Below are 57,500 nucleotides of genomic sequence, written 5' to 3' on the forward strand. Positions count from 1 at the left end.
CTTCGGCAAAATATTTCGCGGCCTTGCGCAGGATGTCACGTTCTTCGCGCAGCTTTGCGTTCTCTTTTTCTAACTGGCGGATCCGTTCGGAATCATTCGCTGCTTGGACCTTGTCGCGCATGCTTTTTGTGCGGGCACGTTTGCCGGTGCCGTACTTCTTGATCCAAGAATGCAGCGAGGCACGGTTGATACCGAGCTCTGCTGATGCTGAGTTCAGTGAGAGGTCCTCATTGTTTTCGTAGAGGGCCACGGCATCGCGTTTGAACTGTTCGGAGTACCTGGACATGGTGGTAGATTACCTTTCTTCCAGCCCGACTGGGCTGGATATCAGGTGTCCACCAAACAGGGGTCAGGTCCACCACTGGATGTACTCGTCGATCGCTTGGTTGAAGTCTTCGACGGTGTCGAAGACTTCCCCGTGGTACATCTCGGTCTTTACGTGCCCGAAGAAGTTCTCCATTACTGCATTGTCGTAGCAGTTGGCTTTACGCGACATCGACTGAACACTACCGTTGTCACCGATCAGGTTACGCTAGGAGGAATGCTGGTACTGGAATCCTTGATCGGTGTGCATCATCCACCCAGGCTTCGGTGCACAGGCTGCGATCGTCTTGGACAAAGAATCGGCGGTAAACGCTGCCGTCGGCGATGTGGCCACGGTGTAAGCGACGATTGAGCGGTCGAACAAGTCCATCACCGGTGACAAATACACTTTTCGGCCTGCGACCCTGAACTCGGTGACGTCGCTGACAAAGACGGTGTTTGGCGTGTCTGGGGTGAATTTGCGGTCGAGTTTGTTGTCAGCGATGTGGCTTATAGTTCCTGCGTAGGAAATATACGGTCTGCGTTGGCGGATCTTGGCTCGAAGACCCATCTGGCGCATGAGTTTGTAGACGAGTTTGTGGTTGACCACCCAGCCCTTGTTGCGCAGGTCCAGCAACACTCGCCGGTAGCCGTAGCGATGCTTGTTAGCCTCGAAGCTTTCTAGGATTGAAGTGCCCCTTTTGTTCCTAGGCATTTGCCTTGATTTCTATTATTCCCTGTTGCGGGTTCTTCTTCCAAAATTCGGTTTCCACCTCGGCCGGGGTTCGATATCCCAGGCTTTGGTGGAGCCTTACCTCGTTCCACCATGACACCCACTCAAACGTCGCGATTTCCACTTCGACAACGTCATTCCACCTGCGAGTATGGATGAGCTCGTTCTTGTAGGAGCCGTTAACGTTTTCAGCTAGAGCATTGTCATTTCAGTCACCGACAGTCCCAGTGGAAGCGACAATCCCGTGCTGGGCGAGACGCTCGTTGTAGACAACGCTGACGTACTATAAGCCGTGATCCGAATGGTAAATAAGGCCTGTTGTTTCCCTCGCACTTACAATCGCTTGGTTGAGTGCTTGCAGTGGCAATGCCTCGGTGCGCATGGAATCTGATAACGCCCACCCAACGATCCGCCGGGAGTAAACGTCAGTGACAAACGCGGTGTACACAAAGCCTTTCTTCGTGTGCACATACGTAATGTCGGCCACCCACAGCCTGTTTAAGGCCTTGGGCTTTGAACTCACGCTCGACCAAATCCGGGCGCAGATCTGGCACGTTAGGTTTGCGGGTTGTGATAGGTGATCCGCCTGTGCCTTTGCCAGAAACACCGGCCAGGCGCATCAGCCGGGCGGTTTGCTCACGACCGATGTCGATTCCGTCACGGTGAAGTGCATGCCACATTTTCCGCACGCTTAAGACACCGTAATTATCCCGATGAACAGCACCAATGCGTTCAACTAGAACAGCCGTCACGAAGGCGACGAGCACTTAGCCCACGGGCTTTGGACTGGCGATAACCACGCGAGGTGATGAACCCACCAGCCCGGTTATTCTTTTAACGCCAGTGCAGATGAACTCGGCAGAGAAATGATTCCTGTATTTATCGATGAACCGGATCATTTCTTAACGTTTTGGGCCTGGTTCCGACGCGAAAAAGCTGACGCGGCCTTCAGTAACTCGTTGGTATCTCGAAGCTGGTGATTTTCGCGGCGTAGCCTGGCATTTTCGGCAGCCAAATCTTCAGGCACTGGTTCTGGGGTGCTTCCTGCACGGCGAGCAGGCTTAAGTCCATTGACGAGCTGTGTGCCATGAAACCCTCAACTTTGGAGCTACTGCCTGGCACGCGGCCTGCATCGACATGTTTTCCGCCAAGATGCGGTCTTCCACGAGACGGACCACGCGGTCCTTTGCATCCTGGTCAAATTTTCTTGGCATGTTCCAGATTTTCCCATCTACTCAAACGGAACAAAACCTGGGACACTTCATCCAGTTTGTCTATGGCCACCGAACCGAGTACTCGGTCAAGCGGATGTGTCACGTGTTAAAGCTCAATCGCTCCTCGTTCTATAAATGGCTCAATACCCGCGAAAAGCGCAGGTTAAAGATGTGTGCTGATGCTCTTATTGGCGCAAGAATCAAGACCATCTTCGATGATGAGCATGGGCTTTATGGTGCTAAACGCATCGCTGCAAGCCTCAACAACGATTCGGGCATTCGCCCAATCAATCTCAAGAAGGTCGCACGCATCATGAAATCCATGGGGCTTAAAGGCTTTTCAAAACAGCGTCGATGCATCACCACTCGGCGTAAGCCTGGCGACCGAGCCATGCCAGATTTAGTAGGCCGCAAATTCACTGCGGACAGGCCCAACCACGTGTACGTAGGCGACATTACGTACCTGCCGTGTAAGGGCGGCAAGAATATGTACCTGGCCACAGTCATCGACGCCTACTTGCGCAAGCTCGTTGGCCATGCACTCGCGGATCGCATGCGGGTATCGCTGGTTATCGAAGCTTTGTCTCATGCTAGAAAGGTCCGCGGAAGCCTTACAGGGGCAATTTTCCATTCCGATTACGGCAGTGTTTACACATCGCAGGCATTTAGGGACCACTGCGCCCAGCTTGGTGTGCGCCAATCCATGGGAGCGGTGGGTACAAGTGCCGATAACGCCCTAGCAGAATCGTTTAACGCCGCTTTCAAGCGTGAAGTCCTGCGTGATCGGAAAGTCTTCGAAAGTCCAATCAGCTGCCGCCAGGAAGTCTTCCAGTGGTGCATACGCTACAACACGCGCAGACGACACTCCTGGTGCAACTTTCAAGCCCCCGATGACTTCGAAGCACTTAATTCAGCTACATTGAGCCAAGTAGCATAGCTACCCTCCGACGTGTCTACTTTCCGGGGGCAGGCCCCCGGAGGGCGTAATGACATCACTCATATGATCAGCATTAATGGCCTACCTAATAACGAAGCTGATGTCACTGCTGTGGCGGTCGATCCAAACAATCCAAACAACCTCTACTTCAGTGTTGAAGGTGACGAGGGACTCTACAAGCTCGATCTTTCGCCTATCAAGGATGATTCCAAGGACGCTGATGAGTTCAGCAATATCATGCGAAAGCTTCCTAATGGGTTCAATCAAGACTTGAAGTAAGAATCCTTACGTATTTAGCCCCGCTGTATCACTGCAGCGGGGTTGTTTCGTTTTTTGAATTGAAACTAGAGCTTTCGTGGTCTGCGTTTGCTTGACATGTTCGCCAAGGTAGTTCGGGATGGTGGAAGGTGAACAGATATATAAGATCACATAAAGGTACCGTAACAATAATGATTATCGGTTGTATTAGAGCTTTGGGTGTGGTGCACTAGCCGAGTCCATCAAGATTCGAGAAAGGCTTAAACATGAAGGCTATGAAGGCTTTGGGTGTAGTAGCACTACTATCGATTGGCGTCACGGCGAATGGTTTGGCAGCATCGCCAGCACATGCCACACCAGCAGAAACTGACTCTTACGAGCGCATCGCTCAGACGACGATTGAACTGCGTGAGAAAGAGCACATTGATCCGAAGGCTGAGACTCCAGACCATATCGTACAGCAAGTTTTAAATGAATCCGGCTCTGCAGGGGATAAAACAGGCCTTCGAGACTCCGGGGACAATTATGGAACCAACATCGGTAGGCATGAAGCGGCAGCCTGCGCGACCAATCCTTATGATTGTAAGCGCGCGAAATCAGCAATCAGGGACGCGGAACGTATTTCCTCGCAAACGTTTCCAAACAAAGTAACGAACGATAACATTCAGGACGCTGATAGGCATTGTGTATGGCAGGCGCTGACAACGATCCGGGCTAACGCAGATTTTGCACGAAAAATTGGCGATGCCCACGAAACAGACCATCCTGGTTCTCCTGAAGCTGGGCACATGGATCAAACAAACAATGCCATTGGTCGAGACATTGGATTGCGACACGAAGGAGATGGAGCGGGCGCCATCAATGAATGTCATGCGCAGGCTAAAAACGGTGGTCTGATCAAGATAAACTGATTGGTAAGGAATTTGTTGTGAAAGAAAGAACGATCATTCCGGGAATACTTTTTGGAATTGTCGTAGGCGTCGCAACCCTTTACGGCGGAGTGGTCCTGTCCACATGGCTTCCAATACCTTTCGTCTTCTATGGGCTACCTCTTCCTTCATTGGTGGTGTTGGGTGTATTAGCCATGTCTGTCTACATGTTGAAAAAGGGTCGGCTTAGCGACCGATCATGGCGTGCTTTTGCCTTCACATTCGCTGCGGCTTTCGTCGTATCAGCGTTCTTATGGGTGAGCACCATTTCTGGCTATGGAAACTTCGCATAGCCTATAGATATGGAACCACTGTAACCGCAGAAGAACCTATTTCCACTTAAGTTTCTGCGTATTTTGGAACTGCTAAGGACTCTCTATCGCTTTCCATTCGTTCCAGAGCCATTGCCAGAGTAACCATTAAACTGGACCGAATACCGCGACCATGCTCACGCCGAGGCTAAGCTAGAGCAAGCTGATGTACCAAGTAGACGCATCGACGACGTGTTGCCAAATGAAGTGTCCCAGGATCTGTTCCGTTTAAGTAGAAGAGAAAACCTTGGAAACCTCACCGCGCCAACATTAAATGTTGTCTAGTTCGCGAACCCCACAACTCAACAAATTCGGATATGCGGGCAAAACCCCGCTTCCTCCGTGGATATTTATCCGGAAGGAAGCGGGGTTGCAATGTGCCCCTGGTGAGACTCGAACTCACACTGGACGGGTTTTGAATCCGTTGCCTCTGCCAATTGGGCTACAGGGGCAATCAAAAGCGAGTGCCTTTGACTGTTGGAAATACTAGCGCAGGGGTTGGCGCAATTCCTAATTGGGGTCCCCGTCCGGTAAAAAAGCCAGCTCAAGACGGTGAAGCTGGGTGGGGTGTCGCCGTGTCCACGGTGTTGCCTAGTATGGGGCAGGTGACTTCCAATAAGACCCGCCTTTTGCTCATTGACGGCCATTCCATGGCATTTCGTGCCTTTTATGCCCTGCCGGTGGAAAACTTTTCTACCTCCGGCGGCCAGCACACCAACGCCGTGTATGGCTTTTTATCCATGCTGTCCAATATCGTCTCTGAGGAAAAGCCGGATGCTATCGCGGTTGCCTTTGACGTCGGCCGGAAGACTTTCCGCACGGAGATGTTTCCGGATTATAAGGCGCAGCGCGAGGCCGCGCCAGAAGAATTTAAGGGCCAAGTAGATATCATTCGCGATACCTTAGAGACCTTGGGAATTACGACGCTCTCGCGTGAAAATTACGAGGCCGACGATATTTTGGCCACCCTTGCCACTCAGGCACAGGACTACGAGACGCTGATTGTCACTGGTGACCGCGATTACCTGCAGCTGGTTACGGATTCGACCACGGTGCTCTATCCCATGAAGGGAGTATCCACGCTGCACCGGTTTACCCCGGAGGCCGTCGAGGATAAATATGGGCTTACCCCCGCGCAGTATCCCGACTTTGCTGCTCTGCGCGGTGATCCATCCGATAACCTTCCCGGTATCCCCAAGGTGGGAGAAAAGACCGCCACCAAGTGGATAGTCAAGTACGGAGACTTGGCTTCCTTGGTAGAGCACGCCGAAGAGATCAATGGCGTGGTGGGAAATAACTTCCGCGAACGCATCGAGCAGGTGCAGATGAACCGGAAGCTCACCCAGATGATTACAGATATGGACTTAGACGTCGGCCCGGATGATCTGGCCTTTAGGGAAGCCAAGGTCGCCGATGTTGCCGCGAAGTTTGATGAGCTAGAGTTTGGCACCAACCTGCGCGATCGTGTCCTATCCGCCATCCCTAATGATGGCGCAGAGGCTGCTGAGCAATCCGCGGACGCCCCAGACGTCGAGCTCACCATCGATGATGCCTCCCTGAGCGAGTGGCTACCTGACCGCGAGCACGTAGCCGTGTATGTGCAAGGTGAGGGTACCCCGGGCCAAGGCGATGCCTCTGCCATCGCTTTTGTGGACCGTGAGCACCACGGCCTGCAGGTAGAACTCGGGGAACTTTCCGCCGATGAGGAAAAGGCCTTGGTCCAATGGCTAGAATCGTCGGCCCCTAAGTATTTCCACGCCGCAAAGGCCGCGTTTCACATGTTGGCAGGGCGCGGAATTGAGCTTAACGGGCTTGCGCACGATACAGCCTTGGCTGCCTATATCCTGCGCCCGGGCCAACGTACCTACGAGCTTTCCGATGTCTACCAGCGCCACCTTCAAAAGTCGCTCGGCGCCGCCACGGAGCAGATGTCACTGCTGGATAACTCCTCTCTGGTAGATCAGGCAGCGGCAATCATGGAGTTGGCGGAAAAACTTACTACGGAACTGCAAGACATCGACTCTTTCGAGTTGTACACCGACTTGGAACTGCCGCTGGTGACCATCCTGGCGCGCATGGAGGCTACGGGCATTGCGGTCGATGTAGACATTTTGGAAACCCAAAAGGATGCTTTTGTGGAGCAGGTCGCGGAACAGGAACGCTCCGCGCGGGAGCTTGCCGGCGATGACAAGCTCAACTTGAATTCGCCTAAGCAGCTGCAAAACGTACTTTTTGAGACCTTCGATATGCCCAAGACGAAAAAGACGAAGACGGGATACTCCACGGCCGCGAAGGAAATCGAGCAGCTGGCCATCAAGCACCCGCACCCGTTCTTGGATCACCTCTTGGCCCACCGCGAGTATCAGAAGATGAAGACCACGCTGGAGGGCCTCATCAAGACCGTTCAGCCGGATGGCCGCATCCACACCACTTTTAACCAGACGGTGACTTCGACGGGGCGTTTGTCTTCGACGGAGCCCAACCTGCAAAACATTCCGGTGCGCACGGAGGCCGGCCGCCAAATTCGCTCGGCGTTTATCGTGGGAGAGGGATTTGAGCAGCTAATGACCGCGGACTACTCGCAGATTGAAATGCGCGTGATGGCGCACCTCTCTGCCGATCCCGGGTTGATTGAGGCCTACAAGGCCGGCGAGGACCTGCACAATTTCGTTGGTTCTAGGGTCTTCGATGTGCCCGTTGACCAGGTGACCCCTGAGCTGCGCCGCCGGGTAAAGGCCATGTCTTATGGCTTGGTCTACGGTTTGTCCGCATTTGGGCTATCGCAGCAGCTGGGAATCCCGGCGGGCGAAGCCAAGTCCATCATGGAAAGCTACTTCGAGCGTTTTGGCGGTGTGAAGAAATACCTGGATGATGTCGTGGAGCAAGCCCGCAAGGATGGTTATACGGCCACGCTCTTTGGCCGCCGCCGCTACCTGCCAGAGCTTAACTCCGATAACCGTCTGGCCCGTGAAAACGCGGAGCGCGCTGCGCTGAATGCCCCGATCCAGGGAACGGCCGCGGATATCATCAAGGTCGCGATGATTCGCGTGGATCGTGCATTGGGAGACATGAAATCCCGTGTATTGCTCCAGGTACACGATGAACTGGTGGTGGAGGTCGCCCCCGGCGAGGCGGATCAGGTCCGCGAGATTCTCGAGCGCGAGATGGATTCTGCTATCGAGTTGAACGTGCCACTCGAAGTCTCTGCCGGCGCCGGCACGGATTGGGACTCCGCGGCCCATTAGTTCCATGGTGGTGCTTAACCGGCGCGAGCGCGCCCGCATACGCTTGGCTGCCCAGGGGCTGACGGCCCAGCGCTGGCACACCGCCGCGGAAGCTGTCCAGGCCTTTGGCGTCATGCAGGGCCAGGACCTGCACTCGGTGCGCCGGTCCTTGGCGCTGCGGGCACCGGATGAATCGGATAAGTCCGAGATCGTGCGCAGCTATGCCATGCGCAATACGTTGTTCGCCGCCTCAGTCAAGGATATGGGCTGGATAACCGAGCTGTGTGCGAAACCCCGGAAGGGCGATGACACGGTGCGAGAAGCCGTGCTGCAGCTTATCGATGCCCCAATAACGCGCGCAGAATTAAGAGTCCGCGCCGCTGAAGCCTTGCCCGAGCTGCCTTTCTGGCACGTGGTACGCATCGCCATGGAAAGCGGGCACGCGTGTTATTTGGGCGAAGAACAGCTCATTACTCCGGTCGAGCTAGACGGCTTGGAGGCCCTTTTTAATGGCGACTCGGTGGCCGCCACGACGGAATTGATGACGCGCTATTTTCGCACCCACGGACCAGCGACACTGCAGGACTTTGCGTGGTGGTCTAAGCTACCCCAAAAGCTCATTCGTCCCGCAGCTGAACAGTTGCCGGATGACCTTGTCCGGATGGGTAGGGAAGATGAGGACCTGGTCTCCGCAGAAGTCCTGGAGCTGCCAGAGGTGCACAAGAAGAAATCGGTGCTGCTTCTGGGCGCCTTTGATGAATACATTTTGGGCTACCAAGATCGACTTTTTGCCATGTCAGCGGATATGCACCACGCGCTCGTTCCCGGGAACCAGGGCATTTTCCGCCGCGCCATCGTTATTGACGGCCAAGTGCGCGGCATGTGGAATAAACAGGGGATTGAAGACTGGGGTATTCCCGCCTACGCGGCACGCCGCGTGGAACGGCAGTGGAAAGACTGCTGAGAAGTGCGTGAAGCAGAATCGGATTTTAAAGTAGTTTCATGGAGTTTCTCGGAAAACGTATTACCTGGAAGTCCCATCCCTACGTCTTGCGCTTTTTTGAGACTGCGTGGGCAGTCATGGTCGCATACCCGGCAGGACAAATTGCTGAGAGCGGCTTAAAAGAAGCAGTAAGCAGCGATAAATCTTACTTCATTTTCTATGCGGTTATAACTTTTGGGTTTTTCCTTTCTGCTGGCAACGCCGCCAGAGAAGGCGAGAACCCGTGGCGCTACCGAATACAGGCGGCCGGTGTAATGATCGCGGTAACTGTCATTGCCGTGGCCTTCCCGTATTCGTGGGTATTTGCGCTCATTACTATTGCTGCCGTGGTGTACTACCTCTGGCCGCGCATCGCTGTGGAATCCTCCTGAGGTCGCTTTTCCACTAGGCAGCCGGCCAAGAGGTCAAAGGGCGTTTGGCCGATGGCTAAAACAGAAAGGCCTAGAATCGCAAGGATAATGCCGTCGATGTTCCAGCCGGTAAGCGTCAGGGGCGTGAGCAGCAGCCACGAATTGCGCAGACACGCAGTGACAAACGGCGAGCGGGCCGGGATGATTTCGAGCTGCATCGACCATTTGCCCAGGGATGTAGACTTTTTCGTTTCCACCCACACGCGGTAGATATAGAAGACCACGGCGAGAGCGACCGCCTCGTAGATCTCTTCGGGGCGGCCGGATAAGGGGGCATCGGCAAGAGCATTAATCACCCACCGCACCACGGTGACGATGGCGGCCACGAGAAAGGCGTCGATCCACCAAGCCACGGCGCGGCGCAGGAAAACTCCCAGTCTTTCGGCAATCATGTTCTCCACGTTAGCTGTAGGCGCGGCAGATGAAAATCATGCTGCCAGGGAAAATTTCCCCGCGCTGCCTAGACCACTGACCCCAGGTGGTATCTAAGCCTTCGGGCCATTCCGGTTCGATGATGTCCTCGATCAGAAATGGTCCGCGACCTTGGAGCGCGCGGAACCAATCGCTGATGGTGCGGTGAAATTCGGCATAGGTTAGTGTCCCGGCGGAATCGTGTTCCAGATAAGCGCGGTCGAAGTAACTTATCTCAGCGGTGAGGCTAGTGGGATCATCGGGGAAGATCCAGCGCATTGGGTGGGTCACGGAGAATACGAAGCGCCCGCCTGGGCGCACAACGCGGGCAACTTCCGCGAGCGCGGCATCGAGATCGGCGAGGAAGGGGAATGCACCGAATGCAGAGAATGCCACGTCAAAGGAGTCGGTGGCGTAGGGCAGTGCCAGCGCATCGGCTTGGATGAGCGCCAACCCGGGATCTGCGTGGGCGAGCATTCCGCGGGAAATATCGCAGCCGGTGGCAAAGCGGGCGCGGGTGCTGAGCCACTGGGTGCAGGCGGCAGACCCGCAGCCGATTTCGAGGACGGCGGCAGAGGAGACATCGCCAAGCAGCTGCGCATCGGCCTCGTGCAGCATCTCTGGGCACCAATAAAAAGAGGAAAGGTACTCGGGGTGCTCGGCATGGTAGTTGGCCGCATCACCGTCCCAGTGGGATTGATTGGCGTGAGAAGGCGAAGTCACTGGGGTGGGTTACCTTTCTGGTTGGCGTCCAATATTTGCCGTATAAGCTGGACAGATGTAGGCTTTTACAAGCATGTCTATGCCACGGGTTGTTGCAGGCTATTGTAGGAAAGCTTGGGGCAATCACGCGGCGGGATCGAATGTGGCCTCTATCTCCTGTATTTGTGCAGCGCAGATGGGCTTTTAATTCGAGAGACACGCAGTTGTCCACGAACGATTTCCTACATTTATTCGGAGCATTTTTACAATATGCCATCTTCTACTACCCCTCAGGTTGCGATCAACGATATCGGAACCGCAGAGGACTTCCTCGCAGCTGTAGACGCCACCATCAAGTACTTCAACGATGGTGACATTGTCGGGGGTACCGTCGTCAAGGTTGACCACGACGAGGTACTGCTGGACATCGGATACAAGACCGAAGGCGTTATCCCTTCCCGCGAGCTGTCCATCAAGCACGACGTCAATCCCGACGAAGTTGTCGAGGTTGGCGATGAGGTTGACGCGCTTGTCCTGACCAAGGAGGACAAGGAAGGCCGCCTGATCCTGTCCAAGAAGCGCGCACAGTACGAGCGCGCTTGGGGCGCCATCGAGGAGCTGCAGGCCAAGGAAGAGCCGGTTACCGGTACCGTCATCGAGGTCGTCAAGGGCGGCCTCATCCTGGACATCGGCCTGCGCGGCTTCCTGCCTGCTTCCCTCGTTGAGATGCGTCGCGTCCGCGACCTGGAGCCCTACATTGGCCAGGAGCTGGAAGCTAAGATCATCGAGCTGGACAAGCAGCGCAACAACGTTGTTCTGTCCCGCCGTGCATACCTGGAGCAGACCCAGTCTGAGGTCCGTTCCGAGTTCCTGCACCAGCTGCAGAAGGGTCAGGTCCGCAAGGGCGTTGTCTCTTCCATCGTCAACTTCGGCGCCTTCGTCGATCTTGGCGGCGTCGACGGCCTGGTTCACGTGTCCGAGCTTTCCTGGAAGCACATCGACCACCCATCTGAGGTTGTCACCGTTGGTGACGAGGTAACCGTTGAGGTTCTGGACGTTGATCTGGACCGCGAGCGTGTTTCCCTGTCCCTGAAGGCAACCCAGGAAGACCCATGGCGCGTCTTCGCCCGCACCCACGCTGTGGGCCAGATCGTGCCGGGCAAGGTCACCAAGCTGGTTCCGTTCGGTGCGTTCGTTCGCGTCGAGGAAGGCATCGAGGGCCTGGTTCACATCTCCGAGCTGGCTCAGCGCCACGTCGAGGTTCCGGACCAGGTTGTCACCGTTGGCCAGGAAGTTATGGTCAAGGTCATCGACATCGACCTCGAGCGTCGTCGTATCTCCTTGTCCGTCAAGCAGGCTGACGAGGACTACTCCGAAGAGTTCGATCCGTCCAAGTACGGCATGGCTGACTCCTACGACGAGCAGGGCAACTACGTGTTCCCAGAAGGCTTCGACCCGGACACCAACGAGTGGAAGGAAGGCTTCGACGAGCAGCGTCAGGCTTGGGAGGCACGCTACGCAGAGTCCGAGCGCCGCTTCAACCTGCACACCGCTCAGATCGAGCGCAACCGCGCTGCAGCCGCAGAGGCTGCAGAGTCCGCTGAAGCATCCTCCAACTACTCTTCTGACTCCACCGATGCAGCTCCGGCATCGGAGACTCAGGCAGAGTCCGGCGGATCCTTGGCTTCTGACGAGCAGCTCGCCGCACTGCGCGACAAGCTCGCCGGCAACTAAGACGCCTTTGGAGCTTAGGGTGAGATAGTCCCTAACTCCACGCAGCTGCACTAGCCGCGTCCTTCTCCTTTGGGGAGACAGGACGCGGCTTTGTGAGTTTTATGACAGTATATGCAAACGATTGCCCGTTATTTTTCGTTTGCGGGTTCTTGACCTGCGGCAAAGTGATTTCGTGAGCAAAAAAGACAACTATCCCCACTTAAGACCACTAAATTGGGCTTTTGTTTGTGTTGCCTCTCACTTATAATCCAAGTGTGACGTAATAGCCAGTTGAGTACTGACTATTGTTTTGTCTTTATGCAAGGAGTATGAAGTGGCATCTGTGAAGGACACTTCCACACACATCATCGATAGCTTGGGCGGCGCCGATAACATCACGTCGCTGACGCACTGTGCGACGCGCCTGCGTTTTCAACTCGCTGATGTGGGGAAAGTAGATCAGGAAAAGCTGGAAAGCGATACGGCCGTTCTCGGTTCCGTCACGCAGGGTACCCATGGCTACCAGGTAGTCATGGGTGGCGGCGTGGCCAGCTACTACGGCGAAATCATCAAGGACCCTGGGGTCAATCCGCCGGATGAGGAGGCCTCCTCATCTAAGAAGAACTACGACGGTGTGCGCGGTAAGTACGATTGGATCGACTACTGCTTCGAGTTCCTCTCTGATACCTTCCGCCCGATTCTGTGGGCGCTGCTTGGTGCCTCCCTCATCATCACGCTGCTGGTGCTGGCGGATACCATTGGCATTCAAGACTTTCGCGCGCCGTTGGAAGAACAGCCTGAGGGCTACCGCTTGGCCCACGCGATGTTCCAGTCGGTCTTCTACTTCCTGCCGGTGATGGTGGGTGCCACCGCCGCGCAGAAGTTGGGCGCGAATATGTGGGTCTCGGCCGCCATTCCGGCCGCTTTGCTCACGCCGGAATTCATGTCCCTGGGTGAACAGGGCGATACCGTCAACGTCTTCGGCCTGCCGCTGGTGATTAACTCTTACGGCTCCCAGGTATTCCCGCCGATTTTGGCCGCCATCGGCCTGTTCTGGGTGGAAAAGGGCTTGAAGAAGATCATCCCGAGCGCCGTACACATGGTCTTCGTGCCGTTCTTCTCGCTGCTTATCATGATTCCGGCCACGGCCTTCCTGCTCGGCCCATTCGGCATCGGTGTGGGCAACGGCATCTCCTGGGTACTGTTCCAGATCAATGACTTCTCGCCGTTCATCTTGGCCATTGTCATTCCGCTGCTGTACCCATTCCTGGTGCCCATGGGCCTGCACTGGCCGCTCAATGTGATCATGATTCAAAACATCACGACCTACGGCTACGACTTCATCCAAGGCCCGATGGGTGCGTGGAACTTTGCCTGCTTCGGCGTCACCGGCGCCGTAATGGTCATCTCCATGAAGGAGAAGAACAACTCCATGCGCCAGGTTTCCGTCGGTGCATTCGCAGCCGGCATGCTCGGCGGTATTTCGGAGCCGTCCCTCTACGGCATCTTGCTCCGCTTCCGCCGCACCTACTACCGCCTGCTGCCGGGTTGTGCCATCGGTGGCGCAGTGATGGGGCTTTTCGATGTCCGCGCTAACGCCTTCGTCTTCACCTCCATCTTGACCACCCCAGCCATGATCCCGCACGTGGGCTACGTCATCGGCATCGCCGTGGCATTCTTCACCTCCTTCTCCCTCACGCTGCTGTTTGGTTACCGCACCGCAGAGGAAAAGCAGGCCGACCTCGAGCGCATCGCCCGCGAAAATAACGAGACCGTGGAAGAGGTTGCTAGCCGCTCCGAGTCCCGCATCATCGGAGGATCCGATGATGAGTCGGACGGTTCCGAGAATGCACAGGCTGCAGGGGTTGCTGCTGCCACCGGAATCGCCACCAAGGAAGCAGAACAGGCAATCATGAAGCTGGACTCTCCTTTGGAGGGCGAGGCAGTGGACCTGTCCGAGGTACCGGATCCCATCTTCGCTGGCGCCAAGCTTGGGCCGGGCGCTGCCGTGAAGCCAACCGGCAATACCGTCTACGCGCCTGCCGATGGCACCGTGCTCACCGTCCAAAAGTCCGGCCACGCGATCGGTCTGAACCTGGATAACGGCGTACAGCTGCTCATCCATGTTGGCCTAGACACCGTGGAACTGGGCGGCGAGGGATTTGATGTCCACGTGGAAAAGAAGCAGCGCGTTTCCGCTGGCGATAAGCTCATCAGCTTTGACGCAGACTTCATTAAGTCCAAGGACTACAACCTGATTACCCCGGTCGTTGTTACCAACGCCAAGAAATTTGGTTCCGTGAGCGGCGCTACCGGCGCTGTCACCCCAAGCGATGAACTCTTGCAGGTTCATCCAAAGCTGGAAGAAGAACTCGAGTCCTAAAGGCACTCTTAAATTCCGCAGCAAGGAGCCCAGGCAGTCGTGCCGGGCTCCTTTTCGCGTACCCTGGTATCTTATGAAGCTAATCGGATTAACCGGGGGAATCGGCAGCGGGAAATCTACGGTAGCGAAGCTGTGCGCTCAGCGCGGCTGGCGGGTGGTGGACGCAGATCGCATAGCGAGGGACATCGTCAAGCCTGGCCAACCGGCGTTAGCCGAGCTAGCAGAGAAATTTGGCCAGGACATCCTGCAGGAAGATGGCAGTCTCGACCGTAAGGAACTAGCCCGCCGTGCGTTCGTGGATAAGGAGCACACCGAGCTCCTGAATTCGATTACACACCCGCGTATCCAAAAAGAGACCCAGCGACAATTTGCTGCTGCGCGCGAAGAGGGCGTTGATTTTACGGTTTATGATATGCCGCTGCTGGTGGATAATGGGCTCGACGGGGATATGGATTTTGTCATCGTCGTTGACGTGGATCCAGAAGAGAGGGTGCGTCGTCTCGTGGAGTTCCGCGGACTCGATGAAGCAGACGCGCGCAAAAGGATTAACGCCCAGATTTCTGATGACAAGCGGCTCGCGGCAGCAAGCCATGTCATAGATAATAACGGCACGCAGGAACAACTGGCCGAGCGCGCAGCGGCGGTCTGCGATGAGATTGAGGCGGCGTCTTCTTAACCTTAACCTTTTTGGTAAGTAGCGTTAACGTCTTTTCCTATTAACGTTTACTTTTGGTCCCTACACTATTTGAGCGTGGGAACTTGGGGCACTGGACCATTCGATAATCACGCGGCGCGAGACGTACTCGATAGCCTGCGGAATGGTTCTTTTGATCTCCGGCACTTTCACGCTCGTGCGGCACTGGAGTGCTCGATTCCGATGAAGCCGAAGCGGTCATCGCATTAGGGGCGCTGACGAAGCTGCCTGCCGATGGCCTGCCAGACGGCGTAGCCCCGACGGATCTAGCGTCCCTGTACACGCCGCAATCTAAGGCGTGGCTGCGCCGGCGCATCAATCAAGCGATGTGCTCTGATTCCTCGTCGGTCTACGCGCTCTGGGAACCGACAGGGGAGCTGGACCAGTGGCTGCACACCGCCCAAGCCGCGCTCCCATGAAATGGCTAGCAGCAGCGTATAAGCAGTAGAATAGCGGGCATGGCTTTTGCTGCTGAACATCCCCTTATTCCAAATTCTGAACACCGCGTCGTCGGCGAGGTAGAACGTACCCCCGGCAAGTTTCAGGTCATTTCTGATTATGAACCCGCAGGTGACCAGCCTGCGGCCATCAAGGAACTTGATGAGCGCCTCAACCGCGACGAGCGCGACGTTGTGCTCATGGGCGCAACCGGTACTGGTAAATCCGCGACGGCCGCGTGGCTGATTGAAAAGCAGCAGCGACCCACGCTCGTCATGGCGCCCAATAAAACCTTGGCCGCACAGCTGGCCAATGAGCTGCGCCAATTATTGCCCAATAACGCGGTGGAATACTTCGTCTCCTATTACGATTACTATCAGCCAGAAGCCTATATCGCGCAGACCGATACCTATATCGAAAAAGACTCCTCCATTAATGAGGACGTCGAGCGCCTGCGCCACTCGGCCACCTCTGGGCTGCTCTCGCGGCGCGATGTTGTGGTGGTCTCCTCGGTCTCGTGTATCTACGGCTTGGGTACCCCGCAATCCTATTTGGATCGCTCGGTGATTATCGCCGTCGACGAGGAGCTCGATAGGGACCGTTTCTTAAGGCTGTTAGTAGATATCCAATATGAGCGCAACGATGTGGGCTTTACCCGCGGTACCTTCCGCGTCAAGGGTGATACGGTCGATATCATTCCGGCATATGAGGAACGCGCGGTGCGCATCGAGTTCTTCGGCGATGATATTGATTCGCTGTACTATATCCACCCAGTGACAGGTGATGTTATCGAGCAGGTCGATGAAGTGCGCATTTTCCCCGCCACGCACTACGTGGCCGGCCCAGAGCGCATGGAAAAGGCCGTGGCCGATATCAAGGAAGAGTTGGCTGAGCGCCTCGAGGATCTAGAAAACCGCGGCAAGCTCCTAGAAGCGCAACGGCTGCGCATGCGCACGGAATATGACCTAGAGATGATCGAGCAGGTGGGATTCTGTTCCGGCATTGAGAACTACTCCCGTCACGTGGATGGCCGCCCGGCTGGGTCCGCGCCAGCTACGCTCTTGGATTATTTCCCGGAGGACTTTCTTACCATCATCGATGAGTCCCACGTGACCGTGCCACAGATCGGCGGCATGTACGAAGGCGATATGTCGCGCAAGCGAAACCTGGTGGAGTTTGGCTTCCGCCTTCCCTCCGCGGTGGATAACCGGCCACTGACCTTTGACGAATTTGAAGAGCGCGTTGGTCAAACCGTTTATATGTCCGCTACCCCTGGCGATTTCGAAATGACCTCCTCTGGCGGCGAGTTTGTCGAGCAGGTCATTCGCCCGACTGGCCTGGTCGATCCTAAGGTCACGGTGAAACCGACCAAGGGCCAGATCGATGACCTCATTGATGAGGTCCGCGGCCGCATTGCCTCTAAGGAGCGCGTTCTGGTCACCACCTTGACCAAGCGCATGGCAGAAGACCTGACGGATTACCTCTTGGAGCAGGGGATTAAGGTCCGCTACCTGCACTCGGATATCGATACGCTGCAGCGCGTGGAGTTGCTGCGCCAATTGCGCCAGGGCGAATTCGACGTGCTCGTGGGCATCAACCTCTTGCGCGAGGGCTTGGACTTGCCCGAGGTCTCGCTCGTGGCGATCCTCGATGCGGATAAGGAAGGCTTCTTGCGCTCGACAACATCGCTCATCCAGACCATTGGCCGCGCTGCCCGTAACGTATCGGGCGAGGTCATCATGTACGCGGATAAAATCACCGACTCGATGCAAGAAGCCATCGATGAAACGGAGCGCCGCCGCGAGAAGCAGATTGCCTATAACAAGGAACACGGCGTGGATCCGCAGCCCCTGCGCAAGAAGATCGCGGATATCTTGGATCAGGTCTATGAGAATAATGGGGAAGAGGCCGCTGAGTCGGATCCTGCAGCGGTGGTGGAAAAGCGCGATGTCTCCAGCATGGCCACCGATGAGGTTGAGGCTCTCATTAATGACCTGCAGGCACAGATGGGCGCTGCCGCACGCGAGTTGAAATTCGAGCTAGCCGGCCGGCTGCGCGATGAGATTGCTGATTTGAAGAAGGAGCTGCGCGGCCTAAAGGAAGCCGGAATTTAACGCCGCTCGCAGTGTCTCAGTAACAGGCTCCCCCTAAAAGTGCGCACTACTGCAACCATAGGCTTATTGGTTCGGCGTCCTGACTATACTGGGGGCGACTTAATCAGCCGGTTCAATGTGCCGACCTAGTAATTCACCAGCAAGGAGAATCATGCTTACGTATCACACCATCGCCGTCGGTACCGATGGCTCCGAAACTTCCCTGCGCGCCGTGCGCTCGGCTGCATCCATGGCGCGGGCATACGATGCCAAGCTCATCATCGTCTCCGCAGCCTATAACCATTCTGGCTCCATGCTCGGCGCCCCCAGCGGTGAGGGCTCCAGGCTACCGGTGGTCAGCGAGGAAATGGCCGATACCTACCTCACGAACGCGCAGCGGATTGCCGAGTCCGAAGGTGCGGAAAACATTGAAGTGGTCACCACCCCCGGTGACCCCGTCAACGCCTTAATCGAGGTCACGGAGAAATACGACGTTGAGCTCTTGGTCGTGGGCAATCGCGGCGTTAATTCCGTGCGCGGGCGCGTTTTTGGCTCGGTGCCGACGGAACTTACCCATAAATCCAAGGTGGATGTCGTGGTGGTTAACACGAGTGAAAAACGTTAATCACTTTTCATTGTTAGACTTGCAGTAACGCCAAGTTGGCACACTAGAATAGTTAGGGTACACACCCACAAAGAAAGGTCATCATGAGCGACTACAGCACGATTGTTGTCGGTACTGACGGTTCCAAGTCCTCCCTCCTCGCCGTGGAGCGAGCAGCCAAGATTGCCGCTGCATTCGATGCCACGCTGATCATCGGTTGTGCTTACTACGAGAATCAAGAGCAGGCTTCGAAGACCTTGCGTCAGGATTCCGTCACTATTCTTGGTGATGAGAAAGCCGAAGCCAACCTGCAGGCAGGCAAGGAAGAAGCGGAAAAGCACGGGGTTTCCAAGGTAGAAACCGCCGTCCGCCCTGGCACGCCGGTGCAAGCCCTGATGTCCATTGTCAATGACAATGATGCAGACCTGCTCATCGTTGGTAACCGCGGCATTAATTCCCTGACCGGTCGTCTGCTCGGCTCGGTGCCAGCGGATGTGGCGCGTCAGTCCGATTGTGACGTCATGATTGTTCACACCGTTAATTAATCTAGGCCTTCGCCTGACCGGCTTTCGCCTTACCCACCGCAGCGAGTCCTTCACTGGAGCCGCGCGGTGGGTTTTGTGATCCCAGCGGGCTAAAGCACGCCGGACGTATCTCCCACTAGGGTCAGCGTTTGCGTGGCCCGGGTGATGCAGACGTACAGGTTCTGCAGCCCCTGCGGGGAGGCATCGACAATCTCGCGCGGGTTAAGCACGATAACGTGGTCGAACTCGAGGCCCTTGACTGCTTCGGCGTTCGTGGCGTCAATGACCGCGGTCAGGCGGCCATCGTCCTCGGTGGTCACGCCGGGGGTGAAGGTGGCATCGGCAAGCCGGCGCACCGGCTCGCCATCGCGAATGGCAATGGCCGGGGTGGCGTCCGGATCGATGGAGGCCAACAGGCCATTAGCAAGCTCGGTAATGGGCTCAGGTGTGCGGTAGTTGACGGTAAGGAGGTGGTGGCGGAAGCGCTGGGCGATGAACGGCTCCAAGGCCTCGCCCCAGTCATCCACGCCGGCAGGGGAGCCCGTCTGCGAGGTATCGCCAACCAACGTCATCCACCGCGACGGGCAGCGGCGGAAGAGCATCCGCCATTCCATCGGGGTAAGTTCCTGCGCCTCGTCCACGATGATATGGCCAAAGGCCCACGTGTGATCCTCCCGGGCGCGCTGCGCGGTGGTGCGCGTATCCCGTACCTCCTGGCGCTGCGCTAGGGTCTCCGCGTCGATGACGTCGTGCGCCGAAAGAATCTCCGCTTCAAACATGTCATCGTCGTTATCGGTGGATTCGGAGGAGGAAAGAATATCCAGCGCATCTTCTGCATCCGCGATCTGTTCGCGCCACTCGGCATCCTTGGCCGCCTTCTTCTCCTCGGGATTGGGCAGCCCGATGAGGACGGCCAACTCATCTAAAAGGGCAGCATCGGAATCGGTCCAGGCATAACCGTCGGGCCGGTATAAGGCGGCCTGGGTTTCCTCGTCGTAGCCGCGGGCAGCCGAGGCAATGCGTTCGCGGGAAGACAATAACGCGGCGAGTACCTCAGAGGGATCGAGTTCGGGCCAAAAACCATCGATGCAGCCCACCACGGACTCATCAATGGCAAGATCGTCGTGAAATTGATCCACATCCGCGCGGCTTAGGAGGTTTTCCCCGCCCAGGGGATCCGTGCCCACCTTGGTGGCCATCTCCTGGGCCAGATCCTCCACGAAGTGCTCGATGAACGCCTCGCGCGCCTGATTATGCGGCTTGCGTGAGCGGCGGGCGCGGGTGCGCGCCCTCTTCACCATGGAGGGCGTGATGGTCAGGGTCAGGCCCTCCACCGTGATGTCCTGGGGCTCACTTGGCACCTGCTGATAATCCTTGACGGCGGCGCTCAGGATTTCTGCCATGGCTTCGCTGCCCTTAATTTCGCGGCCCACAAGCCCCTCGGTATGGGTGGGAGTAATGCCAGGGAATAGCCCACCGATGGTGGAGAGCACGACACCGGTTTCACCGAGCTCGGGCAGCACGCGGGAAATATAGTCCAAAAAGTTGGTATTGGGCCCAACGATGAGTACACCGGTGGAAGATAGCTGCTCGCGGTGGGTATAGAGCAGGTAGGCAACGCGGTGCAGCGCTACGGCGGTCTTACCGGTGCCGGGGCCGCCTTCGACGACCATGACGCCGCGGGTATTATCCCGGATGATTTCGTCCTGCTCGCGCTGGATTGTCTCCACGATGGACGTCATGTGTCCCGTGCGGGCGCGTTGCATGGCAAAGTACAGGGCGGATTCGCTTGCCACGCCTGCCTCTTCCTCGCGCACACCAGGGCCGTCCAATGCCTCGTCATTGACATCAGTGATCGTGCGTCCGGTCATGCGGATCTGGCGGCGCGTATGCACTCCCTCGGGTTGGGCCGTGGTAGCGAGGTAAAAGGGGCGGGCCATGGGCGCGCGCCAATCCAGCAGGAGGGTGCGGTAGTTTTCTTCGCGTGCATCCAAACCCATGCGGCCGATATAGCGGCGGTCTAGTCCCTCATCAGTTGGGTTATCGCCGGGGGCATTGATATCGATGCGGCCGAAGACGAGCCCCATCTGCGCGACGTTGAGGCGATCCAACTTGGCCTGGAGGCCGTGGTATTCCGTTTCGCGGCGCACGAGGGCATCGGCATCGGGGGTCGCCGGGTCGACCTCGGCCTGGACCTCGTTCAAGCGTGCGTTTGCCGCGGCCACCTCGTCATCGAGGCGGTCAAAAAGGCCATCGACATAGTTCTGCTCGGCTTTGATGGCAGAAATTCCAGCGTTATCCGCGTTGTTGGATGAAGATGCAGTAGCGGGAGAATGAGTTGCTGGAGAATTCTTCGGTGCAGAGTTCACGAAACTCCTCAGAATGAAACACGAAAATTTGGGTGGGCACGCAACCGCGTGCCGCCTAGGGGAGGTTCGAGTTTAGACCTTGCCGTGACAAAGAACAACGGCCCAGCGTAGGGCTGGGCCGTGTGCGAGGGTTAAGGCGAATTACTTAGCGCGCTTTTCAATCTTCTTGATAGCGGCGTCGATCTTCTTATTAGCCTTCTTTTGCAGCTTGTCTGCCTGCTTGGAAGCCTTCTTAGCAGCGCGCTTGGAATCTGCCTTGTCGAGCTTCGATGCGGCGTCATCGGCGCGCTTTTGTGCCTTGTTCGCGGCCTTGACGGCACCCTTGCGGGCGGTCTTGGCGTTGGACTCAGCGGACTTCAGCCAGTCCTTCTTGTTGTCATCAACGTAGGACTTGGCGCTATCGACGGAGTCCTCGATGAAGGACTTCGCGTTGTCCAAGAAATCGCGGCCGGAATCCTGCCAGTCGTCCTTGTTGTCATCGACGTAGTCCTTGGCGTCATCGACATAGGACTTGGCGGTATCTAGGAGGCCGCGACCGGTGGACTGCCAGTCATCCTTGTTGTCATCCACATAGGCTTGAGCCTTCTGGGAGGTCTCATTGAACCAGTCGCCGGCCTTATTGGACAGCTCGCTGGCGCGAGCGGAAAGCTCCTCGCGCTTTTCCTGAGACTCAGACTTGGTGGGCAGCGCCTGCTGAATCTTCTTATTGGTGCGCTCACCGGCCTTCTGTGCGCGCCAGCGCAGGGACGGCTTGCCCTCGGTGTCCTGGGTGGTGATAAACAGCGCGCCGAGCAGGGCGGTATTGGTAATGAAGCCGTTGCGACGGTCTTCTTTTTCCTTCTTATTATCTGCGGCCCAGAAGTTATTCTTGCCCACCAAGTTGGGCACGGTAGCGGCAGCCAGCACGGCTGCGGAGGTGCGCGGTGCCTTGCCCAGAGCCAAGGTGGTACCTGCACCGATCTTTGCGCCGCCAAGGGCGCGGGTAGCTAGCTCCGGATCATTGGGAATGAGGTTCTTGTAACCGGAGGGGACGAACTTGCGCAGGGTCTTGAGGAAGCCTTCGGTTTCCTTGGTGTGCTCCGAGGCATTGCGCAGGTCGTCTACACCTTCCCATACAAATACCGATGCCAGCATGGGGCGGGCAAACTTGCGAATCATAGTCCTTTAAGCTCCTTAGCTCGTTGTTCTAGACCAATCGTGTGATTGACCATTATACGCTGAAATAGCCGCCTAGATCACCACCGGCGCTCCCACCAATCACCCAACTTGGGGCGTTCTTCCCCCAAGGTGGTGGGCTTGCCATGCCCCGGGCGAATGATGGCGTTATCTGGGAACTCCTCGAAGACGCGCTTGGTGACGTCCTTATATAGCCGCACAAAGTCGCCCTCAGAGGTCGTTCGACCCAATCCACCGGGGAAAACGGAGTCTCCCACAAACAGGTTGGTGACGCCGTCAACGGTGGCCACGAGTGCCACGCCGCCGGGGGTATGGCCGCGCAGGATGATGATGGGCAATTTCATTCCGGCAAACTCGATGGAATCGCCCTCGCGCAGCTCAACGTCTACGTCTTCTGGAATGGCCGGCGAATCAATGAAGGAGGCGTAGTGCTTTGCGTTGGTGGCCTGCAGGACCTCGCCGAGCGCCCGCACGTGATCCCAGTGGCGGTGCGTGGTGAGAACGGCGGTGATGTCAACGCCTGCCTCGCGGGCCATGTCGAGGATGGCGGGGGCGTTATCGGCGGCATCGACAAGCAAGCCTTGGTCGCCGGCGGTGAGCAGGTAGCAGTTATTGTCCATCTCCGAAACGGAGATCTGGTGAAGATGTAGCTCGTTAGTCATACGTCCCAGCCTACGGGTACATTCAAGGGGAGATTAAAATCTATGATGTGGAGGCTGGAGCGCAGTGGCAGAACGATTGATTGTGCGAGGCGCACGGGAACACAATCTCAAGGGCGTGGATATCGATATTCCGCGCGATAAAATGGTGGTTTTTACTGGGCTTTCGGGCTCTGGTAAGTCCTCGCTGGCCTTCGATACCATCTTCGCAGAGGGCCAACGCCGCTACGTGGAATCGTTGAGCTCTTATGCCCGGATGTTTTTGGGCCAGATGGATAAACCCAATGTGGAATACATCGGCGGCCTGTCGCCGGCGGTATCCATCGATCAGAAATCCACCAACCACAACCCGCGCTCTACCGTGGGCACGATTACGGAGATTTACGATTACCTCCGCTTGCTCTTCTCGCGTGCCGGCACCCCGCACTGCCCCAAGTGCGATGCCGTCATCGAGCGCCAGACACCGCAGCAGATTGTTGATGCCGTCCTGGAGCAGGAAGAAAAGCTGAAGTTCCAGGTGCTTGCCCCGGTGGCGCGGAAGCGCAAGGGTGAGTTTGTTGACCTCTTCCAGGACCTTTCGGCGCAGGGCTACTCCCGCGTGCGCGTGGATGGTGAGACCCACCAATTAAGCGATCCGCCGAAGCTGAAGAAGCAGGTTAAGCACACCATCGAGGTGGTGGTGGACCGGCTGCAGGTCAAGGCATCGCAGAAGCAGCGCCTCACCGATTCCGTGGAAACGGCTTTGCGGCTTGCCGATGGCCTCGTCACCATCGAATTCGTCGATAAAGAAGAACTCACGCATACCTATTCCGAGAAGGCGGCCTGCCCCAATGGCCACACTCTTACCATTGAGGAATACGAGCCGCGCGCGTTTTCCTTTAACGCGCCCTTTGGCTCCTGCCCGGTCTGCGATGGCTTGGGCACCAAGCTCGAAGTGGATGTAGACCTGCTCATCCCGGATCCGGATGCCCCGGCCGTTGATGCCGTGCAGCCGTGGCATTCCAGCCCGAACTCCCGGTACTTCGTCAAACTCGTGGAAGGTTTAGGCAAGGCCCTGGGCTTTGACCCGCAGACCCCTGTCAGCGAGCTGACCAAGGAGCAGCGCGATGCGTTGATTTACGGCACCGAAACCGAGGTGCGGGTGCGCTATAAGAACCGCTATGGCCGCCAGCGCAATTGGACCGCGCCCTTTGAGGGTGCCGTCGGATTCCTGCACCGCAAATTGGATACGACGGATTCGCAGTCCCAAAAGGATCGGCTGCTGCAATACACCCGCCGGGTGCCGTGTAGCACGTGTAAGGGAACGCGCCTGAAGCCGGAAATCCTCGCCGTGCGCCTGGCGTCGACCACCCATGGCGAACAGTCCATCGCGGGGCTGAGCGCCCTGTCCATCGAAGATGCCTCGGAATTCTTGGATTCGCTGGTCTTAGGACACCGCGAGGAAATCATTGCTGGGGCGGTGTTGAAGGAGACCCAAGCCCGTCTGCGCTTCTTATTGGACGTGGGGCTAAACTACCTCACCCTGGACCGCGGCGCCTCGACCCTGTCTGGCGGCGAGGCCCAGCGCATCCGCCTGGCCACGCAGATTGGATCTGGGCTCGCCGGCGTGCTGTACGTGTTGGATGAGCCGTCCATCGGTTTGCACCAGCGCGATAATCACCGCCTGATTTCGACCTTGCAGCGCCTGCGCGATATCGGCAATACGCTCATCGTGGTCGAACACGATGAGGACACCATTCGCTCGTCCGATTGGCTCGTGGATGTGGGCCCGCGCGCCGGCGAATACGGCGGCGAAGTGGTCTACCAAGGCGAGCCCGCCGGCGTGGAGCAGGTAAAGGAGTCTCTAACGGGGCAGTACCTATCCGGTTCCAAGGTCCTGGCCGTTCCGGATCACCGCCGCGAGATCGATAAAGACCGCACCCTCAAGGTAGTCGGCGCACGAGAAAATAACCTCAAGGGAATTAACGTCGAGATTCCGCTCGGCGTGCTAGTGTGCATTACCGGCGTGTCTGGTTCCGGCAAGTCCACCGTGGTCAATGAGATCCTGGCCAAGACCCTGGCTAATAACTTGAACCGCGCCCGTCAGGTTCCTGGGCGCGCCAAGCGTGTGGAGGGCATTGAGCACCTGGATAAATTGGTGCAGGTGGATCAGAGCCCGATTGGCCGCACCCCGCGGTCTAACCCGGCGACCTATACCGGTGTCTTTGATAAGATTCGCAACCTTTTTGCGGAGACCCAAGAAGCAAAGGTGCGCGGCTACAAGGCCGGCCGTTTTTCCTTCAACGTCAAAGGCGGGCGGTGCGAGGCCTGCCAGGGCGATGGCACCATCAAAATCGAGATGAACTTTCTGCCGGATGTCTATGTTCCGTGTGAGGTCTGCGAGGGCGCGCGCTATAACCGCGAGACCTTGGAGGTCCACTACAAGGGCAAAAACATCGCGGAAGTGCTGGACATGCCCATTTCGGAGGCCGCGGACTTCTTTGAGCCCATCACCTCCATCCACCGTTACTTGGCCACGCTTGTCGATGTCGGCTTGGGATACGTCCGCCTCGGCCAAGCCGCCACCACGTTGTCCGGCGGCGAGGCCCAGCGCGTGAAGCTTGCCTCGGAGCTGCAAAAGCGCACCAATGGCCGCACCATCTATATCTTGGATGAGCCGACAACTGGTCTGCACTTTGAAGATATTCGCCGGTTGATGCTGGTGATTCAAGGCTTGGTAGATAAGGGCAATTCCGTGCTCATCATTGAGCACAACCTCGATGTCATCAAGGCAGCGGACTGGATTGTGGATATGGGCCCTGAAGGCGGTGCCGGCGGCGGCACCGTGGTTGCGCAGGGGACGCCGGAGAAGGTTGCACAAGTGGAAGGTTCCTATACCGGCGGCTACCTCAAGGAAATGCTGCCTTAAAAATAAGGGCGATAGTTTCTGTGAAAAATTGTCCTCTTTTTAAATCATGGACTAGTCTGTGAGGAATGAACCTACGGCAGAGATTAGGAGCGATACTGGCCACGGTATCGCTTGCCGCCGTGGCGGCGTGCTCGTCACCTGAGCAGGCGCCGGATACGGCGGGGGATGGGGCATCGGCAAGCGCTAGCGATAATGCCGATGCCGCAATCGCCAAAGATCTAGACCGCGCAGTTGAGGCAGTGTCCAAGGACTACGATGCCAAAGTTGGCGTGGCCATCGCCGCCGGTAACCAAAAAATCTCCGCGGGAGACAAGGGCGAAGGCCCAGCATGGTCCACCATCAAAGTGCCCATCGCCATTACGGCGCTGCAGGACGGTGCCGATCCATCCTTGGTGGATTTGGCCATCAAGGAATCCGACAACGACGCCGCCTACGCATTGTGGTCGCAGGTGCAGTGGGAGGAAGGCGAGGCCTCAGAGGCGGTGGAAAAGCTCTTGCGCGAGCACGGCTCGAAAGCCTCCATCGAGGAAGGTTCTTTCGGGTATGCCACCTGGCCATTGCAGGAGCAGGCAAATTTCGGTGCGCAATTGCCCTGCATTAAGGAAGCCGAATACGTCCATGAAGTATTAAATGACATCGTGGAATGGCAAAACGTTGGCCTCTCCAAACACACAAGCACCCGGGCAAAAAGCGGCTGGGGACTCGATGAAAATAGCGATGACTACACCTTCCGGCAATTCGGCGTGCATGAAATGGATGGTAAAAGGGTAGGGGTAGCCCTAAGCGTCATCGTCGAGGGCGAGGACTACGAGAATGGCTCCGCCGCGATCGATGACCTTGCCGATGATGTCCTCAAGGCTATTGACAAAGCCATCGCGGATGAAAAACTGGAGCCCGATTCCTCCTGTGAGGATGGCTAGTTCGTTGCGGTTTGCCTTAAGTAGTGGCGGCTGCTAGTGTCGTATCCACTACCGCCCAAGGTACCTTTTCTAGGAACCTGGGTCACAAGCGGAGATTCTCCCACCCGATGCCGCGAACTTCAGGTTCGTTGGATAACGGTAAAGGTAACCAGGCATTCGTGTCTGGCTCTGTGAGATCTCCCGGCTGTCTATGACAGACCGGGTTAGATTCGTTTGTGGTCCACGGTAGGTGAACTCATTACCCATAACCCCCAAATCGAGGAGAACCACAATCAGCGCTGAAGCTCGCATTAATGAGCGTATCCGAGTACCCGAGGTCCGTCTTGTCGGCCCCGGTGGTGAACAGGTGGGTATCGTCCGTACCGACGATGCCCGCAAGCTTGCCTATGAAGCTGACCTGGATTTGGTCGAGGTAGCTCCTAAGGCTAAGCCCCCAGTTGCCAAAATCATGGACTACGGCAAGTTCAAGTATGAGCAAGCCCAGAAGGCTCGCGAATCTCGTAAGAACCAGCAGCAGACCGTGGTGAAGGAACAGAAGTTCCGTCCGAAGATCGACGATCACGATTATGAGACCAAGAAGAGTAACGTAGTTCGCTTCCTGGAAAAGGGATCCAAGGTCAAGGTGACCATCATGTTCCGCGGCCGTGAGCAATCGCGACCGGAGCTGGGTTTCCGGCTTTTGGAGCGGTTGGCCGATGACGTCGCCGAGGTTGGCGTAGTTGAGTCCCGCCCCAAACAGGATGGTCGCAATATGACCATGGTTTTGGGTCCGGTTCGTAAGGGCAAAAAGTAAACCATATTCCACGTAGGATTTAAGGACTTATACTCATGAAGCAGAAGACCCACAAGGGCACCGCAAAGCGCATCAAGGTGACCGGTTCCGGCAAGCTGCGCCGCGAGCAGGCAAACCGCCGCCACTTGCTGGAGGGCAAGCCTTCCAAGCGTACCCGTCGCCTCAAGGGCACCGAGTCCGTCTCCCAGGCAGACACCAAGCGCGTCAAGCGCCTGCTCGGTCGCGCTTAATAGCGCCCAATCAACCCACATCCACCATCTCAACCAGAATTTAAGGAAGTATTACTGTGGCACGAGTAAAGCGCTCAGTTAACGCAAAGAAGAAGCGTCGCGCGATCCTGAAGTCCGCCAAGGGCTACCGCGGCCAGCGTTCCCGCCTGTACCGTAAGGCTAAGGAGCAGTGGCTGCACTCTATGACTTACGCTTACCGCGACCGTCGCGCGCGTAAGTCCGAGTTCCGCAAGCTGTGGATCCAGCGCATCAACGCTGCTGCCCGCATGAACGACATCACCTACAACCGCCTCATCCACGGCCTGCGCCTGGCCGAGATCGAGGTAGACCGCAAGATCCTCGCCGAGCTTGCCGTCAACGACTTCGAGGCTTTCTCCGCACTGTGCGAGACCGCTAAGGCCGCCCTGCCTGAGGACGTCAACGCACCGAAGGCCGCGTAAGCCTCTCCAGCTACATAGCTGATTGCCCACTCCATACCGCTCGACGCGGTGAGGGGTGGGTTCTGTGCTATCTCACTGCCTCAAGCCTGCTAATAACCTGTCCGTTGTGTGTGCTAAATTAATGGAGCTATAAACCCAGCATTTGCAAGGAGAACTCCGCGCCATGACGAGCCCATATAACCGCGAGCAACCAGAAGGCAACCCTTATTCGAGTCAATTTTCCGGCCAGGATCGGCCGTATTACTCCCAGGAATTCCACTCTGGTGGCTATCCGCAGCAGGGCTACCCGCAGCAGGGCTATCCTCAGCAACAATATGCGGCGGCAGGTAACCAAAAGTCCTGGGTAGCTGCGTTGCTTCTGTGCTTCTTCTTGGGCAGTGTCGGCGCGCATAACTTCTACACTGGCCGCACAACTTATGGCGTCGTGCAGTTGTCGCTGAATATCCTCGGCTGGTTTACCTTCTGGTTCCTATTGGGCTTCCTTTTCTGGACCGTTTTAGGAATCTGGGTGTTCATTGAGTTCTTCATGATTCTCCTTGGCGTGGGCGATTACGACAAGGACGCACGCGGAGTCCCGTTAAAGAAGTAATTTTTTGCCATGGCCCTGCCGGATTTCTGGCAGGGCTTTGTCATGTCTGAGGCGTGAAACGAGCAGTTCAGCGCCCAAGGTAGGGTAGGGCCTATGAATTTAGACTTTGACTCCGCCTTTACTGAACGCACTCCGCGCATCGTCAACGCGGCGAAATTGCACCGGGCTGCTAATCGTAAGAAGGCCAAGCAGTTCATTATCGAGGGCGAAAATGCGGTGGATGCTGCGGTGTCTACGGGTGCGGCGACGGACGTATTCGTGACGGAGAAGGCTGCCGAGCGCTTTGCGGACATCGTTACGGCCTGTGGGTATATGGATGTCTACGTCCACCCCATTACGGACAAGGCCGCCAAGCACCTGGCCGATACCGCGACGACGACGGGAATTTTCGCTCTGTGCAGTTCCTTCGTCTTGTGGTCTGCGGGAAAGATCCTCAACGGGAAGCCGAAGTTGATTTCGGTACCGGTTCTTACCTCTGAGCCCGGAAACGCGGGGACGTTGATTCGGACTTCGGATGCGATGGGTGCCGATGGCGTGATTTTCGCGGGCGAGACTGTGGATCCCCTAGGCAGCAAGGTTGCCCGCGCTTCAGCCGGCTCCTTATTCCACGTCCCCGTCGCGCGCGATCCAAATATCAAGGACGTATTGGGGCAGCTGCGCAAGTCTGGCATGCAAATCGTCGCCACAGCCGCGGATGGGGAAGTAGAGCTTGCCGATGCCGACCTCTCCCAACCCACCGCCTGGCTCTTCGGCAATGAAGCCCACGGGCTGGGCGAGCTGCTTGAAGAGGCCGATATGCGGGTACGCATCCCGCTGCGGGGGCGCGCGGAGTCACTCAACCTTGCCACCGCGGCCAGCATCTGCTTGTACGAATCCGCCAAGGCGCAGGACCAGAACTAGACCGTAATCGCGTTGCTCCGCGGTAACGAATGAAAAAGGGGTCCCTGGGGCTGTCCGTGTCCTAGTGACAGAGTAAGATTGCACGCGTTAGTTTTCGCGCGAGAAGAAGGTACGAAGTACGTGTCCGATACACCGCAGATCGAATTGACCGAACAGGCCCTGGGGGCCGCGGCCGATAAGGCTATCGCAGCCTTCGAAGCAGCAGAGACGCTAGAGGATCTCACCGCTGCTCGCCGCGAGCACTTAGGCGATAACGGGTATATCCCGCAAGCCCGCCAATCCCTCGGCCAAATACCTAAGGATCAACGCAAAGCCGCCGGCAAGGCCGTCAACATGGCCCGCGGCAAGATGGAAAAGCGTTTTGCGCAGGTCAAGGAGGAATTGGAGCAGCAGGCCCGCGAGGCCCAGCTCAAGGCCGAAACCGTCGACGTCACCATTCCTACGACCCGGGCGCAAACGGGTGCGCTGCACCCCATTACCTCCTTATCGGAGCGCATTGCCGATATTTTCGTTGGCATGGGGTGGGAAATCGCCGATGGCCCAGAGATTGAGGCCGAGTACTTTAATTTCGATGCCCTGAACTTCAAGCCGGATCACCCAGCGCGCACCCTGCAGGATACGTTCCACGTGGGCAAGGAAGGCTCCAAGCAGGTGCTGCGCACGCACACCTCGCCGGTGCAGGTGCGCACGATGCTCGAGCGCGATGTGCCGCTGTACATCGCCTGCCCAGGGCGCGTTTTCCGCACGGACGAGCTGGACGCCACCCATACTCCGGTCTTCCACCAAGTGGAGGGCCTAGCCGTAGATAAGGGCCTGACCATGGCTCATTTGCGCGGAACGCTCGAGCACCTAGCCAAGGTGCTCTTCGGACCCGAAACCACGACGCGCATGCGCGTGAATTACTTCCCGTTCACGGAGCCTTCCGCCGAGGTAGATGTCTGGTTCCCCAATAAAAAGGGCGGCGCCGGCTGGATTGAATGGGGCGGTTGCGGAATGGTCAACCCCAACGTGCTGCGCGCGGTAGGCGTTGACCCGGAAGAATACACGGGCTTCGCGTTCGGCATGGGCCTTGAGCGCACCCTGCAATTCCGCAATGGACTGACCGATATGCGCGACATGGTTGAAGGCGATGTCCGCTTCACCCTGCCCTTTGGCGTACAGGCTTAAAACCCAGAAAGGATAGATACATCATGCTTATTTCCCAAGACTGGGTTACCCGTATCCTTGGCGCCTCCAATCCGAATTGGAGCGTGTCCGCTGCCGATATGGACTCCGGTTTCGTCCGCGTGGGGTTTGAAACCGAAGGATATGAGCCGATCCCTGAGACCACTGGCCCGTTGGTTATCGGCCAGGTCGTAGAAATCGAAGAGCTCACGCAGTTCAAAAAGCCCATTCGGTACTGCCAGGTCAACGTTGGCCAGGCAAATGGCACCGGTGAATTGCAGGGCATTATCTGCGGTGCGCGTAACTTCCGCTTGCACGATTACGTCGTAGTTTCCCTGCCCGGCGCAGAGCTGCCCGGTGGGTTCAAAATCGCGGCGCGCGAAACCTATGATCACATCTCCAATGGCATGATGTGCTCCGCTGCTGAGCTGGGACTTGGCGCGCAGGCAAACGGCATCATCGTGCTGGGGGAGGAAGTCGCGGACATGGTAGGCGAAGATGCCCGTCCAGTCATCGGACTGTCCGATACCGACTTTGACGTCAACATCACCCCGGACCGCGGATACGCGCTATCTGCGCGTGGCTTAAGCCGCGAAATCGCCTCTTCCTTTGACTTGGAGTTTAAGGACGTCGCCGATGATCCAGCGGTGGCCGGGATCGATACCTCTGCGGTTCCAGAGGCAGAAGGCTCGCTTATCAACATCGATCTGCGCGAGGAGACCAAGGCGCAGCGATTTGGCGTGCGCAAGGTAAGCGGCATCGATCCGCAGGCACGCACCCCATTTTGGATGGAGCGCGAACTCATGCTGTGCGGCCAGCGCAGCGTCAATGTGGCAACGGACGTGACCAACTACGTCATGTTGCTATTGGGCACCCCGATGCATGCCTTTGATGCCAATGAAATCGCGGGCGATCTCACGGTGCGCAATGCACAAGAGGGCGAGAAGTTTGAGACCCTCGATCACGTCACGCGCGAGCTCTCTGGTGAGGACGTGGTCATCTGCGATGACAACGGCATCCAATCTTTGGCCGGTGTTATGGGCGGCACGCACTCAGAGATTTCTGATCAGACCACCGATGTCTACTTCGAGTCCGCTATCTGGGATCCCATTACCGTCGCCCGTACCTCTCGCCGCCACAAGCTTTCCTCTGAGGCATCCCGCCGATTTGAGCGCGGCGTCGATCCAGCCATCGTTGAGGCGGCCCTCGACATTGCGTGTGCATTGTTGCACTCCATCGCGGGCGGAACGGTGGAAAAGGGTCGCACCCTCGTCGGTGAGGTAACTCAGCCACAGGCCATCCGTTTGCGTGCGGAAAAGCCGAGTGAATACGCCGGCGTCGAATACTCCCGCGAGACCGTTATCTCTTGCCTTAAAGAAGTGGGCTGCACGGTCGAGGAAGGATCGGATTCGGTTCTGCAGGTCACGCCCGCGACGTGGCGGACCGATATTTCCATGGATGTTGACCTCATCGAGGAGGTCCTGCGCCTGGAAGGCCTGGAAGATATCCCCACCGTTCTGCCCACCCCGGCAGGCGGTCGCGGTTTGACCCCAGCGCAAAAGCGCCGCCGCGCCATCGGCCACGGTTTGGCTTATGCCGGCTATGCAGAGGTTTTGCCCACGCCGTTTATCGCAAACGACACCTTTGATGTGTGGGGCCTTGCGGCTGACGATGCCCGCCGCAACACCGTCGCCGTGCAGAATCCCTTGGAATCTGACAAAGCCATCTTGGCCACGACGTTGCTTCCCGCAACGCTTGAGGCTTTGGGCCGCAACGTAGCTCGCGGCCGCAAAGATCTGGCGCTCTATGGCTTGCAGCAGGTGGCCTTCAAGCGCGCAGAATCTTCGCCCATGCCGTCTGTTGCACAGCGTCCTGGTGATGAAGTGGTAGAAGAACTCCTGCGCACGCTTCCTGAACAGCCCTTGCACGTGGCAACCGTTGCAACCGGCAAGATGGAGCACGAGGGCCCGTGGGGCGAAGGCCGCGATTACACCTACGCGGACGCGATTGAATCCGCACGGCTGGTGGCCCGCGCCGCTGGCCTGGATATCGAGGTTGAAGCCGCGGACCACCTGCCATGGCACCCAGGCCGGTGCGCCGCCATCAAGGTGGCAGGAACAGATGACATCGTGGGCTATGCCGGTGAATTGCATCCGCAGGTGCTCGAAGCCCTCAACCTGCCACCGCGCACGTGCGCGATGGAGCTTGATATCACCGCGCTGCCGCTGACCGAGCGCTTCCCAGCGCCGGTATTGTCGGCATTCCCAGCTTTGCACCAGGACATCGCGCTGGTGGTGGATGAAGATATTCCAGCGGAAAAGGTGCGCGCCACGGTGGAAGAGGGCGCAGGAGACCTCATCGAGTCGGTCGACCTGTTTGATATCTTCCGCGGTGAGCAATTGGGTGAGGGCAAGAAGTCCTTGGCCTTCCAGCTGCAATTCCGCGCTGCGGACCGTACTTTGACCGATGAGGAAGTCAACGAGCACCGCACGACGGCCGCCGAATTGGCCAAGGAGCGATTCGGCGCAGAAATGCGAGCATAGGACGGGCCAGAAGCCCACCCTTTTGCATTAAACGGCGAAGAACCAGACTTTGGTGGAACATAAACCACTCGGGTCTTGGGTCTTCGCCGTTCTGCGTTTTCATGCAAAAAATTAATTTCTTTCATGTCCTCTGAGCTGGGGAAAGTAACCCAATTAACTGAATAACATACAGTGGAACGTATTTCTTGCTATAGTTCCTCGTATGACGATTTCAGTAGCAGTGGCAGGGGCCACAGGGTACGCCGGCGGCGAGATACTGCGCCTGCTGCTATCCCACCCTGCCTATCACTCCGGTGACCTGCGCATTGGCGCCTTGACGGGTAATTCTCAAGTGGGCCAGCGCGTCGCAGAAATCATGCCGCACCTGCCGCAACTGGCAGATCGCGTCATTACTGACACCACGCCCGAAGAGTTAGCCGGACACGACGTCGTCTTCTTGGGCTTGCCGCATGGACACTCGGCGCGGCTTGCGGAGCACTTAGGCGATGAGGTCACCATCATCGATTGCGCCGCCGACTTTCGGCTGCGCGAGGAGAGCGATTGGGCAGCCTACTACGGCGGGGACTATGCGGGGCAGTGGCCGTACGGTATCCCTGAAATGCCAGACAATAGGTCGAACCTCACAGGTACGAACCGGGTAGCCGTGCCCGGCTGTTTCCCCACGGCCGTTACCTTAGGGGCGTTGCCTGCCATTGCCCGCGAGTTCGTGGAGCCCGCCCTGTCTGTGATCGCTATTACCGGCGTCTCCGGAGCGGGAAAGAAGGCATCCGTCGCGCAATTGGGCGCAGAGACCATGGGTAACGTCAAGGCCTATAAACCAGGTGGCACTCACCGGCATACCCCGGAAATCGTGCAGAACCTGCAACCATTTTCCCACGACGAGGTATCCGTGAGTTTCACCCCGGTGCTTGCACCCATGCCCCGTGGGATTCTGGCGACGATTACGGCGGGGCTGAAAGGGGGCATCGGCAAGCAGCAGGTGCGCACCGAATTCGAAGAATTTTATGCAGATGAGCCTTTCTGCCTCGTGCTGCCAGAAGGCCAGCAACCGGAAACCCAGAACGTGGTGGGTACGAACATGGTGCATATCCAAGCCCACGTCGATGACAATTCCCACCGCCTCATCATCACCGCGGCGCTCGACAATTTATGCAAGGGCACTGCCGGTGCCGCCGTGCAATGCATGAACCTCGCGCTGGGATGGACAGAAACTTTGGGATTGCCCCAAGCCGCAGTCGCCCCGTAGGGCTGCGCATTACTTAGAGGAGAATATGATGACTACACCAGGAATCACAGGACCCGCCGGATTTAGCGCCGGAGCGGTAAAGGCCGGAATCAAGCCTTCCGGCAAGTCGGACTTGGCATTGATTATCAATGAAGGCCCGCGCTCGGACGCCGCGGCAGTGTTCACGCGCAATCGCGTGGTGGCGTCCCCAGTTAAGGTCTCCCGCGAGGCGGTAGCGGATGGCCAGCTGCGCGCCGTAGTCATCAACTCCGGCAATGCCAATGCGTGCAACGGCGCGCAAGGCGATGTCGATGCACGCGCGATGGTCGATGCCGTATCCCATGGCACGGAAATCGCCGTGAAGGATATTGCCATCTGTTCTACCGGGCTCATCGGTGAGCCGTTGCCTATGGACAATGCACTTGCGGGCATCGCGGACGTCGTCGATCACGTGGGCACGACCCCACAGCACGGCAATGACGCCGCCACTGCGATAATGACCACGGATACCGTTCCTAAGGAATCCGGTTATACGGGCGATGGGTGGTCTGTGGGCGCTATGGGCAAGGGCGTTGGCATGATGGCGCCATCGCTTGCCACGATGCTGGTCTGTATTACTACCGATGCCGTCGCTGACGCAGCTACCCTGCAGAACTCGCTGGAGAAGGCCTGCGCACAGACGTTTAATACGTTGGACGTGGACGGTTCGACCTCTACCAATGACACCGTGATTGTCATGGCTTCCGGGGCCTCCGGCGTGCAGCCCAGCTCAGAAGAGTTGGACCAGGCAATCCTAGAGATCTGCGCGGATATTGCGGATCAGCTCCAAGCCGATGCTGAGGGAGTGACAAAGCGCGTCAAGATCACCGTCGAAGGCACGGGATCTGATGAGCAAGCGCTCAATGCCGCTCGCACCCTGGGTCGGGACAATTTATTTAAGTGCGCCATGTTTGGCTCCGATCCCAACTGGGGCAGGGTATTGGCCGCCGTCGGCATGGCGGATGCGGACATGGACCCAGACAATATCTCCGTCTACTTCAATGACCAGCCGGTATGCGTGCACTCGACGGGCGCGTCCGGAGCCCGCGATGTGGACTTGAGCGGGGCGGATATTGATGTCCGCGTGGATCTCGGCACCGGCGGTGAGGGTACAGCGTTCGTCCGCACCACGGACTTGTCCTACTCCTACGTTGAGATTAACTCGGCGTATAGCTCCTAGGAGGAGAAATGTTTCCCGGATTAAATAATCAAGAACGCGCTACGGTGCTGGCTGAAGCCTTGCCGTGGCTGCAGCACTTCCGCGATAAAATCGTCGTCGTCAAGTATGGCGGCAACGCCATGGTGGATGAGGAGCTCAAGGAAGCCTTTGCTGCGGATATGGTGTTTCTGCGCACCATTGGAGCAAAGCCCGTTGTCGTCCACGGCGGCGGACCGCAGATCAATTCCATGCTGGATAAGCTCGGCATAGAAGGCGAGTTTAAGGGCGGTTTCCGCGTCACCTCGCCCGAAATCATGGACGTGGTGCGCATGGTGCTATTTGGCCAAGTCGGCCGCGGTCTGGTGAACCTCATTAACTCGCACGGGCCCTACGCCGTGGGCACAAGTGGCGAAGACGCTGGGCTTTTCCGCGCTACCAAGCGGTTTGTGGAGGTAGAAGGAGAGGCAACCGATATCGGGATGGTGGGCGATATCGTGGAGGTCAATCCGGCAGCCGTCAATGACATCATCGAAGCCGGCCGCATCCCGGTGGTCTCAACCATCGCACCTGGAGCCGATGGCGAGGTGTATAACATCAACGCCGATAGCGCCGCGGGTGCGCTAGCGAGCGCGCTGGGAGCAGAGCGCCTGGTCATTCTGACCAACGTGGAAGGCCTTTATACCGACTGGCCGAATAAGGATTCGCTAGTCTCCAAAATCGAAAGCGATGAGCTTACCGGGCTGCTTCCCGGCCTGAGCTCCGGCATGATTCCCAAAATGGAATCCTGCCTCAATGCCGTGCAGGGCGGGGTATCCGCGGCGCACGTCATCGACGGCCGAATAGGCCATTCTGTGCTCCTTGAGCTTTTAACTCCGGGTGGCATTGGAACGATGGTCCTGCCCGATGATTACGAAAAGCACGATTATCCCGAAGGCACAGTGTTCAGGAAGGACGATATCGCATGAGCACGCAAGAAGCATTAACCGGCCGGTGGTCAGAAACGCTGGCTAATACCTATGGCCAGCCGCCACTCGGCCTGGTGTCCGGGGAGGGCGCCACCCTTACTGATGAAAACGGGAAAACCTACATTGACCTGCTGGCCGGTATCGCCGTGAATTCCTTGGGCTATGGCAATGCGGAGGTAGCAGATGCTGTTGCCAAGCAAAGCCGCACCCTTGTGCATACCTCCAATCTTTTTGCCACCCAACCCGTGCTAGACGCCGGGGCAAAGCTGATTGAACGGGTGGGCGATAGTGAGGCGCGCGTATTTTTCTGCAACTCCGGATCGGAGGCAAACGAGGCGGCATTCAAGCTCGCGCGGCTGACCGGTAGGCGGCGCATCCTTGCTGCGCACCATGGTTTTCACGGCCGCACGATGGGCTCTTTGGCCATGACTGGGCAGCCTGATAAGCAAAAGGCATTCCGCCCACTGCCTAGTGGCGTGGAATTTTACCCTTACGGCGATATCGACTACCTGCGCCAATTAGTGGAGCAAGACGCCGCGGATACCGCCGCCATCATCTTCGAGCCCATTCAGGGCGAGACCGGAGTCATTCCTGCTCCTGCCGGTTTTATGCGGGCCGTTTCTGAGTTATGCGATGAGCACGGCATTTTGCTCATCGTCGATGAGGTCCAAGCCGGGGCTGGGCGCACGGGGCAGTTCTTTGCCCACGAGTTTGAGGGAATTTCCCCCGATGTCATCACCATGGCCAAGGGGTTGGGTGCCGGACTGCCCATCGGCGCCACCATCACCCGTGGGCGCGCCAAGGACTTATTCCAGCCAGGTTCCCACGGGACCACCTTTGGCGGAAACCCCGTGGCGTGTGCGGCGGCCAATGTTGTACTCGATGCCCTGGATCAGGAGTTCTTGAATGAGGTCTCCGCCAAAGGCGAGTACTTGGCGCAGCAAGTCAAGGAGATTCCCGGGGTCAGCGAGGTGCGCGGGCGCGGTCTCATGCTCGGAGTTGTATTAAATGCACCGGTTGCTCGCGAGGCCGTCAAGCGCGGATTCGCGCAGGGAATTATTCTCAACGCCCCGAGCGAGAACGTCCTGCGCCTTACCCCGCCGCTGATCATATCGCAGCAGGAAATTGATGCTGCCCTGGAAAAATTACGCACCATTGTGGAGGAATTAGTATGAACTTGCGCCATTTTCTAGCCGATGATGACCTGAGCCCAGAGGAACAAAAGGAAGTCCTCGATTTGGCGGTCCAACTCAAGGCCGACCCGTTCGCGCGGCGCCCATTGGAGGGGCCAAAGACGGTAGCCGTCCTTTTTGATAAGACATCCACGCGCACCCGCTTTTCCTTTGAAACTGGAATCGCGCACATGGGCGGCAGCGCCATTACCGTTGATTCTTCTGGCACTCATATGAGTAAGGGCGAGTCTTATCAGGATACGGGCGCGGTCTTGTCCCGCTACGTGGAGGCCATCGTCTGGCGCACTTATGCCCACGACAACCTGGAACAGATGGCCGAGACTTCGACGGCGCCGCTGGTCAATGCGCTTTCTGATGACCTGCATCCCTGCCAAATCCTGGCCGATCTCCTGACCTGCCGGGAAAACCTAGGTGACCTTACAGGCCGCAAGGCGGTCTATCTTGGGGACGGCAATAATAATATGGCCAATTCTTATATGATTGGCTTTGCTACCGCAGGCATGGATATTTCCATCGTGTCGCCGGAAGGGTTCCAACCGCGTCCCGAATTTGTCGAGCGCGCACGGCAGCGCGGCAATGTGACGGTGACCGATGATGTGGAAGAAGTTTCCGGCGCTGATGTGGTAATAACGGATACCTGGGTATCTATGGGACAGGAAAACGATGGGCAGGACAGGCACACCCCGTTCTTGCCGTATCAGGTCTCTAAAGACGTGATGGCAAAGGCAAAGAAGGACGCGATTTTCTTGCACTGCCTGCCGGCCTATCGTGGAAACGAGGTGACCGCAGAGGTTATCGATGGACCGCAGTCCCGGGTATTTGATGAAGCGGAAAACCGCCTGCATGCCCAAAAGGCATTGCTGGTGTGGTTGCTCGATATCAATAAGGAGAATAGCTAGCCATGAGTACCCCGAGCACTCGTACTGCCCGGCAGGCAAAGATTTTGGAAATCCTGGACCGCAATCGCGTCACGAGCCAGGTCCAATTATCGGAGCTCTTGTTGGCAGAAGGCATCGACATTACGCAGGCCACGCTCTCGCGAGATCTTGATGAGCTGGGAGCAAAAAAGGTCAAGCGAGATGGCGGGCGCTCGTACTATATGGTCGCCGGCGAGCTGGAGCAATTCGAAGACCAGGTGGGCGGTCCGCGCGAGAAGCTGCGGCGCATGTTGGATGAATTGGTGGTCTCCCACGATTCCTCGATGAATATTGCGATGCTGCGCACACCAGCGGGCGCGGCGCAATACCTCGCCAGCTTTATCGACCGCGTGGGTCTGCATGACGTGGTGGGGTGCATCGCTGGTGATGACACCATCTTTGTGCTGGCGCGCGAGGGAGTTACCGGCGCAGAATTGGCGGAGACGCTGACCTCGCAGAGGATTTAATAAATTGTGGCATTCTCACACCCGCTCGTATATTATTTAACTAACCGAATTGTTTTCAATTAATTAAGGAGTCTTAGCATGTCTGCACGCGTAGTCTTGGCCTATTCCGGTGGCCTCGATACCTCGGTAGCCATTCCATACTTGGCAAAGATGACCGGCGGCGATGTCGTTGCCGTTTCCCTCGACTTGGGTCAGGGCGGCGAGGATATGGAGTCCGTACGCCAGCGTGCGCTCGATTGCGGTGCGGTGGAATCCATCGTTATCGACGCCAAAGATGAGTTTGCGGAGCAATACTGCGTGCCCACCATTAAGGCGAATGGCATGTACATGAAGCAGTACCCGCTGGTATCTGCCATTTCCCGCCCGCTTATTACCAAGCACCTCGTAAAGGCCGCGCAGGAGCACGGCGGAACGCACGTTTCTCACGGTTGCACCGGTAAGGGCAATGACCAGGTGCGTTTTGAGGTGTCCTTCCGCGCCCAGGATCCATCGCTAGAGATCGTCGCCCCAGCGCGTGATTATGCATGGACCCGCGATAAGGCCATCGATTTTGCCGAAGAGATTAACCTGCCCATTGAGCAATCGGCGGCCTCGCCATTTTCCATCGACCAGAACCTGTGGGGCCGTGCGGTAGAAACCGGCTTCCTGGAGGATCTGTGGAACCCACCGACAAAGGATCTCTACGCATATACCGAAGACCCGGGCCTGGGCAATGCTCCGGATGAGATCATCATTTCCTTTGAGAAGGGTGTTCCGGTTGCCGTCGATGGCAAGAAGTTGACCCCGCTGCAGGTCATCGAAGAAGTCAACCGCCGCGCCGGCGCCCAGGGCATCGGCCGCCTAGACATGGTGGAGGACCGGTTGGTGGGCATTAAGTCCCGCGAGGTTTACGAGGCACCGGGTGCCATGGTGCTCATCCAGGCTCACGAGGCGCTGGAGGATGTCACCGTGGAGCGCGAGCTGGCACGCTACAAGCGCCTGACGGATGCGCGGTGGTCCGAGGAGGTTTACGACGGCCTGTGGCACTCGCCGCTCAAGCGTTCCCTGGATGCCTTCATCGAGGAATCCCAGGAGAACGTCACCGGCGATATCCGCCTGAGCCTGCACGCAGGTACTGCGACCGTCACCGGCCGCCGCTCCGGCCAGTCGCTGTACTCCTTCGATCTGGCTACCTACGACACCGGCGATACCTTCGACCAGACCGCTGCAAAGGGCTTTGTCCAGTTGCACGGCTTGTCCACCCAGATTTCCAACCAGCGTGACCGCGAGGGTGGTTTCCCCACCAGCGCAGAAAAATAGGCACCGATGGAACCACACAAGACTAACGAAGGCGCGCTCTGGGGCGGCCGTTTCTCCGGCGGCCCTTCCGAGGCGATGTTCGCCCTTTCGGTTTCCACCCACTTTGACTGGGTGCTTGCCCCTTACGACGTACTCGCCTCGAAGGCGCACGCCAAGGTGCTGCACAAGGCAGGGCTGCTTTCCGATGCCGACCTCGACACCATGCTTTCCGGGCTCACCGAGCTCGGGAAGAAGGTAGCTTCGGGCGAATTTGTCCCAGCGCCCACCGATGAAGATGTGCACGGCGCCATGGAGCGTGGCCTCATCGACATCGTTGGGCCCGAGGTAGGCGGCCGCCTGCGCGCGGGACGTTCCCGCAACGATCAGGTCGCCACGCTCTTTCGCATGTGGGTGCGCGATGCCATCCGCGATACGGCCCTGCAGGTCTCCGAGCTTGTCGATGCCCTAGCGGATCAAGCCGCAGCGCACCCCAAGGCCATCATGCCGGGTAAAACTCACTCCCAGGCCGCGCAGCCGATCCTGCTTGCGCACGAGTTGCTGGGCCACGCCCAACCACTGCTGCGCGATATTCAGCGCCTGCAGGACTTGGATAAGCGGCTAGCCGTATCCCCGTATGGCTCGGGTGCACTCGCAGGTTCCTCCCTGCAGCTTGATCCAGAGGCCATCGCGGCGGAACTCGGCTTCGATTCAGCCGCTGAAAACTCCTTGGATGGCACCGCTTCACGCGATTTCGCTTCGGAGACGGCCTTTGTCTTGGCACAGATTGCCGTTGACATGTCCAGGCTGGCAGAAGAGATCATCTACTGGTGCACCCCGGAATACGGCTACGTCACCTTGGACGACGCATGGTCCACGGGCTCATCCATCATGCCGCAAAAGAAGAACCCGGATATCCCGGAACTTACCCGCGGCAAGACTGGGCGCCTGATTGGCAACCTCACCGGCTTGCTATCCACGCTGAAGGCACAGCCGCTGGCTTATAACCGCGACCTGCAAGAGGACAAAGAACCCATCGTGGATTCGGTAGCACAGCTCAACTTGCTGCTGCCGTCGATGACCGGGCTCGTGTCCACCTTGTCCTTCAATGAAGACAGGATGCGCGAGTTGGCGCCACGCGGATTCACCCTGGCCACCGACTTGGCCGAGTGGATGGTGCGCGAAGGCGTGCCCTTCCGTGAAGCCCATGAAGCTTCCGGCGCGTGCGTACGCATCGCCGAAGAGCGGGGAGTGGACTTGGTGGACCTCACTGATGAGGAACTCAAGGGCGTCGACAAGCGACTGACCCCAGAGGTGCGCAAGGTTCTGACCATCGACGGTGCCGTTGCTTCCCGCACAACAAAAGGCGGAACCGCCGGCGTCCGCGTTGCTGAGCAGCGCGAAACCGTCCGCCAGCATGCCGCCGCGGCGCGCGAGTGGGTGCAGAAGCCGCTGAGATAAACGGCGAAATCCTCTTTTTACCGCATGGTCTACGGCCATGCGGTTCTTTTATGTTTACCAACGGGGGTAGGAGAACGGCCCATTCCCAAGGTACTAACCGTGTTGTTGAACAAATTGGGGGTAGTGGTGACGTGGGTTACATAGTGTTGTGTTAATGTCTTTTCGAGGAATGAGACCTAGTACACGTATTCCTGCCAATGAAAGGACGATCTCTAAATGACTGAAAATTCTCCACCGTCTAGTACTGGGCCGCACGAGAATGAGAAGGCGGTTTTCGCATCGGAAGATCATGGCCTGCAAAAGGGGATGGGCAATCGCCAGCTACAGATGATTGCCATCGGTTCCGCGATTGGTACCGGTCTTCTTTTGGGTACTGGTAGCCGCCTGCAAACCGCCGGCCCGTTCCTAGCGGTGCTTTACCTCATCTGTGGTTTCTTCGGCTACATAATCCTGCGATCCCTTGGCGAGCTCATCGTCTACCGCCCAAGCTCCGGCTCTTTCGTCTCCTATGCTCGAGAGTTCTACGGCGAGAAGGCTGCGTTTGTTACCGGCTGGCTGTACTGGGGAAACTGGGCCATGACTCTGGTCGCGGATGGTACTGCGGTGGCCATCTACATCAAGTGGTTTAGCCAGTACACAACATGGCTTGACTCGGTACCGCAGTGGACGCTTGCCCTCGTCGTCATCTGCAGCATCTTGGTATTCAACATGCTTTCGGTGAAGATCTTCGGTGAGCTGGAATACTGGTTCTCACTGATTAAGATCGTCGCTCTGATTATCTTTATGCTCGTGGCCATCGGTGTTCTAATCTTTGGTCATCCGAGTGGAGACCCCACTGGCTTCAGCCTGATTTCTAGTACCGGTGGCTGGCTGCCTAATGGCTTGCTACCTGCCGTGATTGTCATCCAGGGTGTTGTCTTCGCGTATGCCGGCATCGAGCTGGTGGGAACTACCTCCGGTGAAACCAAGGACGTAGAAAAGCACATCCCGCGCGCGGTAAACAACGTGCTCCTGCGTATTTTGGTCTTCTACTTTGGCTCTGTTCTGCTGTTGACCCTAGTGCTGCCGTACACCAACTACGTGGCAGAAGTGTCGCCCTTTGTGACCTTCTTTGAGTCCCTTGGCGTTGGCGTGGCCGCTCCAATCTTCCAGCTGGTGGTTATTACAGCCGCTATTTCCTCGCTTAATGCTGGCCTGTATTCCACCGGCCGCATTATGTACAACATGTCTACCTCTGGCTCGGGCCCGAAGTTCGGTGCCCGTATGTCCAAGTCGGGCGTGCCCTACGGTGGCATCGTGATGGCAGCCCTTGTGGGCTTGGCAGGTGTCTTCCTCAACTATGTCGTGCCTGAGATGGCATTCGAAATCGTCCTCAACCTGGCTGCGTTGGGCACTCTAGCCTCGTGGGCTGCGGTTGCTCTATCTCACCTGAGGTTTATCCAACTATCCAAGAGTGGGCGTTATACTCGTCCTGGGTACCGCTCACCATTTGGTCAAGGCGGAGACTGGGCGGTACTGATCTTCATTGGCTTGGTAATTATCCTGATGGCCTTTGATTATCCGATCGGAACCTATGCGCTTGCATCGACCGTGCTGCTCATTCCGGTCTTTGTGGCAATGTGGTTTGCATGGCGCGAGCGGATCCGCACTATTGCGGAGGAGAGGAAGGCAAAGCACCTGCCAACCTCGAGCTTCCCTGCCGCACCACAAACAGACCTTCACTCCAAGAACTAAGAAAGGAATTCTTATGAACCACGCTGTTAAGTTTGTAGACGTCGAAAATATGGCGCGCTGGATTCAGCGCGAAGGCGTAGAGAACATCATTACTGGAATGGTGGATTACCTCGAGGCTGACTACCGCGAATGGGAGCGCTTTGACAAGATTCCGCGCGTTGCCTCCCACACCCCGTTCGGCGTCATCGAGCTGATGCCTACCTCTAACGGTAAGGAGTACTCCTTCAAGTACGTTAACGGTCACCCGTCCAACCCTGCTCGCGGTTACCAGACCGTTACCGCATTTGGTGTTATCGCTGACGTCGACAATGGTTACCCGACCTTCGAAGCAGAGATGACCCTCCTTACCGCGCTGCGCACCGCCGCCACCTCCGCCATGGTGGGCAAGCACCTTGCGCGCAAGGATTCCAAGCGCATGGCGATGATTGGTGCTGGCTCGCAGTCCGAGTTCCAGGCACTGGGCTTCCGTGGCGTCATGGGCATCGAAGACATCACCATCTACGATATCGATCCTGAGGCAGTGGAAAAGTTCAAGCGTAACTTGGAGCCACTTGGCTTTAATATCACCGCCTGCTCTAGCGTCGACGAGGCTGTGTTGGGTGCAGATATCATTACCACCTGCACCGCAGACAAGGCTCAGAACCAGATTCTTGCTGATCGCCACGTTGCCCCAGGCGTACACCTCAACGCAGTCGGCGGTGACTGCCCAGGCAAGACCGAGCTCGAGAGCTCCATCCTGGACAAGTCCAAGGTGTTCGTGGAATTCCCTGAGCAGACCCGCATCGAGGGCGAAATCCAGCAGAAGCCGGAAGACTTCCCGGTCGTGGAGTTCTACCAGGTGCTCACCGGTCAGGCCACCGGCCGCGACGATGATGAGCAGATCACGCTTTTCGATGATGTCGGATTCGCCATCAATGACTTCTCCGCGCTGCGTTACCTGCGCGATTCCGTCAAGGGCACCGACTTGGAGTCCGAGATCGACATCATTGCCAACCCGGACGATCCCAAGGATCTGTTCTCCTTGGTCGCTAACGTCCCGTCCCTGCTTTAAGGCACGGGTGGGGCAGAGGGGCTCAACTTCTCCCTCTTCCTCGCAAAGGTGAGACGTACTATCCCTAGAAGTTGCAAGAGGTTCTTGTCTTCCTGCAAGACAAGGACCCTTTGTCATATTCGGATGCTTTGCGCTAGCTAGTGCTCCGGCATCCCGTGGAATGTGGCGGGCTGGCTCTTTATGCCACCTGCAACGTTGTGCAACGTAATGTTACGCTGTTCGGCTTCCTCAGCGAAGGCCGAGATGAAGCTGGCCGATCGCTTGCCGGAGGCGCAGTACACCCAGGCGTCGCTAAGCCCCGCGCCCTGCAGGTAATCGAGCAGGGAGCGCGCTGCCTCTGGATCTTCCTGCCACACGGAGGTTGGTAAGTGGCAATGCCTCGCGGTGGCGTCAAAAAAGAAATCATCAATGGCGGCTTCCCCTGCTTCGCGCACATCGATTGCCGCGGCGCCCTCGCGCAGTTCGTCGAACATCACGGCGGCATCTTCGGTCCCCAGCACGGCACAGGCAGCGCCACCGTAGTCATGCTGCAGCTGGGTGGTTAGCTCACGTGCTGGGTCGTGGGGCACGCGGAAGTGAGTGATGGAGGAAGTCAGGGCATCGTAGATGCTCAACAGACCTACCCGGTCGCGGTTCATGCCGGTGGCGAACTGGATTAGCTCGGTCGACATCAGGCCCGCGACCACGCTTGTGGTCACGCCCAGCACGCCGGCGGTGGCGCAATCCGGCACGGAATCGGGATCGGGTTGCAGGGGATAGAGGTCCCGCATGCCCACGCCCGATTCGGCACCGGGTCCAGACCACCACACTGCGCAGTCGCCGCGAAATCGCAGCACCGAGCCCCATACCAGCGGGGTACCCGTGATCTCCGCAGCATCGGCGGCGAGGAACTTGGTGGCAAACGTATCGGAACCATCCACCAGGATGTCCACTCCACGGAGATAATCCACGGCGTTGTCGGCGGTAAGGCGGTCGCGAATCGCATGCACCACGATGCCGGGCTGCAGCTGTTCGAGCTTTTCGGCGGCGACGTCCACCTTGGATCTACCCACATCCTGGGCGCCGAATAGGATCTGGCGGTGGATATTGGTCAGATCCACCGTGTCGTCGTCGATAACAGAAATCTCGCCCACACCGGCGGCAGCCAGTTGCTGCATCAGGGGGCATCCCAATCCGCCAGCGCCGATGACAAATACGTGGGTGCCGTGCAGCGCTTCCTGCTGGGCGATGCCAAAACCGGGCAACAGGGTCTGGCGGGCCACTCTATGCAGCTCTTCGCGGGGCAGTTGGCTCATTACAGGACCTTGTCTTCCCAGCTCGCCAATCCTTCAAACGATGATGACGCCACGGCGTGCTGCCTTTTCGGAATGCGCCCAGCTTGGCGGGCCAACCGGCCGCCTTCCACGGCGTATTTCATTGCAGTCGCCATCGCCAGGGGATCCTGGCAGCGGTTGATGGCACTGGCTAAAAGCACGCCATCGCAGCCCAGCTCCATGGCCAGTGCAGCATCGGAGGCCGTGCCCACACCGGCATCCAGAAGCACGGGAACCTGGGTGCGCGAACAGATCAGCTCAATATTGTGCGGGTTCAGGATGCCTAGACCCGTACCAATCGGCGAGCCCAAAGGCATCACCGCATCCACGCCCACGTCTTCTAGCCGCTTGGCGATGACCGGATCGTCACTCGTGTATGCCAGCACCACGAATCGTTCAGCAACCAGCATCTCGCACGCATCCACGAGCTCCACCACGTCCGGTAGAAGCGTGCGATCATCCGCGATCACTTCTACCTTCACCCAATTGGTGCCCAGCGCCTCGCGGGCTAGCTTGGCGGTTGTTACGGCATCGCGGGCGGTGCGGCACCCGGCAGTGTTGGGCAGCACGTTAATGTTCAACCGTTGTAAAAGCTCGAAGATGGATTCCCCACCGGTGCTAGCGCTCGTGGCACTGTGCCGACGCATGGCGACGGTGGTGAGCTCCGTACCGCTGGCAACCAGGGATTGCTCCAGCATGTCCTGGCTGCTGGCCCCGCCGGTTCCCATTACTAGATGCGAATCGAATTGTTTATTTGCAATAGTAAGCATCGGAGATTCCTAACCGCCCTGTACGGCGATGAGGATATCCAATTGGTCGCCGTCGGTAACCTCATGAGACCAGTTGCTGGCGGGGATCACGTCGCCATTAATGGCTACGGCCACGCCCTTTGGCGAGGCATCGCCAGTTTCTGCTTCTACAATGGCGCCCACGGTGATCGGCCCATCGCTATTGCGGGGCTCGCCATTAAGTGTGTAGTCCATGGTGCTTATTCCTTTCTTGTGTGGCTATCGGGCGTGGCGTAGCGGATCGCAGGCCGAGATGTCCATCCCCGGGGACGTGCCCAATCCCAACTGAGCACCCACCTTAGCCCCCAGGGCGGACAGGAGGATTCCGTGGCGGAAGTACCCGGTGGAGATCACTAGCCCGTCGCGTACTTTGCCCAGGTAAGGTAGGTCATCGGGGGTGCCTGGCCGGGCTCCAACGATCGCTTCGATGAACTCGCAGTCCTCCAGTCCCGGAACCACGCGGATGGCATCGCGAAGGAGCGTGTGCACACCGTCCACAGACGGGCCCTTGCGGTTGTCTTCGCGGCTGGTGGCACCGATAGCGATGGTGCCGTCGGTGCGGGGAATAACATACACCGGCCGATCCTCCACGAATGCGCGCACCACTCGGGTGGTTGGCGCTAGCTCCTCTGGTACCCGCAGCCGCAGCATGTCACCCAACACCGGCCGTAGCGCTAGGGGATTGGCACCCTCGAACCAGCCATCCACGTCCTTGGCGCCCAGCCCGTTGCAGAGGTAGATCATGTTGGCAGTGACCATGGGGGCATCGGCAAGCTGCACATTTTGGCCGTCGATGCGCGTTGCTGCCGTGGACAGAAAGCGAACCCCGGCGTGCTGCAGGTATTCCAGCAGGCACGCGCTGAACATGCGCGGGTTGATCTGATGATCGCCCGGGATTTCCACTGCGGCGGCCAGTTGGGGGCTGAGCCCAGGCTCTAGCTTTCGTGCTTGCCGCAATGGCAGTGCGTGGGCATCCATGCCGTGTTTCTGCTGTAGCGCCAGCAGCTCGCGGATGTGCACGCCATCGGCGCGGTCGGCGCCTACCACCAGGGTGGATTCACGGCGATGCCCGGTCGGTGCGGTGGTTTTCGCACTCAACCTGATTAGCAAATCCGGGAACATCTCGCCCGAAGCAACCATCAGCGGGTACAACGGCTCTTGCCGGTATTGCACCTCCGCCACCGGAGCCAGCATGCCGCCGGCCACGAAAGTGGCACCGCTAATGGGGTGGGGATCGATCACCACGATTTCCTGTGGGTCGACACCCGCATCCACCAGCTCGAATGCGGTGGTAAGCCCGATGATTCCCGCGCCAATGATGGCGTGCTCGGCATTATGCATGTGAACCTGTGGCTGCATTCGCGCGGTCGAAAGCTCGGACAACCGTGGTCGCCAGCGCAGACGAATCGTGGGAGTCCATGAAGGCGCGCACAATCGCGACACCAGCCACACCGGTTTTGGCCAGCGCTTCGGCGTCGGTGGCTTGCACGTCTCCAATCGCCACCACCGGAACGGCCGAAGCCGCGACGAGCGGGGGATAGCCTTCCAACCCCAGCGGGGCTCGACCAGAGGATTTCGTGGGCGTGGGGCGGAACGGCCCGGCACCGATGTAGTCGATCACATCGGCGTACTCGTTGGCACCCTGCACGAGCTCGAGGGTGCCGGTGGTCAACCCGATGATCGCATCCTCGCCAAGGATTCGTCGTGCCAGGCGCGGATCCAGGTCGTCCTGGCCGATGTGTACGCCGTGGATATTGTGGTTACCCATCAGCGCGGCGGCCACGTCGACTCGGTCATCGATAAGCACCCGCGTTGCTGGATTGGCCTCTTCGACCGCCGCCGCCACGTCGATAGCAAGCGCGGTCAGATCGCGCACGCTAATGGGTTTGCTGCGAACTTGAATCACGCCCGCGCCACCGGCTGCTGCCGCTGCGGCAACCTGCACGACCTTCTCCTGCGGTACACCCGTCACGTGGTAACACCGCAGATCCAGTTGCTTAGCGCGCACTGTGTCCCGCTGCTTCCTTTTCCAGATCCTCGGCTACTTCTTTGGCCTCGCTGCGGTTCAGATACAGCTTGGAGCCCGCACGACGGAACTCCTCGGCCATTTCTTCTTCGCCTTCAGCATTAGAGAAGTGCTCTTCGTCCACGCTCTGGCGGCCGAAGCCAGGCAAGCCGAGGTCCTTGACTAGCGATTGCTCTCGGTCAGTGGCCAGCGCCTCGTCGATCTTCTCGCCGAATGCGTCGCGGATATCCTGGCTGATGCGCATGGAGCAGAACTTCGGTCCGCACATCGAGCAGAAATGGGCGGTCTTCGCCGGCTCCGCGGGCAGGGTTTCGTCGTGGTAGGACTGGGCGGTATCCGGGTCCAGGGACAGGGCGAACTGGTCGTGCCAACGGAATTCGAAGCGAGCCTTGCTCATCGCATCGTCCCACTCGTGGGCGCCAGGGTGGCCCTTGGCGACGTCCGCCGCGTGCGCGGAGACCTTGTAGGTAATCACGCCGGTCTTCACGTCGTCCTTATTCGGTAGGCCGAGGTGTTCCTTCGGGGTGACGTAGCACAGCATTGCGGTACCACCCATCGCGATATTGGCCGCACCGATGGCGGAGGTGATGTGATCGTAGCCAGGAGCAATATCGGTAACCAGCGGTCCCAGGGTGTAGAACGGAGCGCCGCCGCACCATTCCTGCTCCTTTTCGTTGTTGACCTGCACCATGTTGAGCGGCACGTGGCCTGGGCCTTCGACCATGACTTGAACGTCGTACTCCCATGCGCGGTGGGTCAGCTCACCGATGGTCTTCAGTTCAGCGAACTGGGCTGCGTCGTTGGCATCGGCGATGGAGCCGGGGCGCAGGCCATCGCCAAGCGAGAACGCGACGTCGTACTTGGCGAAGATCTCGCACAGCTCGTCGAAATTCTCGTACAGGAAGGATTCCTTGTGGTGCGCCAGGCACCAGCCGGCCATGATGGAACCGCCGCGGGAGACGATGCCGGTCACGCGCTTGGTGGTCAGCGGGACGAAGGGCAGGCGCACGCCGGCGTGGATCGTCATGTAATCCACGCCCTGCTCGCATTGCTCGATCACGGTATCGCGGAAGATTTCCCAGGTCAGGTCCTCGGCCACGCCGTCGACCTTCTCAAGGGCCTGGTAGATCGGCACGGTACCGATCGGCACCGGAGAGTTGCGCATGATCCACTCGCGGGTGGTGTGAATGTCGTTGCCCGTGGATAGATCCATTACGGTATCTGCGCCCCAGCGGGTAGCCCAGCGCAGCTTGTCCACCTCTTCGCGGATCGAGGAGGTCACGGCGGAGTTGCCGATATTGGCGTTGATCTTCGTATTGAAGGCATTGCCGATGATCATCGGCTCTGACTCCGGGTGGTTGATGTTATTCGGGATGATTGCCTTACCGGAGGCAACCTGCTCGCGCACCTTTTCTACGTCGCAGTGCTCGCGCAGTGCGACGTATTCCATCTCCGGGGTGATAATACCCTGGCGGGCGTAGTGCATCTGGGTTACGCGCTTGCCTTCCTTGGCTCGCAGCGTCTCGCGGCTTATACCCTTCCACTCATCGCTGGCCTCGCCACGCTTGAGGGCGCGGTTACCGTCGTCCAACAGGTTGCGGCGCCGGCCCTCGTAGGCCTCCACATCGCCGCGAGCTTCGATCCACTCGCTGCGCAGAGCCTCTAGCCCCTCGGTCGGCTCGGCCCACGGGCCGCGTGTGCGGTAGAGCTTCTGCGGCGCGTTCGGGCCAGTCGGGGAATCGTCTAGCTGAACCTCGGTCTCCGGCACCTGTAGGGTGAAGGTCTTGCCGAAGGATTCCACCTGCTTTTCGATGGGGGCGAAGCTGTGCTTCGGGTGGATTTCCGCACCGTACTCGTCGTTCGGGATGGTAGTACGGGTGTGCTGGGCAGACGTATCCGTCATAGTTGACTCTCCTCATTCTTCCTTCGCTGGTTCTAACCAGGCAGGTTCTAGCGGTACTCGCGCAGGTGTACAGCGCGATCTCAGCTCGATACCTCGAGCGCCCGTGTTCGGTTGCGCCTTCCACTGTAACGCACACCACGCGAGGGTGAAGTTATGGGTTAGGCGATTGACCGAGGGGACATCGGCAAGCAACATCAGGGAGTCACTAAATAGCTTGTCTGGGGTACGGGTTAGACTAAGCAGCATGATCGATCAGAAGCTCCTAGAGATCCTCGTGTGCCCCATCGACAAGCAGCCGCTGGAGGATCACGGCGACTATTTGGTGAACCCAAGGCTGAACAAGGCCTATCCGGTACAGGATGGTATTCCGGTCATGCTGGTCGACGAAGCCGTGGACTGGCCCGGCGAGTACTGCCCACTAGCTCCGAACGAGTAGAGCCCCGCGCTCTGCAAAGAAAAACAACCCCACAGAGAACAAATAAAAGGGAACACCTTCGTATGAGCAACAACACGAACATCATCGACGAACTGCAATGGCGCGGGCTGATCAACCAGTCCACAGATCTGGAGGCATTGAAGGAAGCCGCAGAGAGTCCGATCAGCTTGTACTGCGGTTTTGACCCGACGGGAAGCTCGCTGCACGCTGGCCACCTCGTGCCGCTGATTATGCTGAAGCGCTTCCAACGCTTCGGCCACCGTCCCATCGCGCTGGCCGGTGGCGCGACGGGAATGATCGGTGACCCGCGGGATGTCGGAGAGCGCTCCATGCTCTCGGAAGAGCAGATCGCAGAGAATATGCAGGCAATCAAGGACCAACTTGAAGCCTTCGTGGACTTCACTGAGGCGGGCGAGTCCGCAATTCCGGCGGTGATGGTGAACAACGCGGACTGGACTAGCCAGATCAACGTCATCGAGTACCTACGCGATATCGGTAAGAACTTTTCGCTGAATACCATGCTGGACCGCGATACGGTCAAGCGCCGCCTGGAATCCGACGGCATTTCCTACACCGAGTTTTCCTACATGCTGCTGCAGGCAAACGACTTTGTGCACCTGCACAAAGAGTACGACTGTGTGCTGCAAATTGGCGGTGGCGACCAGTGGGGAAACATCGTTTCCGGCGTCGATCTGAATCGTCGCGTGAATGGTGCGAAGGTCCACGCCCTGACGGTGCCGTTGGTGACAGATGCCGAGGGCAATAAGTTTGGCAAGTCCACCGGCGGCGGCAAACTGTGGCTGGATCCACAGCTGACCAGCCCGTACTCCTGGTACCAGTACTTCATTAATGCTGGCGACGCGGTGGTTATCGACTACCTGCGTTGGTTTACCTTCCTCACTCAGGAGGAGATCGCAGAGCTGGCACGCAAGGTAGAGGAGGAACCCCACAAGCGTGAGGCGCAACGCGTATTGGCACGGGAGATGACCACCCTGGTGCACGGCGAGCAGGCCACCGAAGCAGTGGAGCTGGCTTCCCAGGCGTTGTTTGGTAAGGCAGAGCTGCAGGATTTGGACGAGGCCACGTTGTCTTCCGCATTGCAGGAAACCGAGATTGCCGAGGTCGGCCCAGAGGCAACGATTCTGGATCTGCTGGTTGAGGCGGGACTGGAAAAATCAAAGGGTGCTGCGCGCCGCACCGTGGGCGAGGGCGGCGCTTACGTGAATAACCAGCGCATCGAGGACATCGAGTGGTCGCCGAATTCCAACGATCTGCTGCATGGTTCGTGGCTCGTGTTGCGTAAAGGCAAGAAGCGTTTCGCCGGAGCACGGGTTGTGAATCCTTCCTAGGAGCGTCAGCTTAGCTGTTAACTGATCCCTTGGTAATCGCGTTTTGCGCTTTTACCTGGGGATTTGTGTGTTTTTCGGGGTTGGGTGTAACTTTATCGAAGTCGCCGAGAGGTAGCCGGTTGGTTACTTTTGAGTGACTTTTTGTACTGACTTGGCTCGAGGATTTGACTTTGTTCAGGTTGTTGGGTAAGTTGGTACGAGCCGCCGCTGAGAGGTTAACGTTTGGTTAATCTTCTTGTGGTGTGTGGATGTTGTTTGAGAACTCAATAGTGTGCCAATGTACTTATTTTTTATTTTTGTGTGCATGGTTGTGTGTTGATTGGTCTGTTGGCCGGCGAACCTAATGGTGGTTTGTTGGTTGGTGTGTGCCGGTAAGGTGTTGGAATACGCATCTTTTTGAATACTGTTTAGTGTTTCGGCTGCATTGATGGATTGGTTGGCATGTGATTGTGTTCAACTTTTTGTCTCCCTTTTTTGCCCCGTCGGGTTGGGGAGGCAGTATATTTTTTCTTTGCAGTAATTTTTGGACGCCAGCATGGGCCTGCTTTTGTGGGTTTGTGGTGGTTTGTTCTTTTGGTTAGGTTTGGGCTTTTCACGGCCTTTTCAGTGTTTTGCTGAAATTCTTTTTGTGGAGAGTTTGATCCTGGCTCAGGACGAACGCTGGCGGCGTGCTTAACACATGCAAGTCGAACGGAAAGGCCCTGCTTGCAGGGTACTCGAGTGGCGAACGGGTGAGTAACACGTGGGTGATCTGCCCTGCACTTCGGGATAAGCTTGGGAAACTGGGTCTAATACCGGATAGGAGCCATCTTTAGTGTGGTGGTTGGAAAGTTTTTTCGGTGTAGGATGAGCTCGCGGCCTATCAGCTTGTTGGTGGGGTAATGGCCTACCAAGGCGGCGACGGGTAGCCGGCCTGAGAGGGTGTACGGCCACATTGGGACTGAGATACGGCCCAGACTCCTACGGGAGGCAGCAGTGGGGAATATTGCACAATGGGCGCAAGCCTGATGCAGCGACGCCGCGTGGGGGATGAAGGCCTTCGGGTTGTAAACTCCTTTCGCTAGGGACGAAGCTTTTTTGTGACGGTACCTAGATAAGAAGCACCGGCTAACTACGTGCCAGCAGCCGCGGTAATACGTAGGGTGCGAGCGTTGTCCGGAATTACTGGGCGTAAAGGGCTCGTAGGTGGTTTGTCGCGTCGTCTGTGAAATTCTGGGGCTTAACTCCGGGCGTGCAGGCGATACGGGCATAACTTGAGTGCTGTAGGGGTAACTGGAATTCCTGGTGTAGCGGTGAAATGCGCAGATATCAGGAGGAACACCGATGGCGAAGGCAGGTTACTGGGCAGTTACTGACGCTGAGGAGCGAAAGCATGGGTAGCGAACAGGATTAGATACCCTGGTAGTCCATGCCGTAAACGGTGGGCGCTAGGTGTGAGGGTCTTTCTACGACTTTCGTGCCGTAGCTAACGCATTAAGCGCCCCGCCTGGGGAGTACGGCCGCAAGGCTAAAACTCAAAGGAATTGACGGGGGCCCGCACAAGCGGCGGAGCATGTGGATTAATTCGATGCAACGCGAAGAACCTTACCTGGGCTTGACATACATCAGATCGCTGCAGAGATGTAGTTTCCCTTTGTGGTTGGTGTACAGGTGGTGCATGGTTGTCGTCAGCTCGTGTCGTGAGATGTTGGGTTAAGTCCCGCAACGAGCGCAACCCTTGTCTTATGTTGCCAGCATTTGGTTGGGGACTCATGAGAGACTGCCGGGGTTAACTCGGAGGAAGGTGGGGATGACGTCAAATCATCATGCCCCTTATGTCCAGGGCTTCACACATGCTACAATGGTCGGTACAACGCGCTGCGACACTGTGAGGTGGAGCGAATCGCTGAAAGCCGGCCTTAGTTCGGATTGGGGTCTGCAACTCGACCCCATGAAGTCGGAGTCGCTAGTAATCGCAGATCAGCAATGCTGCGGTGAATACGTTCCCGGGCCTTGTACACACCGCCCGTCACGTCATGAAAGTTGGTAACACCCGAAGCCGGTGGCCTAAACGTGTTAGGGAGCCGTCGAAGGTGGGATCGGCGATTGGGACGAAGTCGTAACAAGGTACCCGTACCGGAAGGTGCGGGTGGATCACCTCCTTTCTAAGGAGCTTTTATTTTGGCTGCAGTTGCAGCCATGACCCACAGTTGTGGGTTGCCCACTGTTGTTTGATGGTGGGTTGGTGGTTGAGTAGGCGAGTGTTCTGCTGCCACCGATGTTTGGAAATTCCGGGTAGGACATACACCTTAATCAGCAGGTCTAAGTGTTGAGACAGTGCTTTGTGACATGCGTAAAAGTGTCCATGTATACGAAAATGAGTGTTGATTGTACGTTGGTGCATTGTTGGGTGTCTGGGGCATTATCCCCTTTTGTGTGTGCCTGACTGGTTGATGAGCGTCGTCTGTTGTGGTGGTGTTTGTTGCTGGTTGGGGTGTTGTGTGAGAACTGTATAGTGGACGCGAGCATCTCACATGATGCCACTTGTTTTTGTGCTTGTGGTGTCTTGTGTGTGATGTGATTTTTCTTTTTGTTTATTTTGTCAAGTTCACTTGTTGCCACTGCATACGGATTGTGTGACCTTTGTGTTGTGTGGTTTGTGTGTGGTGGTTGGTGTGTTCGTTATTTAGGGCACATGGTGGATGCCTTGGCATGCTGAGCCGATGAAGGACGTGTAAGGCTGCGTTAAGCCTCGGGGAGTTGTCAATAAAGCGTTGATCCGAGGATGTCCGAATGGGGAAACCTGGCCCTGGTTATGTGGGGTTACCCTTCAGTGAATTCATAGCTGTTGTGGGGGTTACGCGGGGAAGTGAAACATCTCAGTACCCGTAGGAGGAGAAAATAATAATGATTCTGCTAGTAGTGGCGAACGAACGTGGATGAGGCTAAACCGTGTGCATGTGATACCTGGTAGGGGTTGTGTGTGCGGTGTTGTGGGGCCTAGCTTTGTGTCATCTACCAGTGGCACGCCCTGTGCATTGTTGTTAGGTGAAGTGGTTTGGAATGATCTACCGGAGTAGGTGAGAGTCCTGTAGCTGAAGATGATGATGTGGGGGTTGTTGGGTTCCCGAGTAGCAACGGGCTCGTGGAATCTGTTGTGAATCTGCCGGGACCACCCGGTAAGCCTAAATACTCAGTGTGACCGATAGTGGATAGTACCGTGAGGGAATGGTGAAAAGTACCCCGGGAGGGGAGTGAAATAGTTCCTGAAACCATGTGCTTACAATCCGTCAGAGCACCTGTTTGTGTGTGATGGCGTGCCTTTTGAAGAATGAGCCTGCGAGTCAGCGGCATGTCGCGAGGTTAACCCGTGTGGGGTAGCCGTAGGGAAACCGAATCCTAATGGGGTGATAAGTGGCATGTCCTGGACCCGAAGCGGGGTGATCTACCCATGGCCAGTGTGAAGCAGCTGTAAGAGGTTGTGGAGGCGCGAACCCACGTAGGTTGAAAACTGCGGGGATGAGCTGTGGGTAGGGGTGAAAGGCCAATCAAACTCCGTGATAGCTGGTTCTCCCCGAAATGCATTTAGGTGCAGCGTCGCATTTAGCTTGGTGGAGGTAGAGCGACTGGTTGGTTGAGCGGGACTACAATCTTAGCAATGTCAGCCAAACTCCGAATGCCATCAATTGTGTTGTGCGGCAGTGAGACTGTGGGGGATAAGCTTCATAGTCGAGAGGGAAACAGCCCAGATCGCCGGTTAAGGCCCCTAAGGGTGTACTAAGTGGAAAAGGATGTGGGATCGCGAAGACAGCCAGGAGGTTGGCTTAGAAGCAGCCATCCTTGAAAGAGTGCGTAATAGCTCACTGGTCGAGTGGTTCTGCGCCGACAATGTAGTGGGGCTCAAGTACACCGCCGAAGCCGCGGCAAGCAACATACGTTGTTTGGGTAGGGGAGCGTCGTGCATGGGTGGAAGCGTTACCGTGAGGAGGCGTGGACTGTGTGCGAGTGAGAATGCAGGCATGAGTAACGAATTGTAAGGTGAGAATCCTTACCGCCGGATGACTAAGGGTTCCTGGGTCAAGTTCGTCTTCCCAGGGTGAGTCGGGACCTAAGGCGAGGCCGACAGGCGTAGTCGATGGATAACCAGTTGATATTCTGGTACCCGTACATGTGCGCCCATGATAAAGCACGGATACTAACCACTGCGGATACGCTACCTGTTCACTTTTTTGAGTGTTGGTGGTGTTGATGTCGTGGGGCCTGATGTGTGGTTCAAGTGATGGGGTGACGCAGTGAGGTAGCCGCGCCACTTATTGGATTGGTGGTGTAAGCGTGTAGGCCGTGTGGTAGGTAAATCCGCCGCACTTTGTGGTTGAGGCGTGATGCGTAGACCCTAAAAGGGTTGATGGTGGTGATCCTGTACTGTCGAGAAAAGCCTCTAGCGAGTGTGTGTATGGCCCGTACCCTAAACCGACACAGGTGGTCAGGTTGAAGATACTAAGGCGTTCGGGTGAACTGTGGTTAAGGAATTCGGCAAAATGCCCCCGTAACTTCGGGAGAAGGGGGGCCCTGTGACGTGAAGACCTGTGCGGTTGGAGTGTTGTGGGGTCGCAGAGAATAGAGGGAAGCGACTGTTTATCAAAAA

Annotated in this window: 51 protein-coding genes, 1 tRNA gene, 2 rRNA genes, 2 pseudogenes and 1 riboswitch (1 of these 57 only partly in view); of the genes and pseudogenes, 38 read left to right on the plus strand and 18 right to left on the minus strand. The window is 57.5% G+C overall.

Annotation, left to right across the window (positions count from 1 at the left end; all coding sequences use genetic code 11):
* The 6 genes and pseudogenes from HMPREF1261_RS11800 to HMPREF1261_RS13320 form a co-directional block, all read right to left on the minus strand.
* Positions 1-286, minus strand: a 286-nt coding sequence (locus HMPREF1261_RS11800) for an IS3 family transposase (protein WP_023031121.1), incomplete at its 3' end; no start/stop codon positions are given.
* Between the two features lie 69 nt (positions 287-355).
* Positions 356-994, minus strand: a pseudogene (locus HMPREF1261_RS11805) (IS3 family transposase); the annotation flags it as partial.
* Positions 995-1,010: 16 nt separating this feature from the next.
* A complete protein-coding gene (locus HMPREF1261_RS13110) occupies positions 1,011-1,193 on the minus strand; it encodes an integrase core domain-containing protein (RefSeq protein ID WP_232208022.1) in 183 nt (60 codons plus the stop codon).
* A gap of 126 nt (positions 1,194-1,319) precedes the next feature.
* Positions 1,320-1,559: a DDE-type integrase/transposase/recombinase gene (locus tag HMPREF1261_RS13115; protein ID WP_369707787.1), complete on the minus strand. Its 240-nt coding sequence runs from the start codon at positions 1,557-1,559 to the stop codon at positions 1,320-1,322.
* Positions 1,462-1,716: a hypothetical protein gene (locus HMPREF1261_RS13120; protein ID WP_232208023.1), complete on the minus strand. Its 255-nt coding sequence runs from the start codon at positions 1,714-1,716 to the stop codon at positions 1,462-1,464. The genes HMPREF1261_RS13115 and HMPREF1261_RS13120 overlap by 98 nt, the downstream gene beginning before the upstream one ends.
* Positions 1,717-2,097: 381 nt before the next feature.
* Positions 2,098-2,296 (minus strand): annotated as a pseudogene (locus tag HMPREF1261_RS13320) (hypothetical protein).
* Here HMPREF1261_RS13320 and HMPREF1261_RS11815 point away from each other — a divergent pair.
* The 4 genes from HMPREF1261_RS11815 (at position 2,249) to HMPREF1261_RS13125 (ending at position 4,667) form a co-directional block, all read left to right on the plus strand.
* Positions 2,249-3,187 (plus strand): IS3 family transposase, encoded by a 939-nt coding sequence (locus HMPREF1261_RS11815; protein WP_023031124.1) that lies wholly within the window; start codon positions 2,249-2,251, stop codon positions 3,185-3,187. The pseudogene HMPREF1261_RS13320 and the gene HMPREF1261_RS11815 sit on opposite strands and share 48 nt — an antisense overlap.
* A 12-nt stretch (positions 3,188-3,199) precedes the next feature.
* Positions 3,200-3,466: a hypothetical protein gene (locus HMPREF1261_RS11820; RefSeq protein ID WP_023031125.1), complete on the plus strand. Its 267-nt coding sequence runs from the start codon at positions 3,200-3,202 to the stop codon at positions 3,464-3,466.
* A 245-nt stretch (positions 3,467-3,711) separates the two neighbouring features.
* A complete protein-coding gene (locus HMPREF1261_RS12175) occupies positions 3,712-4,356 on the plus strand; it encodes a hypothetical protein (RefSeq protein WP_023031126.1) in 645 nt (214 codons plus the stop codon).
* A gap of 17 nt (positions 4,357-4,373) precedes the next feature.
* Positions 4,374-4,667, plus strand: a complete 294-nt coding sequence (locus HMPREF1261_RS13125; RefSeq protein WP_023017871.1) for a hypothetical protein — start codon at positions 4,374-4,376, stop codon at positions 4,665-4,667.
* A gap of 396 nt (positions 4,668-5,063) precedes the next feature.
* Here the strand turns inward: HMPREF1261_RS13125 and HMPREF1261_RS11835 are convergent.
* Positions 5,064-5,137 (minus strand) — tRNA-Leu (locus HMPREF1261_RS11835).
* A gap of 144 nt (positions 5,138-5,281) precedes the next feature.
* Between HMPREF1261_RS11835 and polA the strand changes: the two genes are divergently transcribed.
* Genes polA through HMPREF1261_RS11850 form a run of 3 tightly spaced genes read left to right on the plus strand, consistent with a single transcriptional unit; the run spans position 5,282 to position 9,283 of the window.
* Entirely contained in the window at positions 5,282-7,930 is a 2,649-nt protein-coding gene (gene polA, locus HMPREF1261_RS11840) for a DNA polymerase I (RefSeq protein WP_034658421.1), read from the plus strand.
* Positions 7,931-7,934: 4 nt separating this feature from the next.
* Positions 7,935-8,873, plus strand: coding sequence for a DNA glycosylase AlkZ-like family protein (locus tag HMPREF1261_RS11845; RefSeq protein WP_023031128.1), 939 nt, complete (start codon positions 7,935-7,937; stop codon positions 8,871-8,873).
* Between the two features lie 38 nt (positions 8,874-8,911).
* The gene (locus HMPREF1261_RS11850) at positions 8,912-9,283 is read left to right on the plus strand and encodes a hypothetical protein (RefSeq protein ID WP_023031129.1); all 372 of its coding nucleotides are present in this window, start codon (positions 8,912-8,914) and stop codon (positions 9,281-9,283) included.
* Here HMPREF1261_RS11850 and HMPREF1261_RS11855 read toward each other — a convergent pair.
* Entirely contained in the window at positions 9,247-9,714 is a 468-nt protein-coding gene (locus HMPREF1261_RS11855; RefSeq protein WP_023031130.1) for an RDD family protein, read from the minus strand. The two genes, HMPREF1261_RS11850 and HMPREF1261_RS11855, sit on opposite strands and share 37 nt — an antisense overlap.
* A gap of 10 nt (positions 9,715-9,724) precedes the next feature.
* A complete protein-coding gene (locus tag HMPREF1261_RS11860) occupies positions 9,725-10,456 on the minus strand; it encodes a class I SAM-dependent methyltransferase (protein ID WP_023031131.1) in 732 nt (243 codons plus the stop codon).
* 249 nt (positions 10,457-10,705) lie between these two features.
* On the opposite strand from HMPREF1261_RS11860, the gene rpsA reads away from it, so the two are divergent.
* The 8 genes from rpsA (at position 10,706) to HMPREF1261_RS11895 (ending at position 18,905) form a co-directional block, all read left to right on the plus strand.
* Positions 10,706-12,169: a 30S ribosomal protein S1 gene (gene rpsA, locus HMPREF1261_RS11865; protein ID WP_005280312.1), complete on the plus strand. Its 1,464-nt coding sequence runs from the start codon at positions 10,706-10,708 to the stop codon at positions 12,167-12,169.
* 313 nt (positions 12,170-12,482) lie between these two features.
* Positions 12,483-14,531, plus strand: coding sequence for a glucose PTS transporter subunit IIA (locus HMPREF1261_RS11870; RefSeq protein ID WP_023031132.1), 2,049 nt, complete (start codon positions 12,483-12,485; stop codon positions 14,529-14,531).
* Between the two features lie 73 nt (positions 14,532-14,604).
* Positions 14,605-15,207 (plus strand): dephospho-CoA kinase, encoded by a 603-nt coding sequence (gene coaE / locus HMPREF1261_RS11875; protein WP_005280314.1) that lies wholly within the window; start codon positions 14,605-14,607, stop codon positions 15,205-15,207.
* Between the two features lie 75 nt (positions 15,208-15,282).
* Positions 15,283-15,435: a DUF4259 domain-containing protein gene (locus tag HMPREF1261_RS13130; RefSeq protein ID WP_232208017.1), complete on the plus strand. Its 153-nt coding sequence runs from the start codon at positions 15,283-15,285 to the stop codon at positions 15,433-15,435.
* Positions 15,396-15,644: a hypothetical protein gene (locus HMPREF1261_RS11880; protein ID WP_023017879.1), complete on the plus strand. Its 249-nt coding sequence runs from the start codon at positions 15,396-15,398 to the stop codon at positions 15,642-15,644. Before HMPREF1261_RS13130 ends, HMPREF1261_RS11880 begins: the two co-directional genes overlap by 40 nt.
* Positions 15,645-15,683: 39 nt before the next feature.
* Positions 15,684-17,777 carry an excinuclease ABC subunit UvrB gene (uvrB, locus tag HMPREF1261_RS11885; RefSeq protein ID WP_023031133.1) on the plus strand — a complete coding sequence of 698 codons (2,094 nt, stop codon included), beginning with the start codon at positions 15,684-15,686 and terminating at the stop codon, positions 17,775-17,777.
* Positions 17,778-17,928: 151 nt separating this feature from the next.
* Positions 17,929-18,381, plus strand: a complete 453-nt coding sequence (locus tag HMPREF1261_RS11890) for a universal stress protein (protein ID WP_005280318.1) — start codon at positions 17,929-17,931, stop codon at positions 18,379-18,381.
* Positions 18,382-18,464: 83 nt separating this feature from the next.
* On the plus strand, positions 18,465-18,905 hold the full coding sequence (locus HMPREF1261_RS11895; RefSeq protein ID WP_005282685.1) for a universal stress protein: 441 nt from the start codon (positions 18,465-18,467) through the stop codon (positions 18,903-18,905).
* Between the two features lie 89 nt (positions 18,906-18,994).
* On the opposite strand, the gene HMPREF1261_RS11900 is transcribed toward HMPREF1261_RS11895, so the two are convergent.
* From HMPREF1261_RS11900 to HMPREF1261_RS11910, 3 genes are all read right to left on the minus strand, one after another.
* Complete coding sequence (locus tag HMPREF1261_RS11900) at positions 18,995-21,253, minus strand: UvrD-helicase domain-containing protein (protein WP_023031134.1); 2,259 nt, start codon at positions 21,251-21,253, stop codon at positions 18,995-18,997.
* Between the two features lie 141 nt (positions 21,254-21,394).
* The gene (locus HMPREF1261_RS11905) at positions 21,395-22,411 is read right to left on the minus strand and encodes a DoxX family protein (protein ID WP_023031135.1); all 1,017 of its coding nucleotides are present in this window, start codon (positions 22,409-22,411) and stop codon (positions 21,395-21,397) included.
* A 77-nt stretch (positions 22,412-22,488) separates the two neighbouring features.
* On the minus strand, positions 22,489-23,091 hold the full coding sequence (locus tag HMPREF1261_RS11910; RefSeq protein WP_023031136.1) for an MBL fold metallo-hydrolase: 603 nt from the start codon (positions 23,089-23,091) through the stop codon (positions 22,489-22,491).
* A gap of 64 nt (positions 23,092-23,155) precedes the next feature.
* On the opposite strand from HMPREF1261_RS11910, the gene uvrA reads away from it, so the two are divergent.
* The 19 genes from uvrA to HMPREF1261_RS12005 all read left to right on the plus strand — a co-directional run bounded on the left by uvrA (position 23,156) and on the right by HMPREF1261_RS12005 (position 45,061).
* Positions 23,156-25,996, plus strand: a complete 2,841-nt coding sequence (gene uvrA / locus HMPREF1261_RS11915; RefSeq protein WP_005282689.1) for an excinuclease ABC subunit UvrA — start codon at positions 23,156-23,158, stop codon at positions 25,994-25,996.
* 65 nt (positions 25,997-26,061) lie between these two features.
* A complete protein-coding gene (locus HMPREF1261_RS11920) occupies positions 26,062-26,916 on the plus strand; it encodes a hypothetical protein (protein ID WP_023031137.1) in 855 nt (284 codons plus the stop codon).
* 229 nt (positions 26,917-27,145) lie between these two features.
* A complete protein-coding gene (infC, locus tag HMPREF1261_RS11925; RefSeq protein ID WP_081445494.1) occupies positions 27,146-27,709 on the plus strand; it encodes a translation initiation factor IF-3 in 564 nt (187 codons plus the stop codon).
* A gap of 35 nt (positions 27,710-27,744) precedes the next feature.
* Positions 27,745-27,939, plus strand: coding sequence for a 50S ribosomal protein L35 (rpmI, locus tag HMPREF1261_RS11930; RefSeq protein WP_005280326.1), 195 nt, complete (start codon positions 27,745-27,747; stop codon positions 27,937-27,939).
* A 56-nt stretch (positions 27,940-27,995) separates the two neighbouring features.
* Complete coding sequence (rplT, locus tag HMPREF1261_RS11935; RefSeq protein WP_023017886.1) at positions 27,996-28,379, plus strand: 50S ribosomal protein L20; 384 nt, start codon at positions 27,996-27,998, stop codon at positions 28,377-28,379.
* Between the two features lie 163 nt (positions 28,380-28,542).
* Positions 28,543-28,968 carry a TM2 domain-containing protein gene (locus HMPREF1261_RS11940; RefSeq protein WP_023031138.1) on the plus strand — a complete coding sequence of 142 codons (426 nt, stop codon included), beginning with the start codon at positions 28,543-28,545 and terminating at the stop codon, positions 28,966-28,968.
* 93 nt (positions 28,969-29,061) lie between these two features.
* A complete protein-coding gene (locus tag HMPREF1261_RS11945; protein ID WP_023031139.1) occupies positions 29,062-29,868 on the plus strand; it encodes an RNA methyltransferase in 807 nt (268 codons plus the stop codon).
* Positions 29,869-29,988: 120 nt separating this feature from the next.
* Positions 29,989-31,035, plus strand: coding sequence for a phenylalanine--tRNA ligase subunit alpha (pheS, locus tag HMPREF1261_RS11950; protein WP_023031140.1), 1,047 nt, complete (start codon positions 29,989-29,991; stop codon positions 31,033-31,035).
* A 23-nt stretch (positions 31,036-31,058) separates the two neighbouring features.
* Complete coding sequence (gene pheT / locus HMPREF1261_RS11955; protein ID WP_023031141.1) at positions 31,059-33,575, plus strand: phenylalanine--tRNA ligase subunit beta; 2,517 nt, start codon at positions 31,059-31,061, stop codon at positions 33,573-33,575.
* Between the two features lie 202 nt (positions 33,576-33,777).
* Positions 33,778-34,821 carry an N-acetyl-gamma-glutamyl-phosphate reductase gene (gene argC / locus HMPREF1261_RS11960; RefSeq protein ID WP_023031142.1) on the plus strand — a complete coding sequence of 348 codons (1,044 nt, stop codon included), beginning with the start codon at positions 33,778-33,780 and terminating at the stop codon, positions 34,819-34,821.
* Positions 34,822-34,849: 28 nt separating this feature from the next.
* The gene (argJ, locus tag HMPREF1261_RS11965) at positions 34,850-36,019 is read left to right on the plus strand and encodes a bifunctional glutamate N-acetyltransferase/amino-acid acetyltransferase ArgJ (protein ID WP_023031143.1); all 1,170 of its coding nucleotides are present in this window, start codon (positions 34,850-34,852) and stop codon (positions 36,017-36,019) included.
* An 8-nt stretch (positions 36,020-36,027) separates the two neighbouring features.
* Entirely contained in the window at positions 36,028-36,963 is a 936-nt protein-coding gene (gene argB / locus HMPREF1261_RS11970; protein WP_005282711.1) for an acetylglutamate kinase, read from the plus strand.
* On the plus strand, positions 36,960-38,138 hold the full coding sequence (locus tag HMPREF1261_RS11975) for an acetylornithine transaminase (protein WP_023031144.1): 1,179 nt from the start codon (positions 36,960-36,962) through the stop codon (positions 38,136-38,138). The genes argB and HMPREF1261_RS11975 overlap by 4 nt, the downstream gene beginning before the upstream one ends.
* Positions 38,135-39,055, plus strand: a complete 921-nt coding sequence (gene argF / locus HMPREF1261_RS11980; RefSeq protein WP_023031145.1) for an ornithine carbamoyltransferase — start codon at positions 38,135-38,137, stop codon at positions 39,053-39,055. The genes HMPREF1261_RS11975 and argF overlap by 4 nt, the downstream gene beginning before the upstream one ends.
* Positions 39,056-39,057: 2 nt before the next feature.
* Complete coding sequence (locus HMPREF1261_RS11985; RefSeq protein ID WP_005282729.1) at positions 39,058-39,540, plus strand: arginine repressor; 483 nt, start codon at positions 39,058-39,060, stop codon at positions 39,538-39,540.
* Between the two features lie 78 nt (positions 39,541-39,618).
* Positions 39,619-40,839, plus strand: coding sequence for an argininosuccinate synthase (locus tag HMPREF1261_RS11990; RefSeq protein WP_023017895.1), 1,221 nt, complete (start codon positions 39,619-39,621; stop codon positions 40,837-40,839).
* A 6-nt stretch (positions 40,840-40,845) separates the two neighbouring features.
* Entirely contained in the window at positions 40,846-42,276 is a 1,431-nt protein-coding gene (gene argH / locus HMPREF1261_RS11995; RefSeq protein ID WP_023031146.1) for an argininosuccinate lyase, read from the plus strand.
* A gap of 216 nt (positions 42,277-42,492) precedes the next feature.
* Positions 42,493-44,010: an amino acid permease gene (locus HMPREF1261_RS12000; protein ID WP_023017897.1), complete on the plus strand. Its 1,518-nt coding sequence runs from the start codon at positions 42,493-42,495 to the stop codon at positions 44,008-44,010.
* 13 nt (positions 44,011-44,023) lie between these two features.
* Positions 44,024-45,061 (plus strand): ornithine cyclodeaminase, encoded by a 1,038-nt coding sequence (locus HMPREF1261_RS12005; protein WP_005280341.1) that lies wholly within the window; start codon positions 44,024-44,026, stop codon positions 45,059-45,061.
* A gap of 137 nt (positions 45,062-45,198) precedes the next feature.
* On the opposite strand, the gene HMPREF1261_RS12010 is transcribed toward HMPREF1261_RS12005, so the two are convergent.
* From HMPREF1261_RS12010 to thiC, 6 genes are read right to left on the minus strand one after another with little or no spacing between them, the layout of a single operon-like run.
* Positions 45,199-46,356 carry a ThiF family adenylyltransferase gene (locus HMPREF1261_RS12010; protein ID WP_023031147.1) on the minus strand — a complete coding sequence of 386 codons (1,158 nt, stop codon included), beginning with the start codon at positions 46,354-46,356 and terminating at the stop codon, positions 45,199-45,201.
* A complete protein-coding gene (locus HMPREF1261_RS12015) occupies positions 46,356-47,144 on the minus strand; it encodes a thiazole synthase (protein WP_023031148.1) in 789 nt (262 codons plus the stop codon). The genes HMPREF1261_RS12010 and HMPREF1261_RS12015 overlap by 1 nt, the downstream gene beginning before the upstream one ends.
* 9 nt (positions 47,145-47,153) lie before the next feature.
* Positions 47,154-47,357, minus strand: a complete 204-nt coding sequence (gene thiS / locus HMPREF1261_RS12020; RefSeq protein WP_023031149.1) for a sulfur carrier protein ThiS — start codon at positions 47,355-47,357, stop codon at positions 47,154-47,156.
* 24 nt (positions 47,358-47,381) lie between these two features.
* Complete coding sequence (gene thiO, locus HMPREF1261_RS12025; RefSeq protein WP_023031150.1) at positions 47,382-48,503, minus strand: glycine oxidase ThiO; 1,122 nt, start codon at positions 48,501-48,503, stop codon at positions 47,382-47,384.
* A complete protein-coding gene (locus tag HMPREF1261_RS12030) occupies positions 48,496-49,170 on the minus strand; it encodes a thiamine phosphate synthase (protein WP_023031151.1) in 675 nt (224 codons plus the stop codon). Before HMPREF1261_RS12030 ends, thiO begins: the two co-directional genes overlap by 8 nt.
* Positions 49,160-51,091, minus strand: coding sequence for a phosphomethylpyrimidine synthase ThiC (thiC, locus tag HMPREF1261_RS12035; protein ID WP_023031152.1), 1,932 nt, complete (start codon positions 51,089-51,091; stop codon positions 49,160-49,162). Before thiC ends, HMPREF1261_RS12030 begins: the two co-directional genes overlap by 11 nt.
* 1 nt (position 51,092) lies before the next feature.
* Positions 51,093-51,206: riboswitch (TPP riboswitch) on the minus strand.
* Between the two features lie 129 nt (positions 51,207-51,335).
* Between thiC and HMPREF1261_RS12040 the strand changes: the two genes are divergently transcribed.
* From HMPREF1261_RS12040 to HMPREF1261_RS12055, 4 genes are all read left to right on the plus strand, one after another.
* On the plus strand, positions 51,336-51,527 hold the full coding sequence (locus HMPREF1261_RS12040; protein WP_023031153.1) for a Trm112 family protein: 192 nt from the start codon (positions 51,336-51,338) through the stop codon (positions 51,525-51,527).
* A 62-nt stretch (positions 51,528-51,589) separates the two neighbouring features.
* Entirely contained in the window at positions 51,590-52,876 is a 1,287-nt protein-coding gene (gene tyrS / locus HMPREF1261_RS12045; RefSeq protein ID WP_023031154.1) for a tyrosine--tRNA ligase, read from the plus strand.
* 625 nt (positions 52,877-53,501) lie between these two features.
* Positions 53,502-55,020: ribosomal RNA gene (locus tag HMPREF1261_RS12050) — 16S ribosomal RNA — on the plus strand.
* 510 nt (positions 55,021-55,530) lie between these two features.
* A 23S ribosomal RNA gene (locus HMPREF1261_RS12055) occupies positions 55,531-57,500 on the plus strand (it continues 1,106 nt past the right edge of the window).
* Together the 16S and 23S rRNA genes form the textbook arrangement of a ribosomal RNA operon.

It is taken from the genome of Corynebacterium sp. KPL1818 (genome assembly GCF_000478135.1).
In the GTDB taxonomy this organism is placed as follows: domain Bacteria; phylum Actinomycetota; class Actinomycetes; order Mycobacteriales; family Mycobacteriaceae; genus Corynebacterium; species Corynebacterium accolens.

Coding starts and splice junctions, on each gene's coding strand:
- HMPREF1261_RS13120 (WP_232208023.1), bottom strand. CDS start 1,716: ATGTGGCATGCACTTCACCGTGACGGAATCGACATCGGTCGTGAGCAA.
- HMPREF1261_RS11815 (WP_023031124.1), top strand. CDS start 2,249: ATGTTCCAGATTTTCCCATCTACTCAAACGGAACAAAACCTGGGACAC.
- HMPREF1261_RS12175 (WP_023031126.1), top strand. CDS start 3,712: ATGAAGGCTATGAAGGCTTTGGGTGTAGTAGCACTACTATCGATTGGC.
- polA (WP_034658421.1), top strand. CDS start 5,282: ATGGGGCAGGTGACTTCCAATAAGACCCGCCTTTTGCTCATTGACGGC.
- HMPREF1261_RS11845 (WP_023031128.1), top strand. CDS start 7,935: ATGGTGGTGCTTAACCGGCGCGAGCGCGCCCGCATACGCTTGGCTGCC.
- HMPREF1261_RS11850 (WP_023031129.1), top strand. CDS start 8,912: ATGGAGTTTCTCGGAAAACGTATTACCTGGAAGTCCCATCCCTACGTC.
- HMPREF1261_RS11855 (WP_023031130.1), bottom strand. CDS start 9,714: ATGATTGCCGAAAGACTGGGAGTTTTCCTGCGCCGCGCCGTGGCTTGG.
- rpsA (WP_005280312.1), top strand. CDS start 10,706: ATGCCATCTTCTACTACCCCTCAGGTTGCGATCAACGATATCGGAACC.
- coaE (WP_005280314.1), top strand. CDS start 14,605: ATGAAGCTAATCGGATTAACCGGGGGAATCGGCAGCGGGAAATCTACG.
- uvrB (WP_023031133.1), top strand. CDS start 15,684: ATGGCTTTTGCTGCTGAACATCCCCTTATTCCAAATTCTGAACACCGC.
- HMPREF1261_RS11890 (WP_005280318.1), top strand. CDS start 17,929: ATGCTTACGTATCACACCATCGCCGTCGGTACCGATGGCTCCGAAACT.
- HMPREF1261_RS11895 (WP_005282685.1), top strand. CDS start 18,465: ATGAGCGACTACAGCACGATTGTTGTCGGTACTGACGGTTCCAAGTCC.
- HMPREF1261_RS11905 (WP_023031135.1), bottom strand. CDS start 22,411: ATGATTCGCAAGTTTGCCCGCCCCATGCTGGCATCGGTATTTGTATGG.
- HMPREF1261_RS11910 (WP_023031136.1), bottom strand. CDS start 23,091: ATGACTAACGAGCTACATCTTCACCAGATCTCCGTTTCGGAGATGGAC.
- HMPREF1261_RS11920 (WP_023031137.1), top strand. CDS start 26,062: ATGAACCTACGGCAGAGATTAGGAGCGATACTGGCCACGGTATCGCTT.
- rpmI (WP_005280326.1), top strand. CDS start 27,745: ATGAAGCAGAAGACCCACAAGGGCACCGCAAAGCGCATCAAGGTGACC.
- HMPREF1261_RS11940 (WP_023031138.1), top strand. CDS start 28,543: ATGACGAGCCCATATAACCGCGAGCAACCAGAAGGCAACCCTTATTCG.
- HMPREF1261_RS11945 (WP_023031139.1), top strand. CDS start 29,062: ATGAATTTAGACTTTGACTCCGCCTTTACTGAACGCACTCCGCGCATC.
- pheT (WP_023031141.1), top strand. CDS start 31,059: ATGCTTATTTCCCAAGACTGGGTTACCCGTATCCTTGGCGCCTCCAAT.
- argC (WP_023031142.1), top strand. CDS start 33,778: ATGACGATTTCAGTAGCAGTGGCAGGGGCCACAGGGTACGCCGGCGGC.
- argJ (WP_023031143.1), top strand. CDS start 34,850: ATGACTACACCAGGAATCACAGGACCCGCCGGATTTAGCGCCGGAGCG.
- argB (WP_005282711.1), top strand. CDS start 36,028: ATGTTTCCCGGATTAAATAATCAAGAACGCGCTACGGTGCTGGCTGAA.
- HMPREF1261_RS11975 (WP_023031144.1), top strand. CDS start 36,960: ATGAGCACGCAAGAAGCATTAACCGGCCGGTGGTCAGAAACGCTGGCT.
- argF (WP_023031145.1), top strand. CDS start 38,135: ATGAACTTGCGCCATTTTCTAGCCGATGATGACCTGAGCCCAGAGGAA.
- HMPREF1261_RS11985 (WP_005282729.1), top strand. CDS start 39,058: ATGAGTACCCCGAGCACTCGTACTGCCCGGCAGGCAAAGATTTTGGAA.
- HMPREF1261_RS11990 (WP_023017895.1), top strand. CDS start 39,619: ATGTCTGCACGCGTAGTCTTGGCCTATTCCGGTGGCCTCGATACCTCG.
- argH (WP_023031146.1), top strand. CDS start 40,846: ATGGAACCACACAAGACTAACGAAGGCGCGCTCTGGGGCGGCCGTTTC.
- HMPREF1261_RS12000 (WP_023017897.1), top strand. CDS start 42,493: ATGACTGAAAATTCTCCACCGTCTAGTACTGGGCCGCACGAGAATGAG.
- HMPREF1261_RS12005 (WP_005280341.1), top strand. CDS start 44,024: ATGAACCACGCTGTTAAGTTTGTAGACGTCGAAAATATGGCGCGCTGG.
- HMPREF1261_RS12010 (WP_023031147.1), bottom strand. CDS start 46,356: ATGAGCCAACTGCCCCGCGAAGAGCTGCATAGAGTGGCCCGCCAGACC.
- HMPREF1261_RS12015 (WP_023031148.1), bottom strand. CDS start 47,144: ATGCTTACTATTGCAAATAAACAATTCGATTCGCATCTAGTAATGGGA.
- thiS (WP_023031149.1), bottom strand. CDS start 47,357: ATGGACTACACACTTAATGGCGAGCCCCGCAATAGCGATGGGCCGATC.
- thiO (WP_023031150.1), bottom strand. CDS start 48,503: ATGCATAATGCCGAGCACGCCATCATTGGCGCGGGAATCATCGGGCTT.
- thiC (WP_023031152.1), bottom strand. CDS start 51,091: ATGACGGATACGTCTGCCCAGCACACCCGTACTACCATCCCGAACGAC.
- HMPREF1261_RS12040 (WP_023031153.1), top strand. CDS start 51,336: ATGATCGATCAGAAGCTCCTAGAGATCCTCGTGTGCCCCATCGACAAG.
- tyrS (WP_023031154.1), top strand. CDS start 51,590: ATGAGCAACAACACGAACATCATCGACGAACTGCAATGGCGCGGGCTG.